Genomic DNA, 57,407 nt, shown 5'->3' with positions numbered 1-57,407 from the left:
CGAAACGGTGGCCACCTCGATCGCCCACGGCGGCGGCTACGGCCTGGGCCTGATCTACGCCAAAACCATGTTCAACGCCGCCGAAGGCCACTAAACCCACACCGGGGTCAGTGCCGACATTCGGACATTTGTCCGAATGTCGGCACTGACCCCGGTGTGGGCGGGGGGTTAGCCGCAGCTGTCGGCGTTGGAGAATTTGTTGGAGGTCGTCCAGCCCATCTTCCCGGCGTGATTCCTGACCAGCTTCCACCACGTCATCCGGGCCGCCTTGCCATCAACACCGGGCATGGCTGCCATATCCGGGCCGCTGCGGTAAACTTTGCCCCGATACCAATACAGGTACGCGCCTTCGCCCAGGGGCGCCAGCAAATATACGATGTCTCCCGCTTTCAGCGAAAGCTGCGGCGCGGCACTTTCCGGCAGATAGCCATCCCGCACCGGCCGGTTGACGCGGATGACACCGGCCTTTTCGGTGACAACCACGCCGGTCAACGCGTCGACATGCTCATGCGGCTTGAGCTGGAATGTAATCGGCGATAGCTCGCTGCGGCTTGCATGGACTGGCACCGCAGCTTCCGCCGTCCAATCCCGGTACGTGCAACACTCGAACGGACACACGCCCCAGTTGTCGAAGTTGGCCGGCGGCTGCTCCTGCGCCATTGCGGGCGAGAAGCCACACATCGCCAGGAGGAAGGTGGCCGCTAACGGTTTTTTCATGATTCTTCGTCCGAATGGCAGCTGCGCAGGTTGCGCAGGATGTCGCGCCAGCTGAGGATGCCCACCAGCCGGTCGTCGTCGCTCAGGATGGGAATGCAGGATATCGGGTGCTCGGTAAACAGGTCGATGGCCGCGTCCACCGTTGCATCCTCACGCAGAAACTTGGGCTTGCGCGACATGATCTGGTGCACCCGCTTGTTCAGCGTGGCCGTGTCCTTGTAGGTCTCCACGCTGGTGCCGATGTTCGGACTCAGCGCCTTGAACAGGTCGCGGTCCGATACCACGCCCAGCAGCTCGCCATTCTCCATCGCCAGCAGGTGGTGGAACTTGCTGTGGTCGAAAATCTCTTTAACCAGGGCAAGCGTGTCGTCCAGCCCCACGGTCACCACGTTGCGGCTCATGATGTGTTTAACCAGCATATTTTTCCTGCCTTGCGTCGTTGAAGATTGAATCCTAGTCGGATTCAGCCGACAATACCAGCATGAGCTCCAGCCATCCCAGCGATCAAGCGCAACTGCAGGAACTGAACCGGGCCCTGGCCGCCAACGAACTGGACCAGGCGGCCCGGGTGGCGTTTGCGCTGGCCAAACGCGGTGCCCTGCCCATCATGCAGCTGATCGGCCTGGCCGGGCTGATGGGCCACGCCGGCCAGGGCGCGCAGGCCGCCGAGCTGTATCACCTGTGGCTGCGCTGCACCGACTCGCCGCTGCTGTTTGCCGCCTGGTACAACCTGGGCGTGCTGCAGATCCAGGCCGACGAACAGCAGGAAGCCGAGCAGTCGTTGCGCGCCGCGCTGGCCATCAAGCCGGATTTCATCGACGCCCGCATGACGCTGGGCACATTGCAGGAGCGCCTGCGCCAGCACGAGGCGGCGCTGGCCACCTGGCGCGCGGCGCTGGCGCAGATCGATCCCGACCATCCCGCCAGCCGCCCGCAGCAGATCCAGGCGCTCAACAGCGTGGCCCGCGTGGCCGCGCTGCGCCGCCATTATCCGGAAGCCGAGGATGCCTGCGCGCGCAGCCTGCTGCTCGATCCGCGCCAGCCCGACATCGCCGCCCAGTGGATCAGCCTGCGCCAGCGCCAGTGCGCGTGGCCGGTGTGCGCGCCGCTGCCGGGCCTGGCCGAGGCCGAGCTGCGCGACAGCGCCTCGGCCGCCTCGATGCTGTGCCTGAGCGACGATCCGGCCGAGCAACTGGCCGCCGCCGGCCGCCATCCCGTCAACCGCGCCGCTCAGCCGGCGCCGCTGGCGGACGCGCATGGCTACCGCCACCGCAAGCTGCGCATCGGCTACCTGTCGTCCGACTTCAGCAGCCACGCCGCCGCCCGCCAGACGGCCGAGCTGTACGGCCTGCACCAGCGCGAGCAGTTTGACATCTACGGCTTCAGCTGGCACGAGGAGGACCGCAGCGGCCTGCGCGCCCGCGTGGCGCCGCAGATGGACCACCACATCCGCCTGACGGTGATGAGCGACCTGCAGGCCGCGCAAACCATCCGCGCTCACGAGATCGACATCCTGGTCGACCTGCACGGCCTCGGCGCCGATGGCCGTCCCGGCATCCTGGCGCACCGTCCCGCGCCGGTGCAGATCGCCTGGCTGGGCCATCCGGGCAGCAGCGCCATGCTGGCCGTCGACTACGTCCTGGCCGACGCCTTCGTGCTGCCGCCGGCGCTGGCGGCCAGCTTCAGCGAGCGACCGCTGTACCTGCCGGACTGCGCGCAGATCCACGACCGTCGCCGCGCCGTCGGCCCCGCGCCCAGCCGCGCCAGCTGCGGCCTGCCGGACCAGGCCTTCGTGTTCTGCAGCTTCAACAGCAGCCGCAGGCTGGCGCCGGCGCAGTTCGCCGCCTGGATGCGCATCCTCAAGCGCGTGCCGGACAGCGTGCTGTGGCTGGCCGCCGGCAGCGAGCCGCTGCGCGACAACCTGCGCGTGGCGGCGCTGCGCCATGGCGTCGCCAGCGAGCGGCTGGTGTTCGCGCCCAGCCAGCCGCAGGCCGATTATCTGGCCGCGCTGCAAAACGCCGACCTGTGCCTGGACGCCCATCCCCACAGCGGCGCCAGCGCCGTCGCCGACGCGCTGTGGGCCGGCGTGCCGGTGCTGACGCTTGCCGGCCACAGCTACGCGGCGCGCCTGGGCGGCAGCCTGCTGCACGCCATCGGCCTGCCGGAGCTGGTCACGCACAGCGAACGAAGCTACGAGAACAAGGCGGTGCGTCTGGCTGGCAATCCGCCACAGCTGGCCCGCCTGCGCCGCCGGCTGGCGAAAAACCGCAACCGCGCGCCGCTGTTCGACACCCCGCAGCGCGTGCGCGAGCTGGAGCGCCTGTACCTGCAGGTGGCGCGCGGCACGCTGGCGCAGGACACGCCAGCCGCGCCAGCCGCCAGCCCCGACCTCAGCCTGCCGCTGGTCAGCATCCTGATCCCCGCCGGCGACAGCGACACGCCGGACGCGCTGGAACACACGGTGCGCAGCGCGCTCGGCCAGCAGCACGGCCGCTGCGAGATCATCGTCAGCGACAGCGGCAGCCACGCTGGCGCCGAACGCCGCAAGCGCCGGCTGGCCGCGCTGCTGGCGGCCCATCCGCAGCTGCGCTACAACCGCGCGCCGGCGCTGGCCGCGCAGGACACCCTGGACCACTGCCTGGCGCTGTCGCTGGGCGCATACATCGCCGTGGCGCCGCCCGGCGACGTGCTCGAGCCCGACAAAATCAGCCGCATGCTGCAGTGCTACCGCGGCCATCCCGCCATTGGCCTGGTGGCCTGCTGGCGCCAGCCGCACGACGCCGCCGGCCAGCCGCTGCCCGGCGCGCCGCTGCTGGCGGTCGACACCGCCGTCGGCGGCGCCTCGCTGGCGGCGCTGCTGCTGACGCGCGACCACGGCGCCGGCGACGCGCTGTGCCAGCCGGCCGGCCTGCTGCTGCGGCGCGACCAGCTGGGCGCCGCCTTCGGCCATTACCAGGGCCGGCGCTACCGCCAGCTGGCCGGCGTGGCCACCGCACTGGCGGCACTGGCCGGCCACGACTGCGCCTACCTGCCGGCCGCGCTGAGCCGCTACGCGCCGGCCGGCACGCCGAACGCCACGCCGTCCGCCAGCGCCGCCGATACGCTCGACCTGGCGCTGGAACACCTGTATCTGTTGTATGAAGTCCACACCCGTACCCACTTCCTGCCCGACACGGCACAATTCAAGTCCCTGCTGGCCACCCGCCTGCGCGCGCTGAGCGCGCTGGTGCTGGAACAGCACGGGCCGCTGGCGGCCGATGCCGCGCGCGGCGAACAGGTACAACAAGCCCTGCAGCAAGGCTATGCCCTGCTGCTCAGTTAAACACGTCAGGAATCCATGTCCGCACAACCCAGCCTGCTGGCGCGCATCGCCGCCACCGAACGCCCCGATCTGATCGTCATGATCGGCTACGGCGACGAGCTCCCGGTCTACCGCAACGCCCGCGCGCTGTGGCAGTTCTACGCCGCCCACTTCCCGCACATCCACATCGTCTTCACGCGCTGGAGCGAGAAGCTGGCGCCGGGTGAAATCGTCCACGATGGCTACGACCTGCTGGTCGGCATCGGCGACAACATGGGCAAGGACATCGGCTACTCCACCAGGGGCGTGTGGTCGGGCAGCGAGAACGCCAAGTTCGTGTTCCGCCAGGTGCTGGTGCAGGACTACCTGCTGCGCACCCATCCGCGGCCCTTCTTCTTCCACCACCTGACGCTGACCTCGGTGGTGGACTTCCGCGCGCTCAACTTCGTGCTCGACCTGCTGCCGTCCAGCGGCTGCTACGCCGGCCCGATCGCGCGCCTGAACGCGCCGCCGGAGCTGGCCGGCCTGACCTTCACCAGCGGCGCCAGCACGCTGTTCTCGCGCGACGCGCTGGAGCGCATGCGCGAGCGCTACCACCCGGACCACGCCTACAACCAGCTGCCCAACGACGTGTGGCAGGCGGCGCTGCTGTACGACTACCAGCGCATCGCGCTGCCGACCTTCAACTTCAACCTTCCGCGCCCGCCGCGCGGCAACGACCCGGCGCTGGCCGACATCGCCCGCGAGCAGCTGGCCGCCGGCCACTTCCACTTCCGCGTCAAGACCGTGGCGCCACAGGACAGCGACGGCCGCCGCGAGGACGTCGACCCGTGGGTCATGCTGCGCCTGATGGAAGCCATCCTCGACCACGAGCCGTCGCGCGAGGCCACCGAATCGCTGGTGCGGCGCTACGCGGTGGCCATCAACGGCAGCGGCCAGCCGTTGGCCGCGCGCACCGCCGAGGCGATCTTCACCGGCCCGCGCGACATGCCGCTGCATGATGGCGAATTGCGCGCATAAACCCCGAATTGCGGGCCAAAACGCCCGCTGTACCGGCATAGGCAGTGCCGACTGAACGCGCTATAATCGATCGGCCCGCTAGAGCTGCCTGCCCCTTTTTCCGTCACGGATCAACATGACAACGCCCCTGTTTTTCTGCATCACCCACAAGCAGCCGGAGTGGCCCCTGCCGGACTTCCTGACCATGGTCGGCACCGGCGGCTACGTGCCCGAGCGCGGCATCGCGCTCAGCCAGCACTACCCGGACCTGGCTTTCCAGAACGAACACCTGGGCGAATTCGCCGCGCTGTTTGCCATCCGCCGCATGCTCGAAGGGCAGCCGCCCACCAGCCTGTTCGGCATTTGCCACTACCGCCGCTTCGCGCTGACGCAGCCGCTGGGCCAGATGCGCGGCTTTAACAGCTACGCCCATCCGAGCCTGCTGGCGCAGGCGCGGCCGGAACACTTCTTCGGCGAGGGCAACAAGATCATCGTGCCGTCGCTGGTCAATTTCGAAGGCAGCGTGCTGCGCCAGTACGCCGCCGTGGCGGAAGCGCGCGACATCCTGATGTACTTCGGCGCGGCGGTGGACGCCGGCGCGGTCGACCAGAACGCCGCCGCCGATTTCCTCAGCCAGAACAGCTTCATCCCGGCCTGCACCGCCGCCTACATTCCGGCCGGCTGGTTTGTCGACATCGTCACCCGCGTCGAACTGGCCACCCAACAATTCATGAAGACTGTGCACATCGAGCGCGAAGGCCAGCAGAAACGCAACGCCGGCTTCTGCGCCGAGCGCTTCCACTCCATGCTGCTGCAGCAATACCTGGACCAGTATGGCTGGGACAACGTGATCTCCACGCCCATGACCATGCTGACCGACGACGGCGCACGCCACTAAAGGACCCTCCCATGAAAGCAGTGATACTGGCCGGCGGCCTGGGCAGCCGAATCAGCGAAGAAACCACCCTCAAGCCGAAACCGATGGTCGAGATCGGCGGCAAGCCGGTGCTATGGCACATCATGAAGATCTACTCGCACTACGGCATCAACGACTTCGTGATCTGCTGCGGCTACAAGGGCTACGTCATCAAGGAGTACTTCGCCAACTACTTCCTGCACATGTCCGACATCACCTTCGACATGCGCAACAATGAAATGAAGGTGCACCAGCAGTACGCCGAGCCGTGGAAGGTGACGCTGGTCGACACCGGCGAAAACTCGATGACCGGGGGCCGCCTGCGCCGCGTCAAGGACTACGTCAAGGACGAGGAGGACTTCTGCTTCACCTACGGCGACGGCGTGTCCGACGTCGACATCACCAAGGTGATCGAGTTCCACCGCGCCGCCGGCGTTGACGCCACGCTGACCGCCACCTACCCGCCCGGCCGCTTCGGCGCGCTGGACATCCAGAATGGCCGCGTCGGCTCGTTCAAGGAAAAGCCGAAGGGCGACGGCGGCATGATCAACGGCGGCTTCTTCGTGCTGAAACCCAAGGTGATCGACCTGATCGCCGGCGACGACACCACCTGGGAGCGCGAACCGCTGGAGCAGCTGTCGACCAGCGGCCAGCTGGCGGCCTACCAGCACGAAGGCTTCTGGCAGCCGATGGACACGCTGCGCGACAAAACCCATCTGGAATCCCTGTGGCAGAGCGGCCAGGCGCCGTGGAAAGTGTGGAGCTGATGTTTGGACAAATTTACGCCGGCAAGCGCGTACTCGTTACCGGTCACACCGGCTTTAAAGGCTCGTGGCTGACCACCTGGCTGCTGAAGCTGGGCGCCACCGTGGCCGGCCTGTCGGACTGTATTCCGACCGAACCGTCGATGTTCGACAAGACCGGCCTGGCCAACAATATCGAACACCACCTGGGCGACGTGCGCGACCTCGCCACCGTGCGCAAGGTGATCGAGGACTTCCAGCCGGACTTCGTGTTCCACCTGGCGGCGCAAGCCATCGTCTCGACCTCGTATGCCGATCCGCTGGGCACCATCAGCACCAACGTCATCGGCACCGCCAACGTGCTGGAGGCGCTGCGCCTGGTCAACCCGGAATGCATCGCGGTGATGATCACCTCGGACAAGTGCTACGAGAACGTCGAGTGGGTGTGGGGCTACAAGGAAACCGACCACCTCGGCGGGCGCGACATCTACAGCGGCTCCAAGGGCGCGGCGGAAGTCATCATCCACTCGTACGTGGAATCCTTCTTCCGCTCCGAGAACTGCAAGGTGCGCGTGGCCACCGGCCGCGCCGGCAACGTCATCGGCGGCGGCGACTGGGCGCGCGACCGCATCGTGGTCGACTGCATGCGCGGCTGGTCGGAAGGCAAGCCGGTCGAGATCCGCAGCCCGTCCGCCACGCGGCCGTGGCAGCACGTGCTGGAACCGCTGAGCGGCTACCTGACGCTGGGCGCGGCGCTGGCGCGCGATCCCAAGCTGCACGGCGAGTCGTTCAACTTCGGCCCGCGCGCGGAACAGAACCGCACTGTGCTGGAACTGCTGGAAGACCTGAGCAAGGCCTGGCACTTCAAGTCGCTGGACGACGCCTACCGCGTCACCGCCAACATCCCGTTCCATGAAGCCGGGTTGTTGAAACTGAACTGCGACAAGGCGCTGTTCCACATGAAGTGGGAAGCCAACCTGCAATACCACGAGCTGGTCGACTTCGTCAGCGACTGGTACTACAAGTACTACCGCGAATCGGCCGACATGTACGCCCTGACGCAGGCGCAGATCGGCGCCTACGAGGAACGCGCCCGCCAGCGCGGCCTGGTATGGACGCGCTGACGCCGCCCTTCCTGACGCCGCTGCGCCGCATCGCCCATCCGCTGGGTGATATCCAGCACGGCATCAAGGCGGTGGACGAGGGCTACGCCGGCTTTGGCGAAGCCTATTTCACGCGCGTGCAGCCGGGCGCCGTCAAGGGCTGGAAGCGCCACAGCCGCATGCAGCTGAACCTGATGGTGCCGTGCGGCGCCGTGCGCTTCTACGTGCGCGACGACAGCGGCGCGAACAAGTTCTCCTTCCTGCTGGGCGACGAGCCGGGCGCGGTGCAAGGCACGCAGTACGCGCGACTGACGGTGCCGCCTGGCTGGTGGGTGGCGTTTGAAGGCGTGGGCCAGCAACTGAACCAGGTGCTCAACGTGGCCAGCATCGCCCACGATCCGCAGGAAGCCACCAACGTCGACCTGTCGACCTTCCCGCTGGAGGCGCAGGCATGAAGCTGCTGCTGACCGGCGCCGGCGGCCTGCTGGGCAGCGCCGTCATCGCCGCCGCCGCGGCGCGTGGCGACACCTGCCAGGCGCTGGCGCGGCCGGCGCTGGGCGCCTGCAGCGCGCCCGATCCGGGCCACGCGCCCGGCTGCGGCGCCATCACTGCGGCGCAACTGGCCGAGCGCCTGCGCGGCTACGACCTGCTGCTGCACGCCGCCGCCAACACCAATGTCGAGCAGTGCGAAACCGACCCGGACGGCTGCTACCGCGACAACTTCCTGCTGACCGAACTGCTGGCGCAAGCGGCCGCCATCGCCGGTGTGCGCATGCTGTTCGTCTCCAGCACCGGCCTGTATGGCACCGGCAGCGACGCGCCCTACCATGAGTACGACGCCGCCGCACCGACCACGCACCACCACCGCAGCAAGCTGCTGGGCGAACAGGCGGTGCTGGCGGCCGCGCGCGACAACCTGGTGGTGCGCACCGGCTGGCTGTTCGGCGGTGCGCCGGCGACGGCCAAGAATTTCGTGGCGCGCCGCATCGACGAGGCGCGCAAGGCCGCCGCCGAGGGCCGCCACATCGAATCCAACGCCGAGCAGCGCGGCGTGCCGTGCTGGAACCGCGACGTCGCCATGCGCATGCTGGACCTGGCGGCGGCCGGCGTCACCGGCGTGGTCAACTGCGTCAACAGCGGCAACGCCTCGCGCTACGAGTACGTGCGCGCCGTGGTGGAACTGAGCGGCGCCGGCGTCGAGGTGCGGCCGTCGAGCGCGGCCGGCTTCAACCGCAAGGCGAACGTCTCGCCGAACGAGATGGCCGACAACTGGAAAATGCGCATGCTGGGCTGGCCCGACATGCCGGACTGGCGCGCCAGCCTGACAACCTATCTGCGCACCGAGCTGGCAGACTACTGAGCAAACACTTATGGAACAACTGGATGTGGTGATCCTGGGAGGCGGCGTCGCCGGCCTGGGCGCCGCGCTGAAAGCCCGCGAAACCGGCCGCCAGGCGGTGATCTTTGAAGCCCGCGACAGCGCCGGCGGACTGCTGGACAACTTCACCATCGACGGCTTCCGCTTCGACCATGCGGTGCACCTGAGCTTTGCCAGCGAGGAGAAGGTGCGCGCCATCTTCGACCGCACGCCATACATCACCCATCCGTCGGACTCGTACTGCTTCGACCAGGACCGCTGGCTCAAGCACCCGGTGCAGAACAACCTGGCGCCGCTGGACGCCAATGACAAGGTGGCCTTGATCAAATCCTTCCTCGCCCGGCCGTCCGACCTGGCTGGCGACGATTATGAAAGCTGGCTGCGCCACCAGTACGGCGACGGCATCGCCGAGCGCTATCCGATCCGCTACACGCAGAAGTACTGGGCCACGCCGGCCAGCGCGCTGTCGACCACGTGGATCGGCCAGCGCATGCGCCGCGCCGAGCTGGACGAGATCCTGTATGGCGCCATGACCACCGAGACGCCCAACACCTACTACACCAAGGAGATGCGCTATCCGCAGCAGGGCGGCTACAAGGCCTTCATCGCGCCGCTGATTGCCGACAGCACGATGCGCCTCGGCCACCGCGCCACCGCCATCGATACGGCGCAGCGCACGGTGACGTTTGCCAATGGCGTGACGGTGGGCTATCAGAAGTTGGTCAGCACCTTGCCGCTGCCGGTGCTGGCGCGCATTGCCGATGCGCCGGCCGAGGTGGCGGCAGCGGCGTCGCAATTGAAGGCCACCGCTATCGATCTGGTGTCGGTCGGCTTCAGCAAGCCCATCATCAAGGATCTGTGGTTCTATATTTACGATGAGGATATTCTGGCCAGCCGAGCGTATTCGCCATCGGTGAAGTCGCCGGAGAATGCGCCGGAAGGCTGCAGCTCGTTGCAGTTTGAGATTTACAGTCGTGGCGAGCAGTCGCAGTACAGCAAGGAAGAAGTGATCGCCAATACCCGCGCGGCGCTGGTCAAGATGGGCATTGGTGAGCCGGACGACGTGCTGTTTGTCGACCATCGCGTGCTGCCGTTCGGGAATGTGATTTTTGACCTCGGCATGGAGGCCAGGCGCCGGACAGTGCTGGATTGGGCTGCCGCCGCCGGCATTGCCAGCTGCGGGCGTTTCGGGTCGTGGGACTATCTGTGGTCCAACCAGAGCCTGCTGAGCGGTTACAACGCCTTCTAACCGCTGTCGTCCCGGCGAACGCGGGCGGTCCGCCGCTGCGGCCCATAGAACGCTGGCTCAGCATGGATTCCGGCTTCCGCCGGAATGACGGGGCATCAGAAGTTGGTGAGATCCATCACCACACCTGCGCCGGCCATCAAGGCCTGGCGCGCCAGCCGGGTTTGCATGTTCGGCGCCGGATGCTTGCGGTACAACTGCAGCATCACCTCAACAATCTTGTCATCGCGCGAATTCCCGCGCCGCATATTCTCCGGCGCCGTGGCCGCGCTCTTGTGGATCACCACGCCATCGGTATCGAAGTGCACCAGTTGGCGGCCGTGCATCGCGGCCAGCAGGAAATCCCAATCCTCGTAGATGATCAGATCCGTCTCGTTGCGCACGCCCTGCAGCACGTCGTGGCGATAGGCGATGCAACTGTTCGGAATCCGGTTGCGAATATAGACGCTGTCAAACGTCACATCCGCAATCGACACCTTCTGCCCGCCCGGCAGCAGCTTGGGCGGGAACTCGGTGCGGTCCTCGTTCTGGATCTGGAAGTCATGGAACAGCAGCTCCGGCTTGTCCCGCTCCAGCCGCGCCTTCAACTTCGCCAGATGATCCGGGCGATAGGTATCGTCATCGTCAAGGAACAGGATGTACTCGCCATCGGCCAGCGCCAGGCCCATATTGCGGCTGGCGGCAGGCCCCGGCACGCCGGTCGAGCGCAATACGTAGTCGAAACGCTTGTCCAGCTGCGACAGCTGCTGGTACGGCGGCAAATAGCCCGGCGTGTCCGACACCACCACCACCTTGAAATCCTGGCAGGTCTGGGCGATCAGCGATTCCAGCGTGCGCGTCAGCAGCAGCGGCCGGTCATGGGTAGGAATGATGATGGTGAACACGGGCGACAACTCCATTAAGGTTCGCGGATCGATTCGTCCAGCGCGCGGGTCAGCGGGAACAGCAGGTAGGACATCACCGTGCGGTGGCCCACCACGATCTCCGCCGTCACCGTCATGCCCGGCAGCAGACGGGCGTCGCCCGGCAGCTTGCGCAGCTTGCCGCTGAACGGAATGCGGCTCAGGTAATACGCATCCAGCCCGCCGCCGCTTTTCTCATTGGTGTCGCGCTTGAACGAGTCCTGGCTGATGAAACGCACCTTGCCCTCCAGCATGCCATGCTCCTGGAACGAGAACGCGTCCACCTTGATGTGCGCCTGCGCGCCGGTCTTGATGTAGCCGACGTCCTGCGAATCGATCTGCACTTCCGCCTCCAGCTCCGAACCGAGCGGCACCAGCGTGAACATCGGCTCGGCCTCGCGCACCACCGAGCCGATCGACAGCTTGCCGATCTCCAGCACCACGCCATCCGACGGCGCCACCAGTTGCACCTTCTTGGCGCGCATGTCGGCCTTGGTCAGCTGCTCGTTGATGCTGTCGCGCTCGCGGCTGGCGCTCAGCAGGTCTTCCATCGACTTCTGCCGCCAGCTTTTCTCGAACGCTGCCCGCTCCGACTCGGCCGATGCCAGCTCGCGCGCCATCTCGACCGCCTTGTTGCGTTGCAGGTCCATGTCGCGCTCGACTTCAAGACGGCGGTCGCGCGCTTCCAGCAGGTGCATCTTGGCGCCGAACTGCTCGGCCATCAGCTGCTCCTGCATCGCTTCCACCTCGCGCAGCGACTTCACCCGCTGCGCCAGGATCGCCTGGTCGTGCTTGTTGGTTTCCAGGCCGGCGCGCAGGCGGGCGATGTTCTCGTCCATCTTGCTCTTCTGCGCCTGGTAGTTGGCCTTGCGCTCGCTCGACAACTGCGCCTGCAGCTGGGCGTCGTCGGCATAACCGCCGGTGGCGGTGCTGGCGCCCGGCTTGCCGGACAGCTCGGCGCGCAGGCCGGCCGCCTGCGTGTCCAGCGACTGCAGGCGCACCCGCAGCTGGGTTTCATCGGCGGCGGTGAAGGTCGGGTCCAGCGTGGCCAGCACCTGGCCCTTCTTGACGATCTGGCCCACCCGCACGTTGATGGTCTGGATGATGGACGTCTCCAGCGGCTGCACCACGATGTTCGGCAGCGGGTTGACCAGCTTGCCGTGGGCGATGACGATCTTCTCCACCGGCGACACGCAGGCCCAGATGATGAACAGCACAAACGCCAGCAGCAGCGTATGCAGCGTCAGGCGCACGAACCTCGGCAGCGGGCCGCGCTCGATGGCGTCGGCGTCCGGCAGGAACTCGATCTCGGTCTCGTCCTTCTTGCCGCGCTTGAAGTTTAAAGGTGACTTGTTTGCTGGTTCCATAAGTGCTGGTAGGTTTCGCTACGGGTGAGCAGTTCTTCGTGACGGCCGGAATCGACCAGCGTGCCCTGGTGCATGACCATGATGCGGTCGGCGTCCACCAGGGTCGACAGGCGGTGCGAAATCATCACCACCGTGCGGCCGACGGCGATCTTCGACAGGTTGTTGATGAAGATGGCTTCCGATTCCGGGTCCAGCGCCGACGCCGCCTCGTCCAGGATCAGGATGCGTGGCCGCGACACCAGCGTGCGCGCGATCGACAGCCGCTGCTTCTGGCCGCCGGACAGGTTGGTGGCGTTCTCTTCCAGCACGGTGTCGTAGCCCTGCGGCAGGCGCTCGATGAATTCGTCGGCGCCGGCGGCCTGCGCGGCCGCCACCAGTTCTTCAAAGGTCGCGTCCGGCTTGGTCACCGCCAGGTTCTCGCGCACGGTGCCGCGGAACAGGAAGTTCTCCTGCAACACCACGCCGATCTGGCGCCGCAGGTGCGACAGCTCGATCTCGCGGGCGTCGATGCCGTCAAAGCGCACCAGGCCCTCCTGCAGCGGATACAGGCCCTGGATCAGCTTGGTCAGCGTGGTCTTGCCCGAGCCGGAACGGCCGACGATGCCAACCACCTGGCCCTGCTCGATGGTGAACGAGGCCTTGTTCAGCGCCAGGTTCTGCGCGCCCGGATAGCGGAACACCACGTTGTCGAACTTGATCTCGCCCTGCAACACCGGGCGCAGGCCGTTGGCGCCGGGGCGGCCTTCCGGCGCGCGGTTCATCACCTCGCCCAGCATGCGCACCGACAGCGCGGTTTCCTGGTATTCGTTGACCAGGCCGACGATGGAAATCAGCGGCTGCGTCACGCGGCCGGACAGCATCTGGAAGGCGATCAGCGCGCCGACCGACAGCGTGCTGTCGAACACGTCGGCGGCGCCGACGATGATCAGGGTCACCGGCAGCAGCTTGCCGAGGAAGTCGGTCAGCGAGTTGCCGGCGATGGAAATCTGGCCGACGCGGAAGTGCATGGTGATGGCCTCGGCCGAGCGCTGGTCCCACACGCGGCGCTGCGACGGCTCGATCGCCAGCGCCTTTACCGTGCGCATGCCGTGGATGGTTTCCACCAGCATGCCCTGGCGCTGGCCCTCGGCGGTGTACAGCGCGTTCAGGCGGCGCTGGAAGGTCGGCACCATGGCCAGCACGATGCCGCCGATCAGGCCGGCGAACAGCAGCACGATCAGCGTCAGCTTGAACGAGTAGCTGAACAGGATGGGGATGAACACCACCAGCGCGATCAGGTCCAGGCCGGTCATGAACAGGCGGCCGGTGAGGAAGTTGCGGATCTTTTCCAGCTGCTGCATGTGGCGCGTGACCACGCCGGCGCTGGTGGTTTCAAAGAAGTCGATCGGCAGCGACAGCAGGTGGGCGAACACGCGCCGGGTCAGGCGCATGTCGATCTTGTTGGACGCGGCCAGCGTCAGCGTCTGGCGCAGGAAGCCGAAGGTGGAGTCGAACACCAGCGCCATGACGATGCCCACGCCCAGCACCTGCAGCGTGGTCACGCTCTGGTGCGTCAGCACCTTGTCGATCACCAGCTGGAAGAAGATCGGCGAGGCCAGCGCCAGCAACTGCATGGCGATGGCGGCGATGAAGATGTCGCGGAAGGCCGCCTTCTGCTTGAGGATTTCGGGAATGAACCAGCGCAGGCCGAACGGCTGGTTGGGGTCGCTCAGCTTGTGCTGGCGTTTGACGAAGAACACCTCGCCGGCCCAGCGTTTCTCGAACTCGCTGCGCGCCACCAGCACCACCTGGGCGTTGGCCGCCGCCGGATTCAGCACCGCCGCATGGTCTTCGCCGCCGTTCTCGCCCGGCTTGACGCCCACCACGATGATCATGTTGCCGTCGACCAGGCGCGCCATCAGCGGGAACACGCCGCCCTGCGCCATCAGGCGCGACCAGGTCAGCTGGTCGACCTTGGCTTTCAGGCCGATTTCCGAGGCGATGCGCAGCAGCGCGCCAGTGGTGGGTTCCTCCGCCCGCAAGGCATTCTCGTCGATGATGCGTTCCGGATTGATTTGCAGACCATGATGCTGCGCGATGGCAGTCAGGCACTGGATCGCGGTGTGGGGGAATTTATCTTGCATAGGCCCGTAAAGGAAAAAGCTTGCATTGGTGCACTATCGTGCCAGCCTTGGGATTCTAACCCAGCAACACGCTTACCGGCGCCTTTTCTGTTGTAGAAACACAAGCGGGTTTACCGCGCTGTTCCACCGCTCAAAAAAAAACGGCAAGGCCCGCGGGCCTTGCCGTTATTGACGCCAGCTAACTAGCGCGATGCTTACTTGGCAGCCAGGAAGCCTTGACCGTGGTTGCCGCCCAGCAGCGCTTTCAGACGCTGGGTGTCTTCGGTCGACGCCTGGTTGGACGCGGCGGTCAGCTTGTTGTCGTAGCTGCCGATCGCGCTGGCCAGGGCTGCCACTGCCGTGTTGTTGGCGGTAGGCATTTCCAGCTTGGTCGCGGCCGGTGCGCTGGACGCGGCGGTGAAGCTGGACAGCGCGGCCGACAGGCTGCTGACCGAGTTGCTCAGGTTCGACTGGCCGTTCACCGCGAACCAGACGTCGGCCGCGCCGTGGGTGGCGCCGTCGGCGGTCTCGTAGGTGGAGGTCAGGCCAACGGTGTTGCCGTTGTCCTTGGCGCCGCCCACTTTGACATCCAGGTTCAGCTTGGTGATGCCGAGGTCGCTCAGCGACTTCAGCTCGCCGGCCTGGCTGACGCCGTCGGCATTGCCGTCGACCCAGACCTGCAGCTTGCCGAAGGCGGCGTCCTTGGCGTCGATCACGCCGTCGCCGTTGGTATCCAGCTGCGCCAGCGCCTGGTAGCCGTTGTTGGCCTTGGTGCCGTCGGCCAGCGTGGTGCCAGTACCGAACAGTTCGCTACCATCGTTGATGCTGCCGTCACCGTTGCGGTCCAGAACCAGCAGGCCATCGCCACCGCCCACCCAGCCAGCTTGCTCCTTGGTGCCGTCGGCATTCAGGTCGAAGCTGACGCCGGCGTTGGACGACAGGGTGTTGATGCCGTTGTTGTTCAGGTCCAGCACGATCGGCGACAGGCCGTGGGTGGCGTTGAACAGCGCGTTGGCCTGGTCGGTGCTCATGGCCTGGATCTGGGTCGAGGTCAGGGCATTGCCTTGGGCCGAGCTCAGGTTCTTGATCTGGCCGGTGGTCAGCGCGACGATCTGGTCGGTGGTCAGTTTCACCAGCTGGGTGGTGGTCAGGGCCACGAACGACGAGGTCTTCATCGCTTGCAGGTCAGCCGTTTCCAGCGCCACGATGGCGTTGGTCGACAGGGCGCGCAGCTGCGCGGTGCTCAGCGCGTTGACCTGGTTGCTCGACAGGGCCACCACCTGGTCGGTGGTCAGCGCGGTGCTGATCGCCGAGGTGCTCAGGGCGGCCACCTGGTTGGTGCTCAGGGCCACGATCTGGTCGGTGGTCAGCGCGGCCACTTGCGTGGTGCGCAGGGCGGCCACGGCGGCGGTCTTCAGCGCGCCCAGGTCTTGCGTTTCGATCGCCGCGATGTCGGCGTTCGAGAAGGCCGATACCTGGGCGGTGGTCAGCGCGCCCACCTGGTTCGAGCTCAGGGCCACCACCTGGTCGGTGGTCAGGCCGTTGGCCACTTGCGAGGTGGTCAGCACGGCGATGCCGCTGGTCGACAGGCTGCTGATCTGGTCGGTGGTCAGCGACTTGATCTGGTTGGTGGTCAGTGCCGCCACAGCCGAGGTCTTCAACACGCCCAGGTCGTTGGTGGTCATGTTGGCGATCGCGGCGGTCGACAGGGCGACCACTTGCTGCGAGTTCAGCACGCTGGCCTGGGTGGTGCTCAGGGCGGCCACCTGGTCGCTGTTCAGCGCGCCGAAGGCGGCGGTGGTCAGCGCCACGGTCTGCGCGGTCGACAGCTTGCTCACCTGGTCGGTGGTCAGCGCGGTGATCTGCGCCGACTTCAGGGCAGCGATGCCGCCGGTGGTGATGCCGCCCAGATCCTGGGTTTCGATGGCGGCAACGCTGTTGGTCGACAGCGCGGCCACTTGCGCGGTGGTCATCGCGCCGAACTGCTGCGAGGTCAGGGCCACCACCTGGTCGGTGGTCAGGCCGCTGGCGATGGCGTTGGTGCTCAGCACGGCAACCTGGGCGGTGGCCAGGCCGTGCACCTGGTCGGTGGTCAGCGCCGCGACCTGCGAGGTGCTCAGGGCGGTGAACGACGACGATTTCAGCGCGGCCAGGTCGGCGGTCTGCATGGCGGCGATGTTGTCGGTGCTCAGGGCCACCACTTGCGCGCTGCTCAGGGCATTGGCTTCGGCGGTGGTCAGGGCCACGACCAGGTCGGTGGTCAGGGCCTTGATCTGGTTGGTGGTCAGGGCGGCCACGGCGGCGGTCTTCAGGGCGGCGAAGTCCTGGGTTTCCAGCGCGCCGATGGCGTTGGTCGACAGGCCAGCCACTTGCTGGGTGCTCAGCGCGCCCGCCTGGTTGGTGGTCAGCGCAACGATCTGATCGCTGTTCAGGCCGTTGATGCCGGCGGTGGTGAAGGCGACGATCTGGTTGGTCGACAGCGTGGCCACCTGGTCGGTGGTCAGCGCGCCGATCTGCGCCGATTTCAGGGCGGCGACGGCGGCGGTGCTGATGCCGACGATGTCCTGGGTCTCGATGGCAGCGATGTCGTTGGTCGAGAAGGCGCCGACTTGGGCGGTGCTCATCGCGGCGAACTGCTGCGAGGTCAGGGCCACCACCTGGTCGGTGGTCAGGCCGTTGGCGATGGCGTTGGTGCTCAGCGCAACGATCTGTGCGGTGGCCAGGCCGTGCACCTGGTCGGTGGTCAGGGCCGCCACTTGCGCGGTGCTCAGCGCGGCGAACGACGAGGTCTTCAGCGCGGCCAGGTCGGCGGTCTGCATGGCGGCGATGCTGTCGGTGCTCAGGGCCACCACTTGGGCGCTGCTCAGGGCGTTGGCTTCAGCGGTGGTCAGGGCCACGATCAGATCGGTGGTCAGGGCCTTGATCTGGTTGGTGGTCATGCCAGCGACCGCAGCGGTCTTCAGGGCGGCGAAGTCCTGGGTTTCCAGGGCGGCGATGGCGTTGGTCGACAGGCCAGCCACTTGCTGGGTGCTCAGCGCGCCCGCCTGGTTGGTGGTCAGCGCAACGATCTGGTCGGTGTTCAGGCCGCCGATGCCAGCGGTGGTGAAGGCGACGATCTGGTTGGTCGACAGCGTGGCGATCTGGTCGGTGGTCAGCGCGCCGATCTGGGCCGATTTCAGGGCGGCGACGGCGGCGGTGCTGATGCCGGCGATGTCCTGGGTTTCGATGGCGGCGATGTCATTGGTCGAGAACGCGCCGATCTGGGCGGTGCTCATGGCGGCCAGCTGCTGCGAGGTCAGCGCGACGACTTGATCGGTGGTCAGGCCGTTGGCGATGGCGTTGGTGCTCAGCGCAACGATCTGCTGGGTGGCCAGGCCGTGCACCTGGTCGGTGGTCAGCGCGGCCACTTGCGCGGTGGTCAGCGCAGCGAACGACGAGGTCTTCAGCGCGGCCAGGTCGGCGGTCTGCATGGCGGCGATGCTGTCGGTCGACAGGGCGGCCACTTGCGCGCTGCTCAGGGCGTTGGCTTCAGCGGTGGTCAGGGCCACGACCAGGTCGGTGGTCAGGGCCTTGATCTGGTTGGTGGTCATACCAGCCACAGCAGCGGTCTTCAGGGCAGCGAAGTCCTGGGTTTCCAGCGCGGCGATGGCGTTGGTCGACAGGCCGGCCACTTGCTGGGTGCTCAGCGCGCCCGCCTGGTTGGTGGTCAGCGCAACGATCTGGTCGGTATTCAGGCCGCCGATGCCAGCGGTGGTGAAGGCGACGATCTGGTTGGTCGACAGCGTGGCGATCTGGTCGGTGGTCAGCGCGCCGATCTGGGCCGATTTCAGGGCGGCGATGGCGGCGGTGCTGATGCCGGCGATGTCCTGGGTTTCGATGGCGGCGATGCTGTTGGTCGAGAACGCGCCGACTTGGGCGGTGCTCATGGCGGCCAGCTGCTGCGAGGTCAGCGCAACGACTTGATCGGTGGTCAGGCCGTTGGCGATGGCGTTGGTGCTCAGCGCAACGATCTGTGCGGTGGCCAGGCCATGCACCTGGTCGGTGGTCAGGGCCGCCACTTGCGCGGTGCTCAGCGCGGCGAACGACGAGGTCTTCAGCGCGGCCAGGTCGGCGGTCTGCATGGCGGCGATGCTGTCGGTCGACAGGGCGGCCACTTGCGCGCTGCTCAGGGCGTTGGCTTCAGCGGTGGTCAGGGCCACGATCAGATCGGTGGTCAGGGCCTTGATCTGGTTGGTGGTCATGCCAGCCACGGCGGCGGTCTTCAGCGCGGCGAAGTCCTGGGTTTCCAGCGCGGCGACGGCGTTGGTCGACAGGCCGGCCACTTGCTGGGTGCTCAGCGCGCCCGCCTGGTTGGTGGTCAGTGCAACGATCTGGTCGGTGGTCAGGCCAGCGACGCCAGCGGTGGTGAAGGCGACGATCTGGTTGGTCGACAGCGTGGCAACCTGGTCGGTGGTCAGCGCGCCGATCTGGGCCGATTTCAGGGCGGCGATGGCGGCGGTGCTGATGCCGGCGATGTCCTGGGTTTCGATGGCGGCGATGTCATTGGTCGAGAACGCGCCGATCTGGGCGGTGCTCATGGCGGCCAGCTGCTGCGAGGTCAGCGCGACGACTTGATCGGTGGTCAGGCCGTTGGCGATGGCGTTGGTGCTCAGCGCTACGATCTGCTGGGTGGCCAGGCCGTGCACCTGGTCGGTGGTCAGCGCGGCCACTTGCGCGGTGGTCAGCGCGGCGAACGACGAGGTCTTCAGCGCGGCCAGGTCGGCGGTCTGCATGGCGGCGATGTTGTCGGTCGACAGGGCGGCCACTTGCGCGCTGCTCAGGGCGTTGGCTTCAGCGGTGGTCAGGGCCACGACCAGGTCGGTGGTCAGGGCCTTGATCTGGTTGGTGGTCATGCCAGCGACCGCAGCGGTCTTCAGCGCGGCGAAGTCCTGGGTTTCCAGCGCGGCGATGGCGTTGGTCGACAGGCCGGCCACTTGCTGGGTGGTCAGCGCGCCCGCCTGGTTGGTGGTCAGCGCAACGATCTGGTCGGTGTTCAGGCCGGCGACGCCAGCGGTGGTGAAGGCGACGATCTGGTTGGTCGACAGCGTGGCGATCTGGTCGGTGGTCAGCGCGCCGATCTGGGCCGATTTCAGGGCGGCGACGGCGGCGGTGCTGATGCCGGCGATGTCCTGGGTTTCGATGGCGGCGATGTCATTGGTCGAGAACGCGCCGATCTGGGCGGTGCTCATGGCGGCCAGTTGCTGCGAGGTCAGCGCGACGACTTGATCGGTGGTCAGGCCGTTGGCGATGGCGTTGGTGCTCAGCGCAACGATCTGCTGGGTGCCCAGGCCGTGTACCTGGTCGGTGGTCAGCGCGGCCACTTGCGCGGTGGTCAGCGCGGCGAACGACGAGGTCTTCAGCGCGGCCAGGTCGGCGGTCTGCATGGCGGCGATGCTGTCGGTCGACAGGGCGGCCACTTGGGTGCTGGTCAGGGCGTTGGCTTCAGCGGTGGTCAGGGCAACGACCAGGTCGGTGGTCAGGGCCTTGATCTGGTTGGTGGTCAGGCCGGCCACAGCGGCGGTCTTCAGCGCGGCGAAGTCCTGGGTTTCCAGCGCGGCGATGGCGTTGGTCGACAGCGCAGCGACTTGCTGGGTGGTCAGCGCGCCCGCCTGGTTGGTGGTCAGCGCAACGATCTGGTCGGTGTTCAGGCCGCTGATGCCGGCGGTGGTGAAGGCCACCACCTGGTTGGTCGACAGCGTGGCAACCTGGTCGGTGGTCAGCGCGCCGATCTGCGCCGATTTCAGCGAGGCGATGCCGGCGGTGGTGATGCCGCCGATATCCTGGGTTTCGATGGCGGCGATGTCGTTGGTCGAGAACGCGCCCAGCTGGGCGGTGGTGAACGCGGCCAGCTGGTTCGAGCTCAGTGCGACGATCTGGTCGGTGGTCAGGCCGTTGGCGATGTTGGCGGTGCTCAGGGCCACCAGGGCGGCGGTGCTCAGGCTCTTGATCTGGTTGGTGCTCAGCGCGCCCACCTGGACCGAGGTCAGCGAGGAGATGGCGCTGGTTTTCAGGGCGTTCAGGTCATTGGTTTCCAGCGCGGCCAGCTGGTCGGTGCTCAGCGCGTTGACTTGCGCGGTCGACAGGGCGTTGGCGCCGGCGGTGCTCAGGGCCACCACCTGGTCGGTGGTCAGGGCCTTGACCTGGTTGACGCTCAGGCCGGCAACAGCGGCGGTTTTCAGGGCGGCGAAGTCCTGGGTTTCCAGCGCGGCGATGGCGTCGGTGCTCAGGGCGGCCACTTGCGACGAGGCCAGCGCGCCGGCCTGGTTGGTGGTCAGCGCCACGATCTGGTCGGTGCTCAGCACCTTGATCTGCGAGGTTTTCAGGCCGCCAACGGCGTTGGTGGTCAGCGCGGCCAGGTCAGCGGTGGTCAGGCCCGCCAGCGAATTGGTGGTGATGGCGCCGATCTGGTTCGAGTTCAGGATGGTCGCTTGCAGCGTGGTCAGCGCACCGATCTGGTCCGAGTTGAGGGACGCCATGTCCGCGGTGGTCAAGACACTGATGGATCGGGTGTCCAGGGCCGCAATCTGCTGCGTCGTATAGTCTGATGGGACTGGCATTTGTAATTCTCCTGAAAGGTGCGCTATCGATATCTATCATCAAAATCACCGAGACGACGGCCCTAGTTCGTCGTCTCGATGATTTCATACTGTGGCAAAAGTGCCTGTTGTATTTCCCCTGTGCTGCCTGTATTGCCCCGGCATACCATGCTTATCGTCAACAAAAGCGGCGACTTTAGTAAACCGGGAGAACCTTTATTGCTTATCTTCAATCGCCGGATGGGACCTGTTACAGTACAAGGCGACCGCCGCGAATCTTCCACTAAGTAAACTTATTGCGATAAGTAAATTTTTTTTCAGCGGCCCGCGCCAGCTGCCTAGTCCCCGAATTTGCTTGGTTTTACAACAAGCCTTTTATGCCTTACGGCAACAAATTTCCTAGGCACGGCCGCTCAGTATATCCCACTTAATTTCCGAGAAGAATTTATTTTGGCGGTTGTCGCGGCCTTGCAACCTGCTTTTTGGGCATGTTTAACCCGCATTAAACATGGCAATAGATTCATTTTTCATGGAGGAAAGCAAGATGGCGAAGTGCTACTGTGCACTTGCCGTATGACAGCGTGATGACGCGCGCGACGGCCGCGCTTCAACCGCGGCGGCGGCGCCGGTGCAGCGCCGCCGCCGTGGCCGCCAGCAACGCCAGCGCCACCATGTTGAGCACCACCACGGCTTGCGAGAAATGCAAGACCAGGCCAAGACTGACGCCGGCCTTGAGGTGCCACGGCGCGCCGTCCGCCGGGTAATAGCCGGCCAGTTGCAGCAGATAGTACAGACCGGCGCCCCACAGCCCGGCCGGATGACGGCGCAGTGACAGCACCGCCGACAGGAAGCCCAGCAGGGCCACGCCGAACTCCAGCGTGCCAGCCGTGCCGGCCGAGGCCGCGCCCAGCAGCCCCAGGGATACCGCCAGCGCCAGACCGCTGTTCAGCAACAACACCCGGGCCAGCCATTTTTCCACTGCCTGCATCCTGTCCTCACCCAAAGCGCGATTGATAGTCGCTGGGCGCCACGCCCAGCTGCGCGGCAAACGCGCGCCGCAGATTGTACTCGTTGCCGAAGCCGCTCTGGCGGGCGGCCCGCTTGACCGTCATGCCGGCCTGCTCCAGCAGCGCGCAGGCCGCCTCCATGCGCAGCCGCAGCAGCAATTGCGCCGGCGTCAGCCCGGCCTCCTGCCGCAGGTGGCGGTGCAGCGTGCGCACCGACACCGCCAGCCCGGCCGCCATCTGCCCGACGTCCAGCTGCTGCCGCAGGCGCGGGCGCAGCCAGGCGGTCAGGCGGCCGTGCAGCCCCTCGGGCGCGGCCTGGGCCAGCAGCTCGGTGCTGAACTGGCGCTGGCCGCCGGGCCGCTTGTAGAACACCACCAGCCGCTTGGCCACCGCCAGCCCGGCCGCGCGGCCCCGGTCTTCCTCCACCAGCGCCAGCGCCAGGTCGATGCCGGCGGCGATGCCGGCCGAAGTGTAGACCGCGCCGTCTCTTATATAGAGGGCGTCGTCCTGGACAGTCACGGCCGGGTACTGCGCCTGCAGCGCGGCGGCGTCTTGCCAATGGGTGACGGCGCGGCGGCCGTCCAGCAGGCCGGCGCGCGCCAGCACAAAGGCGCCAGTGCACACCGAGCAGCACCGGCCCAGCTGCGGCGCCGCCCGCGTCACCCAGGCGGCCAGCGCGTCCTGCGGTGCCGGGCTGCCGTCCGGCCCCGGCTCCACGCCGCGGCCGCCGGCGACGATCAGCGTGGCGCCGGCCAGCGTGGCCGGATCCGGCAGCGCCCCGGCCTGCACGGCGACGCCGGCGCTCGCCGTCACCAGGCCCGCCTCGGCAGCGATCATGTTGATTTGATAAGGCGGCGGCAGGCCGGCATCGCGCGCCTCGTCGTTGGCGGTGGCAAACACCTGGGCAGGGCCGGTGGCGTCCAGCAGCAAAAAGCCGGGATGGATCAGCAGCCAGATCGGAATGGGATTCATGCTGGCAGATATTCCACCATGGCTGTCATTTGTGTCAATCGCCGCCGTGCCACCATGGCTGCACAAGGAGATCGCCATGACACGCAGCGTAGGCATTTATATTTTCGACAATGTGGAAGTGCTGGACTTTGCCGGCCCATACGAAGTGTTCACCTGCGCCGCGCGGGTGGCCGGCGCGCTGGCGCCGGCCACGCCACCGCCCTTCGCCGTGCGCACCATCGGCGCCGGCCACGCGCCGGTGCGCGCCCGCGCCGGGCTGGTGCTGCATCCCGAAGCCAGCTTTGCCGACGCCGGTCGCATCGACCTGCTGATCGTGCCCGGCGGCGTGGTCGGCGCCGAATTGGCGCGGCCGGACGTGATCCGCTGGATCGCCGCCACGGCGGCGGCGGCCGAACTGACCGCCTCGGTCTGCACCGGCGCCCTGCTGCTGGCCGAGGCCGGCCTGCTGGACGGCCTGCCCGCCACCACCCATTGGGAAGACCTGGACGCACTGCGCGCCGGCTGGCCGCAGGTCGACGTGCAAGGCGGCCAGCGCTGGATCGACACCGGCCGCGTCATCACCTCGGCCGGCATCTCGGCCGGCATCGACATGTCGCTGCACCTGGTGGCGCGGCTCGGCGGCCAAGCGCTGGCCGAACGCAGCGCCCGCCAGATGGACTACGACTGGCGCCAATAACGCCTCCCGTCACGCCCGCGACAGCGGATAATCATGGAACGAGCGCCGCATCAACGCCTACTTTTCGACCTGATAGCCATCGTTCAGCGTGTGCAGGAAGGCGACGATGTCGGCGATGTCGCCCTCGCTCAACGCCGGCCTGCCGCCCGGCTTGCCGCCGAACGGCGCCTCCATATTGACGTTGGCGTCCATGCCCGCCGGCTGATCGTCGAACTTGCGGCCCTTGTACCACTTGTCCGGCGCCGTGTCGCGCGTGGCGTAGAAGCGCACCACCTCCGTCAGGCTGCTGAAGCTGCCATTGTGGAAGTAGGCCTTGCGCGTGGCCACATTGCGCAGCGACGGCGTCTTGAAGGCGCCGCAGTATTCCTTGTGGTCCTGGAGGTCGGTGCGGTCCGGGCCGCACAGGCCGAGGTCGTAGAAATGGGGATCGGCGTTCACCGCCAGCTTGCGGTTGCGCGGCACGCCGATATTGATCAGGCCGTAGTCGGTGAACTGCGGGAACACGCCGCCCGGCGAAATCTGGCTGATGTGGCAGGACGCGCAATTGCCCTTGGTTTCGTCGTTGAAGACGCGCAGGCCGCGCAGCTCCTGCGGACTCAGCGCCACCTGCTTGCGCAGGAAGGCATCGTACTTGCTGGTGTACGGATAGAAGTCGGCCGGACTCTCCTGGAACACTTCCAGCGCCATCAGCGCGCCCTGCAGCGCGGCGTTGGGCCGGCTGAAGATATCGTCGCCAAACACCTGGCGGAACTGCGGCGCCAGCGGGCCGGCCTTCAGCCTGGCCAGCACGGCCGCCTCGTCCCGGTTGCCCATCTCGCGCGCTGACAGCAGCGGACCCAGCGCCTGCTCGTGCGCGGTCTGGGCCCGGCCGTCCCAGTCGTGGCCGCCGGTCGGGCCGGCGTCGACGCTGTCGTCGCCGTCGTCGTCGTGGTAGTGCTCGGTGAAGGCCGGCACGTTCTGGAGATAGCGCAGCGACGGCGCCGCGCGCGTGCCCTCGGTCTTGCCGTCGGCGCCGCCCAGCTGCACCGCCAGCTGGTTAGTCGGGCTGTAGGCGTTTGCCGGGCTGTGGCAGCTGGCGCAGGCCAGCGTGCCGGAGGCCGACAGCGTGACGTCGTTGAACATGGCGCGGCCCAGCGCGGTCAGCTCCGGCACCGTGGGCCGGCGCCCGTTCATCGGCGCGTAGGCGGCGCGCGGCGCATCGGCAACCGGCGTGGCGGCGGCGTGATCGGGCGGGGATGGCTGGCAGGCGCTCAGCAAGGCAGCCACGGCGGCTGTATAAAAAATTTTCATGCGCGCAGCCTAGCAAAATGACGTGACCGCTACATGACAGTGAGAAAACGATACAAAACGATACTTTTGCGCCGACGCCATTTCATCGTCCTGACATATTTACTAAATAGCATGAGCCGTTTTCACCCACACCTTCAAGGCAGAACCATGAACACACCCCTGAAAACGGCGCTGCGCCCCGTGCCGCTGCTGCTGTTGGCCGCCGGCGTCGGCGCCGGCCTGATCGCCTGCGGCAGCTCGTCCGACAGCGCGCCCACCCTGTCCGGCCAGGTGGTCGGCAGCTATTATGAAAACGCCGTGGTCTGCCTGGAGAGCACCACCACCAAGCTGACCTGCGACAGCAACTCGGGCAGCGTGCGCACCGGCGCCGACGGCAGCTTCAAGATCACCGGCGCCAACAGCGGCGCGGTGCTGGTCACTGTGGGCACCGACGCCATCCGCCACGACGCGCTGGGCGACGCCGGCACCAAGGTCACGCAGAAACTGGTGTTCCGCGCGCCCAACGGCCACACCGGCATCATCGACGCCATCAGCACCGAGCTGGCCGCCATCATGGACGCCAACGGCGGCAACTACGCCCAGGCCGTGACCCAGCTGGCCGGCCGCATCGGCGTCAGCGAGGCCAACCTGCTGGCCGACGTCAACAAGGTCAGCGGCGACGACCAGGCCAGGCTGAAAGCCGAAAACGACAACTTCACCGCCGTCATCGCCGCCGCCAGCACGCAGAGCGCCAACGCCGACGTGGCCAGCGCCATCAGCGCCGGCGCCGCGCTGGGCAACATCAAGAACATCGTCGTCATCTACGCGGAAAACCGCGGCTTCGACAACCTGTACGGCCTGTTCCCGGGCGCCAACGGCATCCCGGGCGTCAACCCGACCTCGACCAGCGCCTACGTGCCGCAGAAGGATTACGACAACAGCACGCTGCCGGTGCTGCCGCCAACCTGGGGCGGCATGACCGCCGCCGGCCAGAGCCTGGTGATCACCCAGGCGCAGAGCGCCAACCTGCCGAACAAGCCCTTCCAGATCGACGACCCGAACAGCCCGATCGCGATGCCGCAATCGGTCATCTCGCGCGACCTGGTGCACCGCTTCTACAACAACCAGATGCAGATCAACGGCGGCGCCAACGACAAGTTCGCGGCCTATTCGGACGCCGGCGGCCTGACCATGGGCTACTACGACGGCAGCAAGATGAAGATGTGGGACATCGCCAAGCAGTACGCGCTGGCCGACAACCTGTTCATCGGCGCCTTCGGCGGCTCGTTCCTGACCCACCAGTACCTGATCTGCGCCTGCGCGCCGCAGTACCCGAACGCCGACACCTCGCCGGCCGCCGGCTCGATCGCCAAGATCGACGTCGACAGCAAGGGCAACTTCGTGCGCCTGACGCCCTCGGCCACCGCGCCGACCAGCGTGCTGAACGGCGCGCCGGCCTACGCCAACGACGGCGCCATCACGCCGGCCGATGCCACCGGCATGTTCTACGCGGTCAACACCATGCAGCCGGCGTTCCAGCCGAGCAGCAACGCCCCGGCCAGCAGCGACAGCACCCACCTGTACGCGGACACCAGCAAGTCCAACACGCTGCCGCCGCAGACGCAGAAAAACATCGGCGATATGCTGACCAGCAAGAACATCGACTGGGCCTGGTACGCCGGCGCCTGGAACAGCACCACCGCCAACGCCACCTCGGCCACGCGCGGCGCGTTCGCCAATCCGCCCAACTTCCAGTTCCACCACCAGCCGTTCAACTACTTCGCCAATATGGACCCGGTGAAGAACCCGACCTACCGCGCGGCGCACCTGAAGGACTACGACACGCAGTTCGTCAACGACGTGGCCAACGGCACGCTGCCGCCGGTGGCGTTCTACAAGCCGCAGGGCAACCTGAACCAGCACGCCGGCTACGCCTCGGTGGCCGACGGCGACGCCCACATCGCCAGCGTGATCGCGCAACTGAAGAAGAGCCCGCAGTGGAAGAACATGCTGGTCATCGTCACGTATGACGAGAACGGCGGCTTCTACGACCACGCCGCGCCGCCGAAGGGCGACCGCTGGGGTCCGGGCACGCGCGTGCCGGCGATCATCGTGTCGCCGTTCGTGAAGAAGGGTTCGGTGGACCACACGCAGTACGATTCGGCGTCGATCCTGCGCGCCATCACCCATCGCTTCAACCTGCCGGTGCTGGACGGCCTGACCGTGCGTGACAAGGCGCTGGCCGCCAACGGCGCCAAGCCGATGGGCGACTTCAGCGCGGCGCTGGCGTTGACGCCGCAGGAGTAAACCCGCACTGCCACGCAGGGTCGGACCCCGTACGGGGTCAGACCCTTAAGTGGTAACGCCGGCGTCGTGGCAAACGCGCAGGGGTCAACGCTCGCAGCCAGCGCGCGCCCTGACGGACGAAAAAAGAGTGGCCGATTACCTGGGCGATATCGCCTCGGTCATCGGCCAATGCGTCAATCAAATGCCGTCGCATGCCACCTGCATCAAAACCCGCACGGCCAGGCGGGGTCAGACCCCGTACGGGGTCTGACCCCTAAGTGGTCGGGCTAGCGTCGTGGCGAAAGCGTGCGGGGGAGGTGCGTGCAGCGGTACAGGAGCGGCAGGACCAGCAACGTCAGCGCGGTGGAGGACAGGATGCCCCCGATCACCACCGTGGCCAGGGGTTTCTGCACCTCCGCTCCGGTGCCGGTCGCTATCGCCATCGGGATAAACCCCAGCGACGCCACCAGCGCCGTCATCAACACCGGTCGCAGACGCTCCAGCGCGCCCTCTTTCACCGCCTCGCCAACATCGCGGCCCTCCTCCCGCAAACGCCGAATCGCCGATACCAGCACCAGCCCATTCAGCACCGCCACGCCGGACAATGCGATAAACCCCACCGCCGCCGAAATCGACAGCGGTATCCCCCGCGCCGCCAGCGCCACGATCCCGCCCGTCAGCGCAAACGGAATCCCGCTGAACACCAGCAGCCCATCCCGCAGATTGCCGAACATGGCGAACAGCAGCAGCATCACCAGCGCCAGCGCCGCCGGCACCACAATCCGCAAGCGCTGCGATGCCGACTGCAGCTGCTCGAACTGTCCTCCCCATGTGGTCCAGTACCCGGCCGGTATGCTCACGTCCCGCAGCCGCCGCTCCGCCTCCGCCACAAACGATCCGATATCCCGCCCGCGCACATTGGCGCTGACAACCACCCGCCGCTTGCCGTTCTCCCGGCTGATCTGGTTCGGTCCCGGCGCCACCGTGAACGCCACCACCTCGCCCAGCGGAATGAAGCCGCCGCCGCCCGGCAGTTGCAACGGCAGGCGGTGCAGCGATTCCATGTCGGCGCGCAGCGCCTCCGGCAGCCGCACCACGATGTCAAATCGCCGGTCGCCCTCGAACAGGGTTCCCGCCTCGCGGCCACCGATGGCGGTCGCCACCACCTCCTGCACGTCGCTGACATTCAGGCCATAGCGCGCCGCCTTCGCGCGGTCGATGTCCACCGTCAGCACCGGCAGGCCACTGGTCTGCTCCACCTTGACCTCGCGCGCGCCGTCCACCTCGCCCAGCATGGCGGCGATGCGCGCGGCGGTGGCGTTCAACACCGCATCGTCATCGCCAAACAGCTTCACCGCCACGTCGCTGCGCACGCCCGATATCAGCTCGTTAAAACGCAACTGGATCGGCTGAGAAAATTCGTAGGCATTGCCGGGCAGGCGCGCCACCGCCGCTTGTATCGCCGCCAGCAGCTGCACGCGCGACTTCTTCGGCGCGGGCCACTGCGATTCCGGCTTGAGCATGATGTAGCCGTCCGAGATATTCGGCGGCATCGGGTCGGCCGCGATTTCCGCCGTGCCGGTGCGCGCGAACACGCGTTCGATCTCAGGGAACTCGCGCATCAGCGCCGTCTCCACCTGCTGCTGCATCGCGACCGATTGCGTCAGGCTGGTGCCGGGAATGCGCAAGGCCTGCATGGCGATGTCGCCTTCGTTCAGCGACGGCACGAACTCGCTGCCCAGGCGTGTCGCCAGCAGCAGCGACAGCGCCACGGCGATGCCGGCAAACGCCAGCGCCACCGGCGCGTTGGCCAGCACCCGCTCCAGCAGCGCGCCGTACCAGCAATGCAGGCGCGGCGTGGGCTTTTCCACCACGCTGTCGCCGATGAACAGGGCCACGGCGGCGGGGATGAAGGTCACCGACAGGACCATGGCGCCGGCCAGCGCCATCACCACCGTCAGCGCCATCGGGTGGAACATGCGGCCCTCCACGCCAGTCAGCGCGAAGATTGGCAAGTACACGACCATGATGATCAACTGCCCGAACAGCAGCGGCCTGCGCGCCTCCCTGGCGGCCGCGAACACTTCGTCAAACTTCTCCGCGCGCGTCAGCCGCCGGCCCTGCGCGGCCTGCGCATGCGCCAGGCGCCGCACGCAGTTTTCGACGATGACCACCGCGCCATCGACAATGATGCCGAAGTCCAGCGCGCCGAGGCTGAGCAGGTTGGCGCTGACCTTGTACGCCACCATGCCGCTGAAGGTGAACAGCATCGACAGCGGGATCACCATCGCCGTGATCAGCGCCGCGCGCAGGTTGCCGAGAAAGAGGAACAGCACCGCGATCACCAGCACCGCGCCTTCCAGCAGGTTTTTCTTGACCGTGGCGATGGCCTTGTCCACCAGCGCGGTGCGGTCGTAGACGGTGATCGCCCGCACGCCCGGTGGCAGGCTGCGGTTGATGACGGCCATCTGCCTGTCCACCGCCTGCGCGACGGCCCGGCTGTTCTGCCCGATCAGCATGAAAACGGTGCCCAGCACCACCTCGCGGCCGTTCTCGGTGGCGGCGCCGGTGCGCAGCTCGCGGCCGATGTCGACGTCGGCCACGTCGCGCACCCGCACCGGGATGCCGCCCGCCGTGCGCAGCACGATGTTGCGGATATCTTCCAGCGAGCGCACCTGCCCCGGCGCGCGCACCAGCAGCTGCTCGCCGCGCTTTTCGATATAGCCGGCGCCGGCGTTGCCGTTGTTGCGCTCCAGCGCCAGCACCACGTCGCGCAGGGTCAGGCCATACGAGGCGAGGCGCTGCGGTTGCGGCGCCACGTGGTATTCCCTGGCGTAGCCGCCGATGGAATTGATCTCGGTGACGCCGGCCACGTTGCGCAGCTGCGGCTTGATGATCCAGTCCTGGATGTCGCGCAGGTCGGTAGGCGTGTAGGGCGTGCCATCGGCCTTCGTGGCGTCTGGCACGGCTTCCACGGTCCACAGGTAGATTTCGCCCAGGCCGGTGGAGATCGGCCCCATCGCCGGGGTCAGCCCGGCCGGTAGCCGGGCGCGCGCCTCTTGCAGCCGTTCGCTGACCATCTGGCGCGCGAAGTAGATGTCGGTGCCGTCCTTGAACACCACGGTGATCTGCGACAGGCCGTAGCGCGACAGCGAGCGCGTTTGCTCGATGCGTGGCAGGCCGGCCAGCGTGGCCTCCAGCGGGACGGTCACGCGCTGCTCGGTTTCCAGCGGCGAGTAGCCCGGCGCGGCGGTGTTGATCTGCACCTGGACGTTGGTGATGTCCGGCACGGCGTCGATCGGCAGCTTGCTGTAGCTGTAGACGCCCAGCGCGGCCATGGCGCCCACCAGCAGCAGGACCAGCCAGCGCTGGTCGATGGCATGGCGGATGATGCGTTCAAACATGGTGGCCTCCCGCATCAGTGCTCATGTTCCGCGCTGTCCTTGCCCAGTTCCGCCTTCAGCACGTAGCTGTTGGCGGCGGCGTAGACGGCGCCGGCGGGCAGGCCTTGCAGGATTTCGGTCAGCTTGCCGTCGCTGCGGCCCAATCTGACCGGCCGCGCGGTGAAGCCCTGTGGCGTGCGCACGAAGACCGCCGGTGCGCCAGCCACCGTCTGCACCGCGCCGGCGGCCACGGTGACGGCAGCTTCGCTCAGGCCGGACTGCACGTCGACGTTGACGAACAGGCCGGGACGCCAGGCGCCCTGCGGATTGGCCAGCGCCACGCGCGCCTTGGCGGTGCGCGTCTGCTCGCCCAGCAGCGCGCCGACGTAGATGATGTTGCCGCTGGCGTGCGCGTCAAACGCGGATGCGCGCACGATGGCGCTTTCGCCGACGCGCACGCGGTTCAGGTCTTGCGGCGGCACGGCGAAGTCGGCCCACACGGTGGACAGGTCGGAGATGGTGAAGACGTTGGCGTCTTCCTTGATGGCTTCGCCGAGCGCGAGGTGCTTTTCCATCACCAAGCCGTCGAATGGGGCGCGCAGTTCGAGCTGGTTGAGTTGCGCGCCGCCGGCCGCGCCGGCGCCCAGCACGCTGAGTTTCTGCCTGGCGTTCTGCACCGCGATGTCGGCTTCGCTCATTGCCTGTTTCGCTTGCAGGTAGTCCTGTTCGGCGGAGATTTTGTCCTGCCACAGCTTGCGCTCGCGTTCCAGCGTGGTGCTGGCCAGCGCCAGCCTTCTTTGCGCGGACAGCAGCTCGCTGCGCTGCTCGGACAGCGCGCTGCTGGCGAGCACCGCCAGCAGTTGTCCGCGCTTGACGCGCTGCCCCAGTTCCGCGTGTACGGCGACCACCACGCCGGCCAGCTTGGGCACCACGTGCGCGGTGCGGTCTTCATTGAAGCGGATTTCGCCCGGTAGCGTGAGAATGGTGCTGATCTGCGCCGGCCCGGCGGTGGCCAGCGCAATCCCGGCCGCCTTGATCTGCGACCCACTCAGCGCGATCGCGACGCCATCGCCAGCGGCGGACGTGGCGGACGCCCGCTCGCCATGCGTCTCGCCACCGTGGCCCGCCTCACGCGGCTTGAGCATGAGCGCCGCCAGCAGCAGCGCGATCACCACCATGATGGCGACCACAATGGTTTGTTTCCTATTCATGTTCTGCTCCGATCAGGCGGTCGATGGCGGCCTGCGCGCGATGCGCGTCGGCCAGCGTGGTGAGATAGTGGGACTGCGCCTGCAGCAAGGTGCGCTGCGCATCCAGCACGTCGAGAAAACCAAACTTGCCGTACTCGAAGCCGGTGCTGGCGGCGTCGTAGGCGCTCTGCGCGCCCGGCAGAATCTCCCGCCGCAAAGCCAACGCCTGTGCGCGCGCGCCCGCATACTCTTCGCGTGCTTGCACCAGTTCCGCCGCCAGCTGCGACGCCACGGCGCTCAAACCATCGCGCGCCTGATCGACGCGCCGCGCGGCTGCCAGCACTGCGCCCTGATTGCGATCGAACAGCGGCAACGGCAGCGTCACGCCAAACACCGCCTGCGTGCGCCCCAGTTCCTCCGAACGCTTGCCGCCGACGGTCAGCGCCACGTCCGGCGTCCGGCGCGACAGTTCCACCCGCGCCGCCGCCTGCCGCGATGCCAGCTCCGCCCGCGCCACCTGCATCGCCGGCGCCTGCAACAGCCGCTCGCGCTGCGACGCCAGCGGCGGCAGCTCCGGCAACTCAGGCAACTCCGACAGCTCAGGCAACTCCCGCAGCTCCGGCGGCTCCGGCCACTCCGACAGCTTCGACAGCTCCGGTCGCTCCGGCAGCGCCGGCAGCGCCGCCATCGCTCCCGCCGCCTGCGCGAAGCACGGCGCCGGATTGGCCCACAACGCCGCCAGCTTTGCGCGCGCTGTCGCCAGCGCGCCGTGCGCCCGGATCAAATCCAGCTTCACCGTGGACGCCGCCACCTGCGCGCGCGTCTCCTCCACCGGCGACACCTTGCCGGCCACCACCCGCCGCGCGGTCGCCGCCGCCGCCCGCTGCGCCAGCTCGGACGCCTGCTGCGCCAACCGCAACTGCGCCTGCGCCGCCAGCACCGCGAACCACGCCGCCGCCGTGTCGGCGCGCACCTCGGCGCGACGCTGCGACAGCAACGCCGCCACGCCCTCGCGCCCGCGCTCGGCCGCCTGCAGGCGTGCCGCGCGCTTGCCGCCCAGCTCCAGCGGCTGGCTCAGTTGCAAGGTGGTTTCTCGGGTATCGCGCCGTGTGTCGACGCGCTCCAGCGACAGGGAAGGATTGGGCGGCAGGCCGGCCTGCAACACCGCGCCATCCTCCGCCAGCAGATCATGCCGCGCCGCCACCAGCCCGGGGTGGGCGGCGTCGGCCAGCGCCTGCGCGGCGGACAGCGTCAGCGGCGCGCACGGTTCATTCACGGCCTGCGCGCACGCAGGCCACGCCGCTAACCATAGCGGCAACCAATAGTTGTACATCGAATTCTCCGGTTAAAAACGGGACAGGAATTCGACGAGACGTGACAGGAAAAGGATCAGGCCTCGCCGCGCTCAGGCGACGAGTAACCAGTTGGGCCGGGGCGGCCCGTCGGCGATATAGGAGTGGTAGCGCGGCGCGCCCGACGGCGCGAACACCTTGGCCGGCGCCGCCGTCAGCGCCGGTTCGGCGCCCGGCAGCGAGGCCTGCACCGCGTGATGGCACACCTCGCAGTCGCCATGCTTGGACAGCTTGCTCTTGTCCAGATCCTCGCCGGCCTGCGCCTGGTGCTGGTGGCCGTGGTGGCCAAAGTGCGATGCCTTGCTCACCTCATGCTGGCAATAGACGGCCGCCATCGACCAGACATACTGGATCGGCAAGACGGTCAGCAGCAGGATCAGCAGGAGTTTTTTCACCCGTTCATTGTAGCAGTGTCATGCCGCGCGACGATATTTTCAACTGGAACCGCTGCCAGCGCCGGCGCGTAACAACGTTGTCATATGACCTCATTACGCTATCGCATCTTTCAACTGTCCAACGGATATGCCATGCACCTGACTCCCGCCCGCCCCCTGATCCTGGCCCTGAGCATTGCCGCCGCGCTGAGCGCCTGCGGCGGTTCCGACCATGACGAGCCCCTGGTCATTCCAGCCGCGCCCGCCGACCAGGGCGCGCCGGAAGCGGTGGCCGTGCCGTCGGCCACCGCCTTCGTCGACACCGCCGCCACCAACCAGCGCGGCGACGCCCGCTACGCCACGGTGGACACCAACGCCGCCGTGCGCCTGCTGAGCGGCTTCCTCAGCGTCTGGAAACCGCTGACCCTGCTGGTGGACGCCGGCGTCAGCGCCCCGGCCAACGGCAACTTCCCGGCCATCGTGCCATCGACCTGGAGCGGCGTGCCGGGCGACGGCACCCCCGACGGCACCGTGCTCAACGCCGCCGTGCACCAGGCCAATATCGACTACGTGGTCAAGGCCACCACCAACCGCACCGCCGACCAGGCCACGCTGGCCTACCTGGATGACCGCCGCGGCAAGGGCTACAGCGTCACCGACGGCATGGGCCCGCTGACCGCGGCCTACCGCGCGGCCGCGCAGCAGACCACCACCATCACCAGCGTGGCGGCCGACGCCACCACCGTGCTGTACAACGACGGCGGCAACAACACCGGCGTCGGCGGCAGCGCCAACGCCAGCTTCGGCAGCGTGGTCGACCTGGTCAACCTGGTCGGCAACAACGCCTCCACCGAGCCGTCCAAGCGCTTCTTCAAATACGCCCGTCCGTACCGCTGGAGCAGCAGCGTGCAGGTGCTGCCGGCGCTGGTGCCGGCCAAGAGCACCACGCCGCCGACCGACGGCGGCTTCACCAGCGGCCACACGGCCGAGGGCGTGCGCGACGCGATCGCCATGGCCTACGCGGTGCCGGAACGCTTCCAGGAAATGGTCAGCCGTGGCCTGGAGCTGGGCGAATCGCGCATCCTGGCCGGCATGCACTCGCCACTGGACGTGATCAGCGGCCGCATGCTGGGCACCGCCAGCGCCGCCGCCAACCTGGCCGATCCGGCCAACGCCGACAAGAAAGCCGCCGCCGTGACCCAGGCCCACAGCGCGCTGATGGCCGCCACCGGCACCACCGACGCCACCTTTGCCGCCTACGCGCAATCGGGCACCGCGGCCAACGACCGCTTCGCCGACTACGCCACCAACAAGGCCAACTACCTGCGCCGCAGCACCATCGGCATGACGCCGGCCGGCGCCACCAACGCCGCCGTGGCCGTGCCGAAGGGCGCCGAAGTGCTGCTGGAAACGCGCCAGCCTTACCTCAGCGCGGCGCAGCGCCGCGTGGTGCTGAAGACCACCGCGCTGCCGTCGGGCTATCCGGTGATGGACGATGCTGAAGGCTGGGGCCGCCTGAACCTGTTCGCCGCCGCCGACGGCTACGCTTCGTTCAGCGGCAACGTCACCATCGTCATGGACGCCAGCAAGGGCGGCTTCAACGCGGTCGACCGCTGGCGCAACGACATCAGCGGCTCCGGCAAGCTGGTCAAGCAAGGCAGCGGCACGCTGAAGCTGGCCGGCGCCAACAGCTGGACCGGCGGCACCGAGCTGACCGCCGGCACGCTGGAAGGCGACTCGGTGGCGGCCTTCGGCGCGGGTGACGTCTACAACAGCGGCGGTACGCTGGTGGCCAACGCGCCGGCGGCGCTGAAGCTGGCCGGCAAGTACACCCAGCTCAGCGGCAGCACCACGCTGGAACTGGACGTGGGCGGCAGCGCCGCCGGCAGCCAGGGTACGCTGACGGTGAGCGGCACCGCCACCATCGCCGGCGGCACGCTGCGCATCAAGTTCGCCAACGGCTACAAGCCGAAGGCGGGCGACGTGCTGACCGTCATCACCGCCGGCAGCCTGAAAGGCAAATTCAGCACCATCACCGTGGACGGCTTCAGCAACGTGACGCCGAACTACGGCGCCACCACGCTGACCCTGACGCTGGGCTAAGCACGCCGGGGCGGAAGGCAGGCTTACCTGGTCGCCGTGGCCAGGTAAGCCACCAGCGCCTTCAGCTCCGCCTCGTCCGTCATGCCGGAAAACGGCATCCGGGTGTTGGGCACCACCGCCTGCGGATTGCGCAGGAACTCCGTCAGCGTCTTCTCGTCCCACACAATGCCGCTGCGCTTCATCGGCCCGGAAAAGCGGAAGCCCTCGACCGTGCCGGCCGTGCTGCCCAGTAAGCCATGCAAGGTCGGCCCCACGCCATTCTCGCCCGCCTTCAACGAATGGCAGGCGGCGCACTGCTCAAAAGCCTTCTTGCCCAGGTCCTGGGCGGCGGCGCCGGCGGCGGCCAGGCACAGCAGCCCGGCGATCAGTAAATTACGCATGGATCAGTTTCCCTGGTTGCTTGACATAGACGTTCTTGATGATGTCGGCCGCCATGTAGGCGATGGCCGCCACCGGTCCGGTGGGGTTGTAGGCCGAATTGTGCGGGAACAGCGACGCCCCCATGATGAACAGGTTGTCCACCTGCCACACCTGGCCGTACTTGTTGGTCACCGAATTGCCCGGATGCGTGCCCATGATGGTGCCGCCGGTGTTGTGGGTGCTCTGGTACGGCACGCTGCTCCATGACTGGCGCGCGCTGGCCTTGCTCAGGTGGGTCGGATTCAACGCGGCGGCGATGCGGTTGATGACGTCCGCCGAATGCGCCGAAATCTTGCGCTCGTTGTCCTGGTAGTCGAAAGTCATGCGCATCAACGGCGCGCCGAAGCGGTTGCGGTAGGTCGGGTCGAGGTCCAGGTGGTTGCCGCGGAACGGCATCACGGTGCCGGTGGCGGTGATGTTCATGCTGCGGTCGTACCACTTGGCGGTTTCCTGCTTCCAGGCGCTGCCCCAGGCCGGCGTGCCGGCCGGCGTTGGATGCCACTGGATCGGCCGGCCGCCGTACATGGCGGTGCCCACCGTGGAGCCGCCGACGAAACCGTAAGGCGCGCGGTCGAAGTCCCAGTTGCCGTGGAAGTCGTCCATGATGGCGCCGATGCCGGCGGTGGCCATGTAGGGGTGGAAGTACTTGTCCTCGAAGAACAGCATGGCCGCGCTGCCGGTCTGGTAGCAGTAGTTCTTGCCCAGCAGGCCCTTGCCCGACACCGGATCGTAAATCTCGCCGATGCCCGACAACATCATCAGGTGCACATTGTTGAGGCCGAACGCGCACAGCACCACCAGCCTGGCCGGCTGGAAGCATTCCTCGCCGGTGACGGTGTTGGTGTAGGTGACGCCGGTGGCCTTCTTGCCGGCGGCGTCGCGCTCGACCTTGGTGACCCACGCGTAGGTGCGCAACTCGAAGGTCTTCTGGCGCAGCGCCGCCGGGATCACCGTCATCTGCGCGCCGCCCTTGGCGTTGGCCTCGCAGCCGAAGCGTTCGCAATGGCCGCAGTACTGGCACTCGCCGAACTTGACGCCGTCCGGATTGGTGTACGGCACCGAGGCGTTGGCGGTGGGGCGCGGGAACGGGTGGTAGCCCATCTTGCCGGCGGCCTCGGCGAACAGCTCGCCGGCGTAGCCGTACACCAGCGGCGGCATCGGATACTCGTTGCGGCGCGGCGCCTCGAACACGTTGCCGCCGGCGATCTTGCGGCCCTGCACGTTGCCGGCCTTGGCCGAGATGCCGGCCACCTTCTCGAACTTGTCGTAGTACGGCTCCAGCTCCTGGTAGGTGATGCCCCAGTCCTGGATGGTCATGTCGGCCGGGATGTAGCGCTTGCCGTACTTGGCCTCGTAGCGGCTGCGGATCTGGAAGTCGTTGTCGTTCCAGCGCCAGGTGTGGCCGTTCCAGTGGGTGCTGGCGCCGCCGACGCCGGTGCCCATCAGGTAGGAGCCGAGGCGGCGGTACGGCAGCGCCGTCTCGCTGTCCTTGTTGCGCACGGTTTCGGTGTTGTCGGTGGTGTTGACCATCATCGACATGCGTTGGCCCACCGCCAGCTCGTCGCGCATGCGCGGCACGCTGAAATCGTCGGCCGTGTGTGGGCCGCCGCGCTCCAGGCACACCACGGTCATGCCGGCCTCGGAGAATTCCTTGCCGAGGATGCCGCCGGTCCAGCCGCCGCCCACCAGCACCACGTCCACTTCCTTGAATGTCTTCATGCGGCTTCCTTTTAGCTGAGATCGGCGATGCCGGCCGGTTCCGGCCGGTAGGGCTTGTTGGCGTACTTGACGATGTTGAGCTTGTTGGCGGTGTTGACGCCGGGGTAGCCGACCAGCTTCCAGCCCTGCTTGCCCTGGTTGCCGCCATAGATCGGGTCGGCAAACATGGCCTCGTAAAACATCTGCAGCAGTTGGGCGAAATAGGTGGCCGACGGCACGCCGTTGGGCAGCGCCACCTGGCCCGACTGCAGGCCCTTGAGCAGCGCCTCGCGCTCGGCCGGCGACAGGCGGTCGAACGGCTTGCCATGGGTGGCGCGGCAATAGTCGGCCAGGCCCTCGGTGCCGGCGCGGAACAGCTGGGCCGGCGTCATGCCGAGCTGGTAGCCCTGGTTGGCGCTGCCCTGCTTGAACGGCCCTTGCAGGTAGAGCCGGTCGCCCTGGCCCCAGTTACCGCCCAGCGCGCGGTCGTAGAACACCGCCAGGCCCAGCGTGACGCCGTCCGGCGTCAGGCCGTCGGCCGGGCACATGTGGTTGACCAGCGCCTCGACAAACACCTGCTCGTCGGGCCGCAGCCACAGGTAGCCGGGCGGGGCGTCGGGCGCGGGGGCAGCCGCGGGCGCGGCGCTGGCGGCCAGTGGCAGGCTGGCGGCGCTGGCGCCAACGGCGCCGGCCAGGGAGCGCAACAGGAAGTCGCGCCGGGGTTGCTGATCGCGGTTATCGCTCATCACTCGGGCTCCGTGGGATCGTTGGACAGATCGTTGCGATGCTAGCGAGATTATTTCCACATGGAAATCGAAAACAGATTACAAAATGTATCAATGCTGATACAAAATTTTTACTTTCGGTATTGTTTCTGCAAGGCAAAAATAGTGATACCCTTTCTAAGATTGTGGATATGCGTTTATCGCGTCAGGATCTCTCATGAACTTCATGCAAAATGCCAACATTGGCAAGAAAATCACCCTCGTCTTCGGCATCGTGCTGATCATGTCCAGCCTGGCCACCGGCGTCAGCCTGTGGCAGCTCGGCAAGATGCGCGCCGCCACCAAGGAACTGCTGGACCTGTCACTGGCCAAGGAACGCCTGGTCAGCGACTGGTACCGCATCATCTTCGCCGGCGCCCGCCGCACGCTGGCCATCGCCCGCAGCGAGGACAACGGCCTGGTCGCCTTCTTCGCGGCCGACTCCAGCAAGGGCACCACCGAGGCCGGCGAAATCCTCAAGCAGGTCGGCGTGCTGCTGACCTCGGAAAAGGAAACCGCGCTGCTCAAGGGCATCAGCGACGCGCGCGACATCTACAACGTGCACAAGGCCGCCATCACCAAGGCCAAGGCGGCCGGCGACAACGCCACCGCCAGCGCCGTGCTCAACGATAAATTCATCGGCGCCGCCGACGTCTACCAGCAGCGCCTGCGCGAGCTGGTGGCCTTTGAGCGCCAGCAGATCGACCAGAGCGCCGCCGAGATCGAACAGGCCGCCACCATGAGCCTGCGCCTGCAACTGGCGCTGACCGTGCTGCTGGCCCTGGTGGTGGTGGTGTGCGGCGTGGCGCTCAAGCGCAGCATCGTCGGCCCGCTGCACTACGCGATCGGCGTCGCCCGCCGCGTGGCCCAGGGCGACCTGACCGCCGACGTGCGCACCACCTCGCAGGACGAGGCCGGCCAACTGCTGCAGGCACTGGGCGAGATGAACATCGCGCTGCGCAGCCTGATCAGCGACGTCATGCAGAGCGCCGGCACCATCACCAGCGCCGCCGGCGAAATCGCCCAGGGCAATGCCGACCTGTCCGGCCGCACCGAGTCGCAGGCCGCCAGCCTGGAGGAAACCGCCAGCGCCATGGAAGAGCTGACCTCGACCGTGGAGCACAACGCCGGCAACGCCGGCCAGGCCAACCAGTTGGCCCTGGGCGCCAGCGCGCTGGCCAGCAAGGGCGGCGCCGTGGTCGGCGAGGCGGTGGCGACGATGGCCGAGATCAAGCAGGGCTCGCAGCGCATCTCGGAAATCACCGCCATCATCGACGGCATCGCCTTCCAGACCAACATCCTGGCGCTGAACGCGGCGGTGGAAGCGGCGCGCGCCGGCGAACAGGGGCGCGGCTTCGCGGTGGTAGCGTCGGAGGTGCGCAACCTGGCCCAGCGCTCGGCGGCGGCGGCCAAGGAAATCAGCGTGCTGATCAGCACCTCGGTGGAGCAGGTCAACGCCGGCAGCAAGCTGGTGGACGACGCCGGCGCCACCATGACCGACATCGTCGGCGCCATCAAGGAAGTGGCGCAGATCATGACCGAGATCACCGCCGCCACGCGCGAGCAGAGCGCCGGCCTGCACAACATCAACCAGGCCATCGCCGAAATGGACAACGCCACCCGCCTGAACGCCGCCATGGTAGAGGAAGCCTCGGCCGCCGCCATGAGCATGCAGGACGAGGCCACCCGCCTGAACCAGGCCATCAGCGTGTTCCGCACCGACGAGCCGGCGCGCGTGGCCGGCAAGCGCCAGCTGGCGCTGCGCTAGGAATCTTTCAGAAAAATCGAACGATTCATTAAAAACATATCGATGGACTGCATACCATAGAAGATTTCATACTAACCTTATTCGGAAACGTCATAAGGAGTATGACCATGGTACGCAACATTCTTCCCGGCCTGCTGCTGTGCGCGGCCGTCACCGCCGCCGCCACCGGCCTGGAGCGCATCGAGGCGGCCCTCTTCGGCCGCGCCTGGCTCGAAAGCCTGGTACTGGCCATCCTGCTCGGCACCGGCGTGCGCACGCTGCTGCGCCTGCATCCGCGCTGGGACGCCGGCATTCACTTCAGCGCCAAGACGCTGCTGGAGGTGGCGGTGCTGCTGCTGGGCGCTTCGGTCAGCGCCGCCGCGCTGCTGGCCGACGGCTGGCTGCTGCTGGTCGGCATCGCCGCCGTGGTGCTGCTGGCCATCGGCGCCAGTTACACCATCGGCCGTCTGAGCGGCCTGCCGGCCAAGCTGGCGATCCTGATCGCCTGCGGCAACTCGATCTGCGGCAACTCGGCCATCGCCGCCGTGGCGCCGGTGATCGACGCCGACGGCCAGGACGTGGCCGCCTCGATCTCCTTCACCGCCGTGCTGGGCGTGATCGTGGTGCTGACGCTGCCGCTGGCAATGCCGCTGCTGTCGCTGTCAGTCACGCAATACGGCGTGTTCGCCGGGCTGACCGTGTACGCCGTGCCGCAGGTGCTGGCCGCCACCAGCGCGGTGTCGCTGACCAGCGCCCACGTCGGCACGCTGGTCAAGCTGGTGCGGGTGCTGATGCTGGGCCCGGTGGTGCTGCTGCTGTCGCTGTTCGGCCCGCGCCAGGACGGGGACGCGCCGCGCCAGCGGCCGCGGCTGTCGCACCTGCTGCCGTGGTTCATCGTCGGCTTCCTGGCGCTGATGGCGTTGCGCTCGTTCGACCTGCTGCCGCCCGCGCTGCTGGCGCCGGCGCACGTGGCGTCCAACGCGCTGACCGTGATGTCGATGGCGGCGCTGGGCCTGGGCGTGGATGCCCGCAGCGTGCTGCGCGCCGGCGGCCGGGTTACCATGGTGGTGGTGCTGTCGCTGCTGGTGCTGGGCGCCATCAGCATCGGCCTGATCCACTTGCTGCATATCGCCTGAGAGAACCCGCATGACGCTGGAACAACTGCGCATCTTCATCGCTGTCGCCGAGCGCGAACACCTGACCCAGGCGGCCGCCGCCCTGGCGCTGACGCCATCGGCGGTGAGCGCCGCGCTGCGCGCGCTGGAGGAACGCTACGACACGCCGCTGTTCGACCGGGTCGGCCGGCGCATCGAGCTCAACGACGCTGGCCGGCTATTCCTGACCGAGGCCCGCGCCACGCTGGGCGCGGCCCGCAACGCCGAGCTGGCGCTGGCCGAGCTGGCCGGACTGCAACGCGGCGCGGTGGCGCTGCACGCCAGCCAGACCATCGCCAGCTACTGGCTGCCGCCGCTGCTGCTGGCCTTCCACCGGCAATACCCGCAAATCGAACTCAGCCTCACGATCGGCAACACCAGCAGCGTGGCGCGGGCGGTGCTGGACGGCGCGGCGGATCTGGGACTGGTGGAGGATGGCGTCGACGCGCCGGAACTGCTGGCGGCCACGGTGGCCGAGGACCGCATGGTGGCGGTGGTGGCGCCCGGCCACGCCTGGGCCGACGGCCACGCGCTGGACGCGGACGCGCTGCGCGCGGCCGGCTGGGTGATGCGCGAGCCGGGCTCCGGCACACGCTCGGCGTTCGAGGCGCGCATGGCGGCGCTGGGCATCGCCCCGGCCGAGCTGCGGGTGGCGCTGACGCTGCCGTCCAACGAGGCGCTGCGCAGCGCCGCCATGGCCGGGCCGTACGCGACGGTGGTGTCGGAACTGGTGGTGGCACCGCAGTTGCAGGCCGGTCTGCTGCGCCAGGCCGGACTCGACCTGCCGCCACGGCTGTTCTCGCTGCTGCACCACCGCCAGCGCCAGCCGGGGCGGGCGGCGCGGGCGCTGGCGCAGGCGCTGCAAGGCGCTCAGGCGGCGGACAAGGCCGCGTCGAAGCCGCCCGAGCGGTCCAGCGCCAGCAGATCGTCGTAGCCGCCGATGTGGCGCTCGCCGAAGAAGATCTGCGGCACGGTGCGGCGGCCGCTGCGCGTCATCATCTCCTGCATCGCCTGCGGATCGCTGCCGGCGTCGATTTCGGTCACGGCCACGCCCTTGCCGGCCAGCAGGCGCTTGGCCATGGTGCAATAGCCGCAGACGGGGGTGGTATAGATGGTTACCTGGGTCATGATGTCCTCCTGATTGATGGTGCCAGTATGCGCCGGGCGGTCGCCGCCGGCCATGCCCGCAAGCGGCAGGATTTTGCTTCAGCGTCGCAAAAGGTATGATAGCCACATCGACCACCTGCCGCTCTCGCCATGAACCAAGCCGAACTCGATCTCTTCAACGACAAGCTCGACGCGCATGCCAAGGAAGTCGAGCGCTTCCATGGCGAAGTGGCCAATGTGACGCGGCAGATCGCCAACTGCGACAAGCTGGTGCGGCTGGCCAACGCCGGCCTGAGCCAGATCGACGGCAAGATTGCCGAGGCCGTGCGCGTCAGCGCCGAGGCGCAGCAGATCGCCCATACCGCCGCCGCCGAGGCCAGCGCGGCGGCCACGGTGGCCACGCAGGCGGCGGTGGCCGAGATGGTGACGGCGCTCAACGTCGCCACCGAATCGGCGCGCAAGACCGGGGTGGCGCTGAACCTGCTGCAATTCAAGACCGGCGCCTGGATCGCCGTCTACACGGTGCTGGTGTTGCTGTGCTGCGTGGCGACCGGCTACCTCACCGCCTGGGCGCTGCGCGGCAACGCCCTGACGCCGGAGCAAGCCCGCTACGTCGAGCTGGGCAAGGCCCACGAAGCCCTGCTGGCCAACGCCACCGACAAGGAACTCAAGCAACTCACCACCATCCGCACCCGCAAAACCGGGGTCAGTGCCGACATTCGGACACGAGCACAACCGTAGGCTACGCTACGGTTGTGCTCGTGTCCGAATGTCGGCACTGACCCCGGTTGGGGGTTAGCGGGCGTTGATCGTTACCGGCACCGACAGCGCGGCGCTGGCGCCGTTGCCGTTGGTGGCCACCACTTTCAGCGTGTAGCTGCCGGTCTGCGGCGACGCCCAGTTGGCCACGATTTGCATGCCGCTGACCTGGAAGGTCATGCCCAGCGGCGCGCCAGAGATGCTGACCGTGATCGACTTGCTGCTGTTGTCGGTGATGCTGATGGTGCCGCTCAGCGCGCGCCCGGCCACGCCGCTCATGGCGCTGGCCTTGATCACCGGACCACCGCCGCTGACGCCCGTCGTGGTGCTGGTCGTGCCAGCGGCGATCACCACCGTGTACACGCCCTGCCCGCTCAGGCCGGTCTTGCTGTCCCTGGCGGTGACCGTGACGTTATAGGTGCCGGCCACCGGCGTCGCCCAGCTGACCACGCCTGCGCCGCTGATGGCCATGCCGGCCGGCGCGCCGCCCAGCGTGTAGCTGACGGCGTTGCTGGCCGTGACCGACGCGGTGAAGCTCAGCGCCGTGCCCACCTTGCCGTTGATGGTGGCGGAGGTGACCACCGGCGCGGTCTGCACCGTCAGGCCGGACAGCGTCGACAGCAGCGCGGTGGCGTTGGGCGTGCCGAGCCCGGTGGCCTGGTCGTAGCCGACCTCGCCGCCGCAGGCGCCGCAGCTGCCGTGGCTGCCCTTGGTGATGTCGGCGAAGCTGGCGGCATAGGTGCCCGGCACGGTGGCGATGTTGGTGTACAGCGCGGCGTGCGGCGTCGCCAGCGCGGCCTTGCCGTTGACGGCGCGCAGCGCGTTGGCGACGGCGATCAGGCCGGCCCATTGCGGCGTCGCCAGGCTGGTGCCGCCGACGCTGCTCCATTTGACGGTGGCGCTGCCGGACGGGATCACCGCCACGTACTGGCCGCTGTTCGGATCGGCGTTGAAGGCCACGTCCGCCACAGTGCGGCGCAGGGCCACGCCCATGCCCGGCACGGCCGTGCTCTGGTAGGCCGGCGTGGCCACGTAGGCGCTGACGCCGCCGCCGGTGCCGGACCACACCACTTCCGACCGGGTGCCGCCGCTGTAGCTCAGCGTGGTGCCGCCCACCGCCAGCACCTTCGGCGACACCGACGGCCAGGCCACGCCGGCGCCCGAGTCGCCGGTGGCGGCCAGGTAGGTCATGTTGGCGGCCGAGAAGACGCTGTCGGCGGCGCTGGTGCCGCTGCTCTCGCTGCCGCCAAAGCTCATCGAGACGATGCCCGCACCGAGGTTGTTGGCCAGGCGCACGCCCCCCAGCAGGTTGTCGTACGAGGCGCTGGCCGTTTCGATCAGCACGATGCGCGCCAGCGGCGCGGTGGCGTGGGCCCATTGCACGTCCAGCGCGATCTCGGTGGCCCAGCCGGCGTCATAGGCCGGCGCGCTGGCGGTCATGCCGCCGGCGGCGGTGCTGTACACCACCGACAATTCGCAGGCGGACGACGACGCCGTCGCCAGCGGCAGGCTGGCGTTGGTGGCGATGGTCTTGCTGGCGCACGCCGGCAGCCCGAACTTGGCGTTGAACGCCGACAGTTCGGCCGCCACGTTCGGATTGTGCTGGGCGTCGACGATGTAGATGGTCTGGCCGGCGCCCAGCTGGGCGGCCTGCGCGGCGCTCAGGTTGCTGAAGCTGGACGGCAGCGTCGGCAGGCCATAGGCGGCGCGGATCTGCGCCGGCGTGTAGGTGGCCACCGTGGTGGTGCTGGCCAGCGGCGTGGCCGACGAGCCGTCCGTGTCGCCATCGGCCTGCGCGGTGTCACTGCGCAAGGCCTGCGCCTGGCGCAGCGCTTGCACCGTCAGGCGGCGCGAGTCCAGGCGGCGGAACTGGGCCGGTACGGTCTGCGTGTGGACGGTGGTGGCGGCCTCGCCGGACGCGGTGTCGGCTGGCGTGTCCAGCAGCACCGGCGCCATGTGATAGGCCGGCAGCGCGAACTGCTGGGCGTCGGCCGCCGCCAGCGTGCCGGGATCGAGCTGCAACACCGTGGTGGCGGTGGCCAGCGGCGCGGCACTCTGCGCGACAATGGCGGCGCTATCGGCGCTGCCGCCGCAGGCGCTCAACAGCGCGGCGATACCGGTCAGCGGCAACGCCAGCAGGCGCTTGGTGCGGTGGAAATCTTGCATGGCAACTCTCGCGGAGACGGATGGGAGGAAGGCCAGTCTATGCTAGCAAATTTCCACATGGAAATACATTACGCATCCGTCATTTGTCACAAAAAACCACGTAAATCTGCGTAAAGACGCGGCTCAGGCGCCGTGCGTTTCCTCGCGGGCGGCGTCAAGGAGGAAGTCGCGCAGCAGGCGGGCGCTGGGGCCGATGCGCTGCGAGTGGACCAGGTAGATGTCCAGCGCCGCCGTCTCGGCTTCCGGCAGCACCCGCACCAGCTCGCCCGAGGCCAGCAACGCGGCGGCGTCATACGCCGGCAGGCGGGCGATGCCTTCGCCGGCCAGCACAAACGCCAGCCGCGACGCCGCGCTGTCGGTCACCACGTCGCCGCGCACCGCCACCTGCGTCTCCCGCCCGTCCAGGCGCAGCGTCAGCCCGCGCTGGCTGGGCGGATAGACCACCCAGCGATGCTGCTCCAACTCGGCCGCGTTGAGCGGCGCGCGGTAGCGGCGCAGATAGGCCGGCGACGCGCACAGCATGGTCGGCTCGCGCACCAGCCGCCGCGCCACCAGCGACGAATCGGCCAGCGGCCCGGCCCGCACCGCCAGCTCGATGCCCTGCTGCACCAGGTCGACATTGGCGTCGTTCATCGACACGTGCAGCCGGATCGCCGGATAGCGGCGCCGGAATGCCAGCAGCGCCGGCAGGATGCGCTTGCTGCCGAAGTGGTGCGAGCAGGTGATGCGCACCTCGCCGCGCGGTTCGGCGCGCAGCAATTCCATGCCGCGGATGCCGTCGTTGGCCTCGTCCAGCAGGCGCTCGCAATGCACGCGGAAGGCTTCGCCGGCCGGCGTCAGGCTGAAGCTGCGCGTGCTGCGCTGGGCCAGCGGTACGCCCAGCTTGCCCTCCAGCGCGCGGATGTGGTGGCTGACCACGGCGCGGGTCAGGCCCAGCGCCCGCGCGCCGGCGGCAAAACTGCCGCTGCGCACCACCGTGGCGAACACCGCCATGGCGCGCAGCTCGTCGAGGATGGGGGAGGGCTCGCTCATGATTGTATTAATTTATTTGACATTGCGTCATGCTAGCAGCATCTACCCCCGCCGGCTACAGGCGCCTATAGTGATTTCAACCGCGACGTTGCGCGGATTCTTAACCCACCAAGGAGCTTGCCATGAATACCAAACACGTACTGTTTATTTTGACAAACGCCGCCGAGATCGGCCCGCACCAGCGCGCCACCGGCTATTTCTTCCCCGAAGTCGCCCACCCGTACGAGGTGTTCGACCACGCCGGCGTGGCGGTGGAGTACGCCTCGCTGCTGGGCGGCGCGATTCCGGAAGACGGCTACGACGCCGCCGACCCGGCCCAGCTGGCGTTCCGCAACAGCGCCGCCATCCGCCGCCTGAACCACAGCCGCAAGCTGAGCGAGGTGGACGTGCGCGACTACGACGCCATCTTCTTCCCCGGCGGCCTCGGCCCGATGGTGGACATCGCCCGCAACCCCGAGATCCAGGCTGCCGTGCTGCGGGCCTGGAACGCCGGCAAGATCGTCGCCGCCGTCTGCCACGGCCCGGCCGCCCTGCTCGGCGTCAAGCTGGAGGACGGCACGCCGCTGGTCTACGGCCGCAAGCTGACCTCGTTCTCGGACGAGGAGGAAGCCGGTTACGCGCAGGCCGACGTGCCGTTCAACCTGGAGGCCGCGCTGCGCGCCGAGGGCGCCGACTACGCCGCCGCTGCGGTGTGGCAGGAAAACGTGGTGGTCGATGGCCGCCTGATGACCGGCCAGAACCCGGCCTCGGGCGGCGCGCTGGCGAAGGAAATCGTCAAGGCACTGCAAGGGGCAGCGCAATGAGCGCCGGCGTGATCACCGTGGTGGCGCGCTGGCAGCCGGTGGACGGCAAGCTCGGCGATGTACTGGCGCTGCTGGCGCAGGTGCGGCCGCAGACGCTGGCGGAACCGGGCTGCCTTGGCTACGAGGTCTACCGGGGTGTGGACTCGCCGCACAGCTTGCTGCTGCTGGAGCACTATCGCGACGCGGCGGCACTGGAGGCGCACCGGCAGTCGGCGCATTACCAGTCGCTGGTGGTGACGCGCGCGCTGCCGCTGCTGGCGGCGCGCGAAGTGCAGTTGCTGGAGGCGCGGGCCTGACCGGCCGCGACCCCGCACGGCCAGGCGGGGTCGGACCCCATGCGGGGTCCGACCCCTAAGTGGTGAGGCGGGTGTATCGCTGAAGGTTGCGGGGTGGCCTCAGCCTTCGCTCTGGCGGCGCGAGTACGAGTAGGCGTAGGACGGCGAACGGAACAGCAGGATCGGATCCTCGGTCGGCAAGATGCCGTCGGCCATCACCAGCGGGTCGAAGTTGATGCGGTTGCTGGCCGCCGTTTCCGCTGGCGCGATCGAGGTCAGCGTCAGCGTGCCGACGTTGATTTCCTTGCGCTCCTTCGGCCACAGGATGGTGGGGTCGGTTTCCGAATCGCCCGGCTCACCGATCGACACCAGCATGTCCCACTTGATCGGCCCCTTCTTGATGCGCTCGCTCAGCGCCGCGTACAGGAAGTCGGTCGGCGCCGTCGCCATCTCGGCGTCGCTCAGGCTCTTTTCGCCGTCGTGCGGCACGAAGCGCCAGCGCACCAGCGTCACCTGGTTGGCCTGGTTGACGAACTTGAAGGTGTGGATGCCGTAGAACGCACTATGGGCATAGCTGGGTGGCGGATTGTGCTCGGTCAGGAACAGGGTCTGCGCGGCCGCGTCCGGATGGGTGTCGTTGAAATGCTTGACCACCGACGGCACCGGCTTGCCGGTGGCCGGATCGGGCTTGACGGCGGCGAACTTGGCGATGAAGGTGGCCGGCATGCGGGCGAAGAACATCGGCGTGTTCAGCATGGTGATGTGGTGCATGCTGCCGTCCGGCAGGCGGAACTCCAGGCCGAGGCCGCGCGTGCTTTTTTCCTTGTCCTCCACCACCGGGTTGCCGCCGGCGATGGAGAAGCGCGCCACTACGGCGATCGGCTTGCCCGAGAACAGCAGCGAGCGCGAAAACGGCGCCGCCACCTTGGGGTTGCCGATGAACGTGCCCTGCGCGCCGATGCCCTTGGTGTGGTTGCGGCGCAGCCCGCGGTGCTTGCCATAGGTGCCTTCCAGCGTGTCGATGGCTTTTTCGGCCGACGCGTCCTGGTCGGCGGTCGGCGCGGCCGGGCTGGCCAGCGCGGCGCCGGCGCCCGAGACGGCCAGCGTGCCGGCCACGGACAGGCGCGCGGCCTGCAGCAAGGTAGTGCGGCGGTGAAGGTTTTCCGGTTGCTCTGACATCATTTTCTCCTGGTGAGTGAGTGCAGACCTCACTATAGAAACCCAGGGATGACGACTGAATGACGCCGGGATTACAAAAAAATGACAGCGCTTACAGCTCGATAAAACCACGCTTGGTGGCCAGCGCCACCGCGTGCGCGCGGTCGGCCGCGCCCAGCTTCATCAGCAGCGTGCTCATGTGTGCCTTGACGGTGGCCTCGCTGATCACCAGCGACGAGGCGATCTCGCGGTTGGACTTGCCGGCCGACGCCAGCCGCAGCACGGCCAGCTCGCGCGACGATGGCGTGTTGCCAGTGTACTGCGCGGCGATCTCCTGGCGCACCGTGCTGGGCAGCACATGCCAGCCCTCGTGCACCTCGCGCACGGTGGCGGCCAACTCGGCGCCGTGGACATTCTTCATCAGGTAGGTGCGGGCGCCGGCCTTGAGCGCGGCGGCGATGCGGGCGTCGCCGCAATACGTGGACAGCACGATCAGGCGCGCGTCGGGATCATGGGCGCGGATGGCGCGGATCGCCTCCAGCCCGTCCATGACCGGCATCTGCAGGTCGATCAAGGCGACGTCGGGCCGCAGCCGCTGGTACAGTGCCAGCGCCTGCTCGCCGTCGGCGGCGCTGCCGACGATGTCGAAGGCGCCGTGGGCCAGCAGCGTGTTGGCGATGCCGTCGCGCATCATCGGGTGGTCGTCCGCGATCATCACGCGGACCAGTGACAAATCCATATCTACTTACGGTTTTTTCATCGGCATGACCATTTTATCGCAAAATTTTTATCGAAAAACTCCTCCTAAGAGTAGGGAAAAATGAATAAAAAAAGGTAGCATCGATAATTCCGCGATTTTTTCATCCACAACGCAATGCTCCGTTCCCTGTTTGCCGCCATCCTCTGGCTGGCCGCGTGCGCCCACGCGGCCGAGCCGCCGCCACGCCCCTACTGGCAAAGCTCCCTGCTGCACAAGGCTTGGACCCGCGAGAGCGGCGCCCCCACTGCCGTCTACGGCATGACCCAGGACGCGCGCGGCATGCTGTGGTTTGCCGCCACCGACGGCCTGTACCGCTTTGACGGCGTGCGCTTCGAGCGGCTGACGGCGATCGACAGCAACCCGCTGCGCTCGCTCAACACCAACGCCGTGCTGGCGGTCGGCAACGCGCTGTGGGTGGGCTACAACTTCGGCGGCATCAGCGTGTTCGACCAGGGCACCGCGCGCCACTACGGCGCCGACGACGGCGCCTCGATCCGCACCGTCTACCACATCGCCCGCACCCGCGACGGCAGCATCTGGATGTCAACCAGCGAGGGCCTGTACCGCCTCGACGGCCAGCGCTGGCGCCACATCGGCGCGGCCGACGGTCTGCCGCCGGGCAATGTCCACTATTTCACCGACCTGCCCGACGGCAGCCTGCTGGTCGACAATCCGGACGGCCTGTACCGCAGCACCGTGGACGGCGCCCGCTTCCGCAAGGTGGCTGGCGGCCGCCACATGGAGGCGCACCAATTGCTGCCCAACGGCGACGCCCTGCTGGTCGACCGCCAGCGCGCGTTCTATCGCTATTCGTCGCGCGGCGACACCGTCACGCCGCTGCCGCTGCCGACCCGCGACCCGGGCGCCGATCCCTTCCTCGACGCGCGCGGCGCGCTGTGGATCAATACCGACGCCGGCCTGGCGCTGGCCGCGCCGGACGGCCGGCTCAGCTACCCGTTCACCGGCCTCAACAGCCTGAGCGGCAAGCAGGTCTACCACGCCATGGACGACCGCGAGGGCAACCTCTGGCTGACCACCGAAAACGGCGTCGACCGCATCCGCGAATCGCGCCTGACCACCATCCCGCTGCCGCCCAACATGCTGCGCCAGCTGAGCGTGCAGACCGGTGGCGACGGCACCGTCTGGATCGGCAACCACCGCACCAACGGCGACTACCTGGTGGCCACCTTCGGCCTGCGGCCCGACGGCAGCAAGCTGGCGGTCCCGGCCAGCAACATCACCGCCACCCTGCGCGCTCCGGACGGCAGCGTCTGGCTAGCCAACAACGCCGCGCTGTGGCGCGGCGAAAACGGCCGCTGGAAGGAATGGCCGCTGCCGCCCGGCCTGCGCGGCAACGACGTGCAGGCGCTGGCGATGGACGGCCACGGACGGATGTGGGTGTCGGTGGTGCACAACGGCGCCCACCTGTTCCAGGACGGCCACTGGCAGGCCGGCGGCGGCAACCCGGCGCTGGCGCGGCGCACGCCGGTGTCGCTGTACAACGAGGCGCCCGGCCGCGCCTGGTTCGGCTATCCGGCCAACCGGCTGGCGCTGTTCGACGGCCAGTCCGTGCGCGAGTACGGGCCGGCCGATGGCCTGGCGGTCGGCAACGTGGCCGCCATCGCCAGCCACCAGGGCCGGCTGTGGGTGGCCGGCGACCAGGGCGTGGCGGTGATGGAGGGCGGGCGCTTCACCGCCGCGCTGGACGCCCAGGGGCAGCCGCTGGGCGCCGCCGCCGCGCTGGTGTTCACCCGCGGCGGCGAACTGTGGCTGCACGGCGCCGACGGCCTGACCCGCATCACCGGCGCCGCCCTGGCGGCCGGCATGGCCAGCCACCGCTACGCGCTGGACCGCTTCAACTATCTGGACGGCCACGAGGGCAAGCCGTCGCAGGTGCGGCCGCTGTCGGCGCTGAGCGAGGCGCCGGACGGGCGGCTGTGGTACGCCACTTCCACCAGCGTCGGCTGGGTCGATCCGGCCCACATCCTGCGCAACACCCAGGCGCCGAGCGCGCAGGTGACGGCGCTGCGCACCGACCAGCGCCGCTACGACGCCCTGCCCGGCCTGGTGCTGCCGCAGCGCACCAGCAACCTGGAGCTGGAGTTCAGCGCCGCCGTGCTGGGCATTCCCGAGCGGGTGCGCTTCCGCTACCGCCTGCTGGGGCAGGAGCAGGAATGGCGCGACGCCAGCGCCCGCCGCTCGGCCATCTACACCAACCTGGGGCCGGGCAACTACCGCTTCGAGGTGCTGGCCGCCAACGAGGACGGCGTGTGGAGCGCGGCGCCGGCCAGCTTCGCCTTCCGCATCGAGCCGGCCTTCGTGCAGACGCCGTGGTTCAAGCTGCTGTGCGGGCTGCTGCTGTTGCTGCTGGCCGGGCTGCTGTACTGGTGGCGCATCGCGCTGGTGACCGCGCGCCTGACCGACCGCCTGCGCGAGCGGCTGCGCGAGCGCGAGCGCATCGCCCGCACGCTGCACGACCACTTCCTGCAAACCGTGCAGGCGCTGATGATGCAGTTCGACCTGATCCGCCACGAGCTGCCGGCCGCCGATCCGCTGCGCGACAAGATCCGCCGCGCCCTCGACCACGCCGACACCGCGCTGGCCGAGGGCCGCGAGCAGGTGCTGGCGCTGCGCCTGAACCACGAGCTGGGCGGCGACCTGGAAACCGCGCTGACCGCCATCGGCCACATCTTTGCGCCGCGCTACCACACGCGCTTCACGCTGGCGGTCAACGGCACGCCGCAGCCGCTGCTGGGCGCCGCCGCCGCCGAGGCCTACGCCATCGGCCGCGAAGCGATGCTGAACGCCTTCCGCCACGCCCGCAGCGAACAGGTGACGGTGGAGCTGGACTACGCCGCGCGCCAGTTCACGCTGCAGGTCAGCGACCATGGCTGCGGCATGAGCGCCGAGGTCTACGCGCGCGGCCACCGTCCCGGCCACTTCGGCCTGACCGGCATGCGCGAGCGCGCGGCCGAAGCCGGCGGCACGCTGGACATCCGCAGCGAGATGGGGCGCGGCACCACCATCACGCTGCGGCTGCCAGCGCGCCGCGCCTACGCCGAGGCCTGACGATTGTGCAAGGCCATGGATAGTGGCCCGACTTTCTGCCGATGGCAGGCGGCGACGGCCGGCCTAGACTGCCCCCTCATCCATCCACACTGAGGGGAACACCATGCTGAAACAACTTGTGCGGGCCGCCACGCTGGCGGCGGCCCTGCTGGCGGCCGGCGCGGCCGGCGCGGCGCCGGTCCGGCCGGACGTGCCGGCCGCGCAGCTCACCGACGCCGCGCTGGTCAGGCACCTGCCCGGTTTTCGCAACAGCGAGGCGCTGGTCAACGGCGTGCGCCTGCATTACGTGATCGGCGGCGAGGGCCCGCCGCTGGTGCTGCTGCCGGGCTGGCCGCAAACCTGGTGGTCGTTCCACAAGATCATGCCGGCGCTGGCCAAACATCACACGGTGATCGCGGTCGACCTGCGCGGCATGGGCAGCTCCGACAAGCCGGCCGGCGGCTACGAGAAAAAAACCATGGCCGGCGACATCCACGAACTGCTGGTCGAACTCGGCTATACGAAGGCCGACATCGTCGGCCACGACATCGGCTCGATGGTCGCCTACAGCTACGCCGCCCGCTTCCCGCAGGCCACCAACAAGCTGGTGCTGCTGGACGTGGCGCCGCCGGACGCCGGCCTGGCCACCTGGCCGCTGCTGCCGGCAGCCGGCACCTTCAGCGACCGGCTGGACGAGAAGCACGCCTACGTCTGGTGGTTCGCCTTCCACCAGGTCAAGGGCCTGCCGGAAGAGCTGCTGGAGGGCCGCTCCTGGCTGCTGCAGGCGTGGATGTTCCGCTACCTGATGCAGGACGAAAGCAAAATGGACCTGCTGGACCGCGCCGTCTACGCCGCCGCCTACGACCGCCGCGACGCCATCCGCGCCGGCGACGGCTGGTACCAGGCCTTCCCGCAGGACATCCTGGACAATGAACAGTATGCGCCGATCACCATGCCGGTGCTGGCCATCGGCGGCCCCGGCTACGAATGGCTGAAGGCCACGCTGGCCAACAAGAGCACCAACCACCAGGTGGTCAAGTTCGCCGACAGCGGCCACTTCATCCCGGATGAGCAGCCGGACAAGCTGGCGCGCTACCTCAACGACTTCCTGCGCTAGCCAGCGCGCGGTCGTCGACCGCCGCGAACAGCTGCACCGCCCAGTCGACAAACACCCGCACCGTGGCGTTCAGGTGGCGGTTGGGCGGGTACATGATGTACAGCGGGTGGCGCGGCGGCTGCCAGTCCTCCAGCAGCGCCACCATGTCGCCGCGCTCGATCATGTCGCGCACGAACCAGCGGAAGGTCTGGCCGATGCCCATGCCGGTGGTCAGCGCGCTCAGGTGCGCGGTGCTCTCGTTGACCGCCACCGCCGCGTGGCCGTGGATCTCCACGCTCTGCTCGCCGCGCGTGAAGCGCAGCGGAAACACCTTGCCGGTCAGCGAGGAAAAATAGCCGACGATGCGGTGGTGCTGCTCGATGTCCTCGGGCCGCGACGGCCGCCCGTGCTGCTCGATGTACGAGGCGTGGCAGCAGGTGACAAACTCCATCTCGCACAGCTTGCGCGCGATCAGCGTGGTGTCGGCCAGCGCGCCGCCACGGATCACGCAGTCGATGCCTTCGCTGATCAGGTCGGTGGGACGGTCGCTGACGCCCACCCGCAGCTCGATGTCCGGGTAGGCCGCCTGGAAGCGCGGCAGCGCCGGCAGCAGCAACTGGTTGGCGTGGATCGAGCCGATGTCGATGCGCAGCCGGCCCTTGGGCTGGGCACGCGTCTGGCGCGTGGCTGTGTCCATGTCCTCCAGGTCGCCCAGCAGGCGGCGCGCGCGCTCGTAGTACTGCGCGCCCTCCGGCGTGACGGTGATGGTGCGCGTGGTGCGGTGGATCAGCCGCGTGCCCAGATGGTCCTCGAGGTCCTGCAGCAGCTTGCTGGCGGTCGAGCGCGGCATGTTGAGCTGGTCGGCCGCCTTGCCGAAGGTGCCGGCCTCGGCGATCCGTACGAATATGCGCAACGCGAGTAATTGATCCATGCATGCTCCCCGGTCAGAAAGCATTTATTGTACATCCACATGGATAGTGATTCCACTTTCTCCCAATTTACACAGCCTGCTGCACAACCTACACTGGGTTCCATCAACTAACCCAATACGAAGGAGTTCCATCATGAGCAAGCTTCAAGGCAAAGTAGCAGTGGTCACCGGCGGCACCAGCGGCATCGGCCTGGCCACCGCCCAGCGTTTCGCCGCCGAGGGCGCGCGCGTCTTCCTCACCGGCCGCCGCCAGGCCGAGCTGGACAAGGCTGTCGCCGGCATGCCGGGCGCCACCGGCATCCGGGCCGACTCGTCCAGCAGCGCCGACCTGCAGCGTCTGTTCGAGACCATCAAGGACCAGGCCGGCCACATCGACGTGCTGTACGTCAACGCCGGCGGCGGCTCGATGGCGCCGCTGGGCGGCATCACCGAGGAACACTTCAACGACGCCTTCGACCGCAACGTCAAGGGCCTGACCTTCACCGTGCAGGGCGCGCTGCCGCTGCTGGCCAAGGGCGCCTCGGTCATCCTGACCAGCTCGACCGCCGGCGTGCTGGGCACCGCCGCCTTCAGCATCTACAGCGCCAGCAAGGCCGCCGTGCGCAACCTGGCGCGCAGCTGGATCCTGGACGTCAAGGACCGCGGCATCCGCATCAACGTGGTCAGCCCTGGCCCGATCCGCACGCCGGGCCTGGTGGAACTGGCCGGCAACGACCCGGCCGCGCAGCAAGGCCTGCTGGACTACCTGGCCTCGCAAGTGCCGCTGGGCCGCGTCGGCGAACCGGAGGAAATCGCCAAGGCGGTGGTGTTCCTGGCCTCGGATGACGCCAGCTTCGTCAACGGCAGCGAGCTGTTCGTCGACGGCGGCCTGGCCCAGGTTTAAGCGGAGCGCGCCATGGACCAGTTCCCGCATCCGGACCCTTCGCGCCGCGCGGCGCTGCGCGGTGTCGCCGCGGCGGCCGCCGCCGGCGGCATCGCCAGCCTGCTGCCGGCGGCCGTCTCGGCGGCCGCGGCCGCCAATCCCGTCCAGCCGGTCGCCTTCGAGCGTCCGGCCAGCGTGCCCGGCGTGCAGCCGTTCAAGGCCGCCATCCCGCAGGCCGCGCTGGACGACCTCAAGCTGCGCCTGTCGATGACGCGCTGGCCCGACCAGGAACTGGTGCCGGACTGGTCCCAGGGCCTGCCGCTGGCGCGCCTGCAGGCGCTGGCCGACCACTGGCAGCACCACTATGACTGGCGCCAAGCCGAAGCGAAGCTGAACGCCTTCCCGCAGTTCATCACCCGCATCGACGGCCTCGACATCCACTTCCTGCACGTGCGCTCGAAACACCCGAACGCGCTGCCGATCGTGCTGACGCACGGCTGGCCGGGCTCGGTATTCGAATTCATCAAGAGCATCGGCCCGCTGGTCGACCCGACCGCGCACGGCGGCAAGGCCGAGGACGCCTTCCACGTGGTGATCCCGTCGCTGCCGGGCTACGGCTTCTCCGGCAAGCCGACCAGCACCGGCTGGGGCCTGCCGCACATCGCCCGCGCCTGGGCCACCTTGATGCGCCGCCTCGGCTACAAGAAGTGGGTGGCGCAGGGCGGCGACTGGGGCGCCGGCGTCACCACCTGGCTGGCCAAGCAGCACGCCGACGGCCTGGCCGCCATCCACCTCAACCTGCCGATCCTGTTCCCGCCGCCGATCGAAGGCGAACCGGACAAGGAAGAGCAGGCCACCATCGCCCAACTGGTGGCGTTTGACGGCAGCAAATCCGGCTACGCCAAGCTGCAGGGCACGCGCCCGCAGACCATCGGCTACGCGCTGGCCGACTCGCCGGTGGCGCAAGCCGCCTGGATCTACGAAAAGCTGGGCGAATGGACCGACAGCCACCACCAGCCGGAATCGGTGCTGACGCTGGACGACATGCTCGACAACATTTCCCTGTACTGGCTGACCGACAGCGGCGCCTCGTCGGCGCGCCTGTACGCGGAAAGCTTCACCACCGATTTCGCGACGCAAAAGCTGGACCTGCCGGTGGCGGTCAGCCTGTTCCCCGGCGAGCTGTACCACCCGCCGCGCAAGTGGGCCGAGCGCGTGTACGCGAAGCTGTACTACTGGAACGAAGCGGCGCGCGGCGGCCACTTCGCGGCCTTCGAGCAGCCGACGCTGTTCACGGCCGAGTTGCGCCGCGCCTTTGCCACCGTCCGTTAAGCCCAGGAGAACACCATGCAAGCAACACCCACCCAGCCAGCGCGCCGCGCGCTGTTGACCGGCAAACCCGCGGCCGCGCGCCGCGCCGCGCCGCCAGGCCTGGCGCTGCCGCCCGCCACCAGCGCCGTCACGCCCTTCCGCGTGGATGTGCCGCAGGCGCTACTGGACGACCTCAAGCTGCGCCTGTCGATGACCCGCTGGCCCAACCAGCAAACCGGCCCCGACTGGGCACAAGGCGTGCCACTCAAGCGCATGCAGGACGTGGCCAGGTACTGGCAGCAGCGCTACGACTGGCGCCGCACCGAGGCCCGCCTCAACGCCTTCCCGCAGTTCC

44 protein-coding genes and 1 pseudogene (1 of these 45 cut by a window edge) are annotated in these 57,407 nt (G+C 68.0%); 23 read left to right on the top strand and 22 right to left on the bottom strand.

Annotation, left to right across the window (positions count from 1 at the left end):
- Window positions 1–94, top strand: a pseudogene (locus FHW58_RS27600) (hydrolase); the annotation flags it as partial.
- 74 nt (window positions 95–168) lie between these two features.
- Here the strand turns inward: FHW58_RS27600 and FHW58_RS20075 are convergent.
- A complete protein-coding gene (locus tag FHW58_RS20075) occupies window positions 169–717 on the bottom strand; it encodes a hypothetical protein (RefSeq protein ID WP_179674941.1) in 549 nt (182 codons plus the stop codon).
- Window positions 714–1,136, bottom strand: a complete 423-nt coding sequence (locus FHW58_RS20070) for a CBS domain-containing protein (RefSeq protein ID WP_179674940.1) — start codon at window positions 1,134–1,136, stop codon at window positions 714–716. The genes FHW58_RS20075 and FHW58_RS20070 overlap by 4 nt, the downstream gene beginning before the upstream one ends.
- 62 nt (window positions 1,137–1,198) lie before the next feature.
- Between FHW58_RS20070 and FHW58_RS20065 the strand changes: the two genes are divergently transcribed.
- The 8 genes from FHW58_RS20065 to FHW58_RS20030 all read left to right on the top strand — a co-directional run bounded on the left by FHW58_RS20065 (window position 1,199) and on the right by FHW58_RS20030 (window position 10,406).
- Window positions 1,199–4,039 (top strand): UDP-N-acetylglucosamine-peptide N-acetylglucosaminyltransferase, encoded by a 2,841-nt coding sequence (locus tag FHW58_RS20065; protein WP_179674939.1) that lies wholly within the window; start codon window positions 1,199–1,201, stop codon window positions 4,037–4,039.
- Window positions 4,040–4,054: 15 nt separating this feature from the next.
- Window positions 4,055–5,038, top strand: a complete 984-nt coding sequence (locus FHW58_RS20060; RefSeq protein ID WP_179674938.1) for a hypothetical protein — start codon at window positions 4,055–4,057, stop codon at window positions 5,036–5,038.
- A gap of 115 nt (window positions 5,039–5,153) precedes the next feature.
- Window positions 5,154–5,915: a hypothetical protein gene (locus FHW58_RS20055; RefSeq protein ID WP_179674937.1), complete on the top strand. Its 762-nt coding sequence runs from the start codon at window positions 5,154–5,156 to the stop codon at window positions 5,913–5,915.
- An 11-nt stretch (window positions 5,916–5,926) separates the two neighbouring features.
- On the top strand, window positions 5,927–6,700 hold the full coding sequence (gene rfbF, locus FHW58_RS20050) for a glucose-1-phosphate cytidylyltransferase (protein WP_179674936.1): 774 nt from the start codon (window positions 5,927–5,929) through the stop codon (window positions 6,698–6,700).
- Window positions 6,700–7,800 carry a CDP-glucose 4,6-dehydratase gene (gene rfbG / locus FHW58_RS20045; protein WP_179674935.1) on the top strand — a complete coding sequence of 367 codons (1,101 nt, stop codon included), beginning with the start codon at window positions 6,700–6,702 and terminating at the stop codon, window positions 7,798–7,800. The genes rfbF and rfbG overlap by 1 nt, the downstream gene beginning before the upstream one ends.
- Entirely contained in the window at window positions 7,788–8,234 is a 447-nt protein-coding gene (locus tag FHW58_RS20040; protein WP_179674934.1) for a dTDP-4-dehydrorhamnose 3,5-epimerase, read from the top strand. The genes rfbG and FHW58_RS20040 overlap by 13 nt, the downstream gene beginning before the upstream one ends.
- Window positions 8,231–9,139 (top strand): sugar nucleotide-binding protein, encoded by a 909-nt coding sequence (locus FHW58_RS20035; RefSeq protein ID WP_179674933.1) that lies wholly within the window; start codon window positions 8,231–8,233, stop codon window positions 9,137–9,139. Before FHW58_RS20040 ends, FHW58_RS20035 begins: the two co-directional genes overlap by 4 nt.
- A gap of 10 nt (window positions 9,140–9,149) precedes the next feature.
- Window positions 9,150–10,406, top strand: coding sequence for an NAD(P)/FAD-dependent oxidoreductase (locus FHW58_RS20030; protein WP_179674932.1), 1,257 nt, complete (start codon window positions 9,150–9,152; stop codon window positions 10,404–10,406).
- 95 nt (window positions 10,407–10,501) lie between these two features.
- Here FHW58_RS20030 and FHW58_RS20025 read toward each other — a convergent pair whose 3' ends face one another.
- From FHW58_RS20025 to FHW58_RS20000, 6 genes are all read right to left on the bottom strand, one after another.
- On the bottom strand, window positions 10,502–11,302 hold the full coding sequence (locus FHW58_RS20025) for a glycosyltransferase family 2 protein (RefSeq protein ID WP_218892816.1): 801 nt from the start codon (window positions 11,300–11,302) through the stop codon (window positions 10,502–10,504).
- The gene (locus FHW58_RS20020; RefSeq protein WP_179674931.1) at window positions 11,302–12,672 is read right to left on the bottom strand and encodes an HlyD family type I secretion periplasmic adaptor subunit; all 1,371 of its coding nucleotides are present in this window, start codon (window positions 12,670–12,672) and stop codon (window positions 11,302–11,304) included. Before FHW58_RS20020 ends, FHW58_RS20025 begins: the two co-directional genes overlap by 1 nt.
- The gene (locus FHW58_RS20015) at window positions 12,645–14,795 is read right to left on the bottom strand and encodes a peptidase domain-containing ABC transporter (RefSeq protein ID WP_179674930.1); all 2,151 of its coding nucleotides are present in this window, start codon (window positions 14,793–14,795) and stop codon (window positions 12,645–12,647) included. Before FHW58_RS20015 ends, FHW58_RS20020 begins: the two co-directional genes overlap by 28 nt.
- 194 nt (window positions 14,796–14,989) lie before the next feature.
- Window positions 14,990–21,370, bottom strand: coding sequence for a heme utilization protein (locus FHW58_RS20010; protein WP_179674929.1), 6,381 nt, complete (start codon window positions 21,368–21,370; stop codon window positions 14,990–14,992).
- Between the two features lie 586 nt (window positions 21,371–21,956).
- Window positions 21,957–22,337 carry a hypothetical protein gene (locus FHW58_RS20005; RefSeq protein ID WP_179674928.1) on the bottom strand — a complete coding sequence of 127 codons (381 nt, stop codon included), beginning with the start codon at window positions 22,335–22,337 and terminating at the stop codon, window positions 21,957–21,959.
- 7 nt (window positions 22,338–22,344) lie between these two features.
- Window positions 22,345–23,328: a GlxA family transcriptional regulator gene (locus FHW58_RS20000; protein WP_179674927.1), complete on the bottom strand. Its 984-nt coding sequence runs from the start codon at window positions 23,326–23,328 to the stop codon at window positions 22,345–22,347.
- A 76-nt stretch (window positions 23,329–23,404) separates the two neighbouring features.
- Between FHW58_RS20000 and FHW58_RS19995 the strand changes: the two genes are divergently transcribed.
- On the top strand, window positions 23,405–24,004 hold the full coding sequence (locus FHW58_RS19995; RefSeq protein WP_179674926.1) for a DJ-1/PfpI family protein: 600 nt from the start codon (window positions 23,405–23,407) through the stop codon (window positions 24,002–24,004).
- A gap of 57 nt (window positions 24,005–24,061) precedes the next feature.
- Here the strand turns inward: FHW58_RS19995 and FHW58_RS19990 are convergent, their stop codons facing one another.
- A complete protein-coding gene (locus tag FHW58_RS19990) occupies window positions 24,062–25,294 on the bottom strand; it encodes a cytochrome-c peroxidase (RefSeq protein ID WP_179674925.1) in 1,233 nt (410 codons plus the stop codon).
- 147 nt (window positions 25,295–25,441) lie between these two features.
- On the opposite strand from FHW58_RS19990, the gene acpA reads away from it, so the two are divergent.
- The gene (acpA, locus tag FHW58_RS19985) at window positions 25,442–27,580 is read left to right on the top strand and encodes an acid phosphatase (RefSeq protein ID WP_229265410.1); all 2,139 of its coding nucleotides are present in this window, start codon (window positions 25,442–25,444) and stop codon (window positions 27,578–27,580) included.
- Window positions 27,581–27,846: 266 nt separating this feature from the next.
- Here acpA and FHW58_RS19980 read toward each other — a convergent pair whose 3' ends face one another.
- From FHW58_RS19980 to FHW58_RS19965, 4 genes are all read right to left on the bottom strand, one after another.
- Window positions 27,847–30,963: an efflux RND transporter permease subunit gene (locus tag FHW58_RS19980; protein WP_179674923.1), complete on the bottom strand. Its 3,117-nt coding sequence runs from the start codon at window positions 30,961–30,963 to the stop codon at window positions 27,847–27,849.
- A 14-nt stretch (window positions 30,964–30,977) separates the two neighbouring features.
- Entirely contained in the window at window positions 30,978–32,153 is a 1,176-nt protein-coding gene (locus tag FHW58_RS19975; protein WP_179674922.1) for an efflux RND transporter periplasmic adaptor subunit, read from the bottom strand.
- Entirely contained in the window at window positions 32,146–33,408 is a 1,263-nt protein-coding gene (locus FHW58_RS19970; protein WP_373996710.1) for a TolC family protein, read from the bottom strand. Before FHW58_RS19970 ends, FHW58_RS19975 begins: the two co-directional genes overlap by 8 nt.
- Window positions 33,409–33,537: 129 nt before the next feature.
- Window positions 33,538–33,879 carry a hypothetical protein gene (locus FHW58_RS19965; RefSeq protein WP_179674920.1) on the bottom strand — a complete coding sequence of 114 codons (342 nt, stop codon included), beginning with the start codon at window positions 33,877–33,879 and terminating at the stop codon, window positions 33,538–33,540.
- 132 nt (window positions 33,880–34,011) lie between these two features.
- On the opposite strand from FHW58_RS19965, the gene FHW58_RS19960 reads away from it, so the two are divergent.
- Window positions 34,012–35,961, top strand: coding sequence for a phosphatase PAP2 family protein (locus tag FHW58_RS19960; RefSeq protein ID WP_179674919.1), 1,950 nt, complete (start codon window positions 34,012–34,014; stop codon window positions 35,959–35,961).
- Window positions 35,962–35,984: 23 nt separating this feature from the next.
- Here the strand turns inward: FHW58_RS19960 and FHW58_RS19955 are convergent, their stop codons facing one another.
- From FHW58_RS19955 to FHW58_RS19945, 3 genes are read right to left on the bottom strand one after another with little or no spacing between them, the layout of a single operon-like run.
- Window positions 35,985–36,341: a cytochrome c family protein gene (locus tag FHW58_RS19955; protein WP_179674918.1), complete on the bottom strand. Its 357-nt coding sequence runs from the start codon at window positions 36,339–36,341 to the stop codon at window positions 35,985–35,987.
- Window positions 36,334–38,100, bottom strand: coding sequence for a GMC family oxidoreductase (locus FHW58_RS19950; protein WP_179674917.1), 1,767 nt, complete (start codon window positions 38,098–38,100; stop codon window positions 36,334–36,336). The genes FHW58_RS19955 and FHW58_RS19950 overlap by 8 nt, the downstream gene beginning before the upstream one ends.
- 11 nt (window positions 38,101–38,111) lie before the next feature.
- The gene (locus FHW58_RS19945) at window positions 38,112–38,825 is read right to left on the bottom strand and encodes a gluconate 2-dehydrogenase subunit 3 family protein (protein ID WP_179674916.1); all 714 of its coding nucleotides are present in this window, start codon (window positions 38,823–38,825) and stop codon (window positions 38,112–38,114) included.
- A 196-nt stretch (window positions 38,826–39,021) separates the two neighbouring features.
- Between FHW58_RS19945 and FHW58_RS27820 the strand changes: the two genes are divergently transcribed.
- From FHW58_RS27820 to FHW58_RS19930, 3 genes are all read left to right on the top strand, one after another.
- Entirely contained in the window at window positions 39,022–40,611 is a 1,590-nt protein-coding gene (locus FHW58_RS27820) for a methyl-accepting chemotaxis protein (protein ID WP_179674915.1), read from the top strand.
- A 107-nt stretch (window positions 40,612–40,718) separates the two neighbouring features.
- Window positions 40,719–41,726 carry a YeiH family protein gene (locus FHW58_RS19935; protein ID WP_229265409.1) on the top strand — a complete coding sequence of 336 codons (1,008 nt, stop codon included), beginning with the start codon at window positions 40,719–40,721 and terminating at the stop codon, window positions 41,724–41,726.
- A gap of 10 nt (window positions 41,727–41,736) precedes the next feature.
- Window positions 41,737–42,678: a LysR substrate-binding domain-containing protein gene (locus tag FHW58_RS19930; RefSeq protein WP_179674913.1), complete on the top strand. Its 942-nt coding sequence runs from the start codon at window positions 41,737–41,739 to the stop codon at window positions 42,676–42,678.
- Here FHW58_RS19930 and grxC read toward each other — a convergent pair.
- Complete coding sequence (gene grxC, locus FHW58_RS19925) at window positions 42,615–42,872, bottom strand: glutaredoxin 3 (protein WP_179674912.1); 258 nt, start codon at window positions 42,870–42,872, stop codon at window positions 42,615–42,617. The two genes, FHW58_RS19930 and grxC, sit on opposite strands and share 64 nt — an antisense overlap.
- Before the next feature lie 129 nt (window positions 42,873–43,001).
- Between grxC and FHW58_RS19920 the strand changes: the two genes are divergently transcribed.
- Entirely contained in the window at window positions 43,002–43,592 is a 591-nt protein-coding gene (locus FHW58_RS19920; protein WP_179674911.1) for a hypothetical protein, read from the top strand.
- 54 nt (window positions 43,593–43,646) lie between these two features.
- Here FHW58_RS19920 and FHW58_RS19915 read toward each other — a convergent pair whose 3' ends face one another.
- Both FHW58_RS19915 and FHW58_RS19910 read right to left on the bottom strand, forming a co-directional pair.
- Window positions 43,647–45,776 carry a S53 family peptidase gene (locus FHW58_RS19915; RefSeq protein WP_179674910.1) on the bottom strand — a complete coding sequence of 710 codons (2,130 nt, stop codon included), beginning with the start codon at window positions 45,774–45,776 and terminating at the stop codon, window positions 43,647–43,649.
- A gap of 123 nt (window positions 45,777–45,899) precedes the next feature.
- On the bottom strand, window positions 45,900–46,808 hold the full coding sequence (locus tag FHW58_RS19910) for a LysR family transcriptional regulator (protein ID WP_229265408.1): 909 nt from the start codon (window positions 46,806–46,808) through the stop codon (window positions 45,900–45,902).
- 122 nt (window positions 46,809–46,930) lie between these two features.
- On the opposite strand from FHW58_RS19910, the gene FHW58_RS19905 reads away from it, so the two are divergent.
- Together FHW58_RS19905 and FHW58_RS19900 are read left to right on the top strand one after the other, a co-directional pair.
- Window positions 46,931–47,611 carry a type 1 glutamine amidotransferase domain-containing protein gene (locus tag FHW58_RS19905; RefSeq protein ID WP_179674909.1) on the top strand — a complete coding sequence of 227 codons (681 nt, stop codon included), beginning with the start codon at window positions 46,931–46,933 and terminating at the stop codon, window positions 47,609–47,611.
- Complete coding sequence (locus FHW58_RS19900; RefSeq protein WP_179674908.1) at window positions 47,608–47,907, top strand: putative quinol monooxygenase; 300 nt, start codon at window positions 47,608–47,610, stop codon at window positions 47,905–47,907. The genes FHW58_RS19905 and FHW58_RS19900 overlap by 4 nt, the downstream gene beginning before the upstream one ends.
- A gap of 99 nt (window positions 47,908–48,006) precedes the next feature.
- On the opposite strand, the gene FHW58_RS19895 is transcribed toward FHW58_RS19900, so the two are convergent.
- A complete protein-coding gene (locus tag FHW58_RS19895) occupies window positions 48,007–49,065 on the bottom strand; it encodes a catalase family peroxidase (protein ID WP_179674907.1) in 1,059 nt (352 codons plus the stop codon).
- Window positions 49,066–49,156: 91 nt separating this feature from the next.
- Window positions 49,157–49,783 carry a response regulator transcription factor gene (locus FHW58_RS19890; RefSeq protein ID WP_179674906.1) on the bottom strand — a complete coding sequence of 209 codons (627 nt, stop codon included), beginning with the start codon at window positions 49,781–49,783 and terminating at the stop codon, window positions 49,157–49,159.
- A 135-nt stretch (window positions 49,784–49,918) separates the two neighbouring features.
- Between FHW58_RS19890 and FHW58_RS19885 the strand changes: the two genes are divergently transcribed.
- Both FHW58_RS19885 and FHW58_RS19880 read left to right on the top strand, forming a co-directional pair.
- A complete protein-coding gene (locus FHW58_RS19885; protein WP_179674905.1) occupies window positions 49,919–52,873 on the top strand; it encodes a sensor histidine kinase in 2,955 nt (984 codons plus the stop codon).
- A 103-nt stretch (window positions 52,874–52,976) separates the two neighbouring features.
- On the top strand, window positions 52,977–53,969 hold the full coding sequence (locus FHW58_RS19880; protein ID WP_179674904.1) for an alpha/beta fold hydrolase: 993 nt from the start codon (window positions 52,977–52,979) through the stop codon (window positions 53,967–53,969).
- Here FHW58_RS19880 and FHW58_RS19875 read toward each other — a convergent pair.
- Entirely contained in the window at window positions 53,950–54,879 is a 930-nt protein-coding gene (locus tag FHW58_RS19875; protein WP_179674903.1) for a LysR family transcriptional regulator, read from the bottom strand. The two genes, FHW58_RS19880 and FHW58_RS19875, sit on opposite strands and share 20 nt — an antisense overlap.
- Window positions 54,880–55,009: 130 nt before the next feature.
- Between FHW58_RS19875 and FHW58_RS19870 the strand changes: the two genes are divergently transcribed.
- The 3 genes in view from FHW58_RS19870 to FHW58_RS19860 are tightly spaced (at most 15 nt apart) and all read left to right on the top strand, a layout consistent with a single transcriptional unit that may run on beyond the window.
- Window positions 55,010–55,762, top strand: a complete 753-nt coding sequence (locus tag FHW58_RS19870; protein ID WP_179674951.1) for an SDR family oxidoreductase — start codon at window positions 55,010–55,012, stop codon at window positions 55,760–55,762.
- Between the two features lie 12 nt (window positions 55,763–55,774).
- The gene (locus FHW58_RS19865) at window positions 55,775–57,073 is read left to right on the top strand and encodes an epoxide hydrolase family protein (protein ID WP_179674902.1); all 1,299 of its coding nucleotides are present in this window, start codon (window positions 55,775–55,777) and stop codon (window positions 57,071–57,073) included.
- Window positions 57,074–57,088: 15 nt separating this feature from the next.
- A protein-coding gene (locus FHW58_RS19860; RefSeq protein ID WP_179674901.1) for an epoxide hydrolase family protein crosses the window boundary here: on the top strand, window positions 57,089–57,407 show its start. 920 nt of this gene lie beyond the right edge of the window; only the first 319 of its 1,239 coding nucleotides appear in the window; it begins with the start codon at window positions 57,089–57,091; the stop codon falls past the right edge of the window.

Source organism: Duganella sp. 1224, from assembly GCF_013408245.1.
GTDB lineage: Bacteria > Pseudomonadota > Gammaproteobacteria > Burkholderiales > Burkholderiaceae_D > Rugamonas.
Note: the sequence above shows the minus strand (reverse complement) of the source record. Positions and strands in the feature narration are given on the sequence as shown.

What these genes read in the sequence shown, in the direction of transcription:
- FHW58_RS27820 (WP_179674915.1), top strand. Translation starts at nt 39,022, where the DNA reads ATGAACTTCATGCAAAATGCCAACATTGGCAAGAAAATCACCCTCGTC.
- FHW58_RS20000 (WP_179674927.1), bottom strand. Translation starts at nt 23,328, where the DNA reads ATGAATCCCATTCCGATCTGGCTGCTGATCCATCCCGGCTTTTTGCTG.
- FHW58_RS19955 (WP_179674918.1), bottom strand. Translation starts at nt 36,341, where the DNA reads ATGCGTAATTTACTGATCGCCGGGCTGCTGTGCCTGGCCGCCGCCGGC.
- FHW58_RS19905 (WP_179674909.1), top strand. Translation starts at nt 46,931, where the DNA reads ATGAATACCAAACACGTACTGTTTATTTTGACAAACGCCGCCGAGATC.
- FHW58_RS19950 (WP_179674917.1), bottom strand. Translation starts at nt 38,100, where the DNA reads ATGAAGACATTCAAGGAAGTGGACGTGGTGCTGGTGGGCGGCGGCTGG.
- FHW58_RS19920 (WP_179674911.1), top strand. Translation starts at nt 43,002, where the DNA reads ATGAACCAAGCCGAACTCGATCTCTTCAACGACAAGCTCGACGCGCAT.
- FHW58_RS19890 (WP_179674906.1), bottom strand. Translation starts at nt 49,783, where the DNA reads ATGGATTTGTCACTGGTCCGCGTGATGATCGCGGACGACCACCCGATG.
- FHW58_RS20075 (WP_179674941.1), bottom strand. Translation starts at nt 717, where the DNA reads ATGAAAAAACCGTTAGCGGCCACCTTCCTCCTGGCGATGTGTGGCTTC.
- FHW58_RS19915 (WP_179674910.1), bottom strand. Translation starts at nt 45,776, where the DNA reads ATGCAAGATTTCCACCGCACCAAGCGCCTGCTGGCGTTGCCGCTGACC.
- FHW58_RS19875 (WP_179674903.1), bottom strand. Translation starts at nt 54,879, where the DNA reads ATGGATCAATTACTCGCGTTGCGCATATTCGTACGGATCGCCGAGGCC.
- FHW58_RS20070 (WP_179674940.1), bottom strand. Translation starts at nt 1,136, where the DNA reads ATGCTGGTTAAACACATCATGAGCCGCAACGTGGTGACCGTGGGGCTG.
- FHW58_RS19980 (WP_179674923.1), bottom strand. Translation starts at nt 30,963, where the DNA reads ATGTTTGAACGCATCATCCGCCATGCCATCGACCAGCGCTGGCTGGTC.
- FHW58_RS19960 (WP_179674919.1), top strand. Translation starts at nt 34,012, where the DNA reads ATGCACCTGACTCCCGCCCGCCCCCTGATCCTGGCCCTGAGCATTGCC.
- FHW58_RS20065 (WP_179674939.1), top strand. Translation starts at nt 1,199, where the DNA reads ATGAGCTCCAGCCATCCCAGCGATCAAGCGCAACTGCAGGAACTGAAC.
- FHW58_RS19910 (WP_229265408.1), bottom strand. Translation starts at nt 46,808, where the DNA reads ATGAGCGAGCCCTCCCCCATCCTCGACGAGCTGCGCGCCATGGCGGTG.
- FHW58_RS19930 (WP_179674913.1), top strand. Translation starts at nt 41,737, where the DNA reads ATGACGCTGGAACAACTGCGCATCTTCATCGCTGTCGCCGAGCGCGAA.
- FHW58_RS19945 (WP_179674916.1), bottom strand. Translation starts at nt 38,825, where the DNA reads ATGAGCGATAACCGCGATCAGCAACCCCGGCGCGACTTCCTGTTGCGC.
- FHW58_RS20015 (WP_179674930.1), bottom strand. Translation starts at nt 14,795, where the DNA reads ATGCAAGATAAATTCCCCCACACCGCGATCCAGTGCCTGACTGCCATC.
- FHW58_RS19990 (WP_179674925.1), bottom strand. Translation starts at nt 25,294, where the DNA reads ATGAAAATTTTTTATACAGCCGCCGTGGCTGCCTTGCTGAGCGCCTGC.
- FHW58_RS20040 (WP_179674934.1), top strand. Translation starts at nt 7,788, where the DNA reads ATGGACGCGCTGACGCCGCCCTTCCTGACGCCGCTGCGCCGCATCGCC.
- FHW58_RS19935 (WP_229265409.1), top strand. Translation starts at nt 40,719, where the DNA reads ATGGTACGCAACATTCTTCCCGGCCTGCTGCTGTGCGCGGCCGTCACC.
- FHW58_RS19995 (WP_179674926.1), top strand. Translation starts at nt 23,405, where the DNA reads ATGACACGCAGCGTAGGCATTTATATTTTCGACAATGTGGAAGTGCTG.
- FHW58_RS20060 (WP_179674938.1), top strand. Translation starts at nt 4,055, where the DNA reads ATGTCCGCACAACCCAGCCTGCTGGCGCGCATCGCCGCCACCGAACGC.
- FHW58_RS19900 (WP_179674908.1), top strand. Translation starts at nt 47,608, where the DNA reads ATGAGCGCCGGCGTGATCACCGTGGTGGCGCGCTGGCAGCCGGTGGAC.
- acpA (WP_229265410.1), top strand. Translation starts at nt 25,442, where the DNA reads ATGAACACACCCCTGAAAACGGCGCTGCGCCCCGTGCCGCTGCTGCTG.
- FHW58_RS20010 (WP_179674929.1), bottom strand. Translation starts at nt 21,370, where the DNA reads ATGCCAGTCCCATCAGACTATACGACGCAGCAGATTGCGGCCCTGGAC.
- grxC (WP_179674912.1), bottom strand. Translation starts at nt 42,872, where the DNA reads ATGACCCAGGTAACCATCTATACCACCCCCGTCTGCGGCTATTGCACC.
- FHW58_RS20020 (WP_179674931.1), bottom strand. Translation starts at nt 12,672, where the DNA reads ATGGAACCAGCAAACAAGTCACCTTTAAACTTCAAGCGCGGCAAGAAG.
- rfbF (WP_179674936.1), top strand. Translation starts at nt 5,927, where the DNA reads ATGAAAGCAGTGATACTGGCCGGCGGCCTGGGCAGCCGAATCAGCGAA.
- FHW58_RS19880 (WP_179674904.1), top strand. Translation starts at nt 52,977, where the DNA reads ATGCTGAAACAACTTGTGCGGGCCGCCACGCTGGCGGCGGCCCTGCTG.
- FHW58_RS19895 (WP_179674907.1), bottom strand. Translation starts at nt 49,065, where the DNA reads ATGTCAGAGCAACCGGAAAACCTTCACCGCCGCACTACCTTGCTGCAG.
- FHW58_RS20025 (WP_218892816.1), bottom strand. Translation starts at nt 11,302, where the DNA reads ATGGAGTTGTCGCCCGTGTTCACCATCATCATTCCTACCCATGACCGG.
- FHW58_RS19885 (WP_179674905.1), top strand. Translation starts at nt 49,919, where the DNA reads ATGCTCCGTTCCCTGTTTGCCGCCATCCTCTGGCTGGCCGCGTGCGCC.
- FHW58_RS19865 (WP_179674902.1), top strand. Translation starts at nt 55,775, where the DNA reads ATGGACCAGTTCCCGCATCCGGACCCTTCGCGCCGCGCGGCGCTGCGC.
- FHW58_RS20055 (WP_179674937.1), top strand. Translation starts at nt 5,154, where the DNA reads ATGACAACGCCCCTGTTTTTCTGCATCACCCACAAGCAGCCGGAGTGG.
- rfbG (WP_179674935.1), top strand. Translation starts at nt 6,700, where the DNA reads ATGTTTGGACAAATTTACGCCGGCAAGCGCGTACTCGTTACCGGTCAC.
- FHW58_RS19975 (WP_179674922.1), bottom strand. Translation starts at nt 32,153, where the DNA reads ATGAATAGGAAACAAACCATTGTGGTCGCCATCATGGTGGTGATCGCG.
- FHW58_RS20035 (WP_179674933.1), top strand. Translation starts at nt 8,231, where the DNA reads ATGAAGCTGCTGCTGACCGGCGCCGGCGGCCTGCTGGGCAGCGCCGTC.
- FHW58_RS20030 (WP_179674932.1), top strand. Translation starts at nt 9,150, where the DNA reads ATGGAACAACTGGATGTGGTGATCCTGGGAGGCGGCGTCGCCGGCCTG.
- FHW58_RS20005 (WP_179674928.1), bottom strand. Translation starts at nt 22,337, where the DNA reads ATGCAGGCAGTGGAAAAATGGCTGGCCCGGGTGTTGTTGCTGAACAGC.